Source organism: Micromonospora sp. NPDC049662 (genome assembly GCF_040675055.1).
Classification (GTDB): domain Bacteria; phylum Actinomycetota; class Actinomycetes; order Mycobacteriales; family Micromonosporaceae; genus Micromonospora.
Genome location: NZ_JBFAOC010000011.1, coordinates 115,344 through 173,014 on the forward strand (window position 1 = coordinate 115,344; position 57,671 = coordinate 173,014).

At 68.6% G+C, this 57,671-nt stretch carries 48 protein-coding genes and 3 pseudogenes (2 of these 51 cut by a window edge); 23 read left to right on the plus strand and 28 right to left on the minus strand.

The window, feature by feature from the left end; genetic code table 11:
• Positions 1-471: the 5' portion of a class I SAM-dependent methyltransferase gene (locus tag AB0J36_RS11685; protein WP_363660460.1), read on the minus strand. 390 nt of this gene lie to the left of the window's left edge; the window shows 471 of its 861 coding nt (coding positions 1-471); its start codon is at positions 469-471; its stop codon lies off the left edge, out of view.
• Positions 472-1,483: 1,012 nt separating this feature from the next.
• Between AB0J36_RS11685 and AB0J36_RS11690 the strand changes: the two genes are divergently transcribed.
• Both AB0J36_RS11690 and AB0J36_RS11695 read left to right on the plus strand, forming a co-directional pair.
• Positions 1,484-2,212: a GNAT family N-acetyltransferase gene (locus AB0J36_RS11690; RefSeq protein WP_363660461.1), complete on the plus strand. Its 729-nt coding sequence runs from the start codon at positions 1,484-1,486 to the stop codon at positions 2,210-2,212.
• 158 nt (positions 2,213-2,370) lie between these two features.
• Complete coding sequence (locus AB0J36_RS11695) at positions 2,371-3,291, plus strand: LysR family transcriptional regulator (protein WP_357128547.1); 921 nt, start codon at positions 2,371-2,373, stop codon at positions 3,289-3,291.
• A gap of 3 nt (positions 3,292-3,294) precedes the next feature.
• Here the strand turns inward: AB0J36_RS11695 and AB0J36_RS11700 are convergent, their stop codons facing one another.
• On the minus strand, positions 3,295-3,525 hold the full coding sequence (locus AB0J36_RS11700; RefSeq protein WP_363660462.1) for a hypothetical protein: 231 nt from the start codon (positions 3,523-3,525) through the stop codon (positions 3,295-3,297).
• A gap of 88 nt (positions 3,526-3,613) precedes the next feature.
• Positions 3,614-3,746: pseudogene (locus tag AB0J36_RS11705) on the minus strand (IS5/IS1182 family transposase); the annotation flags it as partial.
• 146 nt (positions 3,747-3,892) lie between these two features.
• Between AB0J36_RS11705 and AB0J36_RS11710 the strand changes: the two are divergent.
• Both AB0J36_RS11710 and AB0J36_RS11715 read left to right on the plus strand, forming a co-directional pair.
• Positions 3,893-4,402, plus strand: coding sequence for a SigE family RNA polymerase sigma factor (locus AB0J36_RS11710; RefSeq protein ID WP_363660463.1), 510 nt, complete (start codon positions 3,893-3,895; stop codon positions 4,400-4,402).
• Positions 4,399-4,758, plus strand: a complete 360-nt coding sequence (locus AB0J36_RS11715; RefSeq protein WP_363660464.1) for a hypothetical protein — start codon at positions 4,399-4,401, stop codon at positions 4,756-4,758. Before AB0J36_RS11710 ends, AB0J36_RS11715 begins: the two co-directional genes overlap by 4 nt.
• 420 nt (positions 4,759-5,178) lie before the next feature.
• Here AB0J36_RS11715 and AB0J36_RS11720 read toward each other — a convergent pair whose 3' ends face one another.
• On the minus strand, positions 5,179-6,078 hold the full coding sequence (locus AB0J36_RS11720; RefSeq protein WP_357392395.1) for an LLM class flavin-dependent oxidoreductase: 900 nt from the start codon (positions 6,076-6,078) through the stop codon (positions 5,179-5,181).
• A gap of 347 nt (positions 6,079-6,425) precedes the next feature.
• Here AB0J36_RS11720 and AB0J36_RS11725 point away from each other — a divergent pair, with 347 nt between their 5' ends.
• Entirely contained in the window at positions 6,426-7,697 is a 1,272-nt protein-coding gene (locus tag AB0J36_RS11725; protein WP_357128559.1) for an MFS transporter, read from the plus strand.
• A gap of 754 nt (positions 7,698-8,451) precedes the next feature.
• Here AB0J36_RS11725 and AB0J36_RS11730 read toward each other — a convergent pair.
• From AB0J36_RS11730 to AB0J36_RS11755, 6 genes are all read right to left on the minus strand, one after another.
• Positions 8,452-8,889, minus strand: coding sequence for an SRPBCC family protein (locus tag AB0J36_RS11730; protein ID WP_363660465.1), 438 nt, complete (start codon positions 8,887-8,889; stop codon positions 8,452-8,454).
• A gap of 382 nt (positions 8,890-9,271) precedes the next feature.
• Complete coding sequence (locus tag AB0J36_RS11735) at positions 9,272-9,946, minus strand: DUF998 domain-containing protein (protein ID WP_363660466.1); 675 nt, start codon at positions 9,944-9,946, stop codon at positions 9,272-9,274.
• Between the two features lie 187 nt (positions 9,947-10,133).
• The gene (locus tag AB0J36_RS11740; protein ID WP_357174132.1) at positions 10,134-11,402 is read right to left on the minus strand and encodes a low temperature requirement protein A; all 1,269 of its coding nucleotides are present in this window, start codon (positions 11,400-11,402) and stop codon (positions 10,134-10,136) included.
• Between the two features lie 103 nt (positions 11,403-11,505).
• The gene (locus AB0J36_RS11745; RefSeq protein ID WP_357174129.1) at positions 11,506-12,105 is read right to left on the minus strand and encodes a TetR/AcrR family transcriptional regulator; all 600 of its coding nucleotides are present in this window, start codon (positions 12,103-12,105) and stop codon (positions 11,506-11,508) included.
• Positions 12,098-12,934 carry an alpha/beta hydrolase gene (locus tag AB0J36_RS11750; RefSeq protein ID WP_363660467.1) on the minus strand — a complete coding sequence of 279 codons (837 nt, stop codon included), beginning with the start codon at positions 12,932-12,934 and terminating at the stop codon, positions 12,098-12,100. Before AB0J36_RS11750 ends, AB0J36_RS11745 begins: the two co-directional genes overlap by 8 nt.
• Positions 12,935-13,099: 165 nt before the next feature.
• Positions 13,100-13,393: an ATP-binding cassette domain-containing protein gene (locus tag AB0J36_RS11755; RefSeq protein WP_363660468.1), complete on the minus strand. Its 294-nt coding sequence runs from the start codon at positions 13,391-13,393 to the stop codon at positions 13,100-13,102.
• Positions 13,394-13,528: 135 nt separating this feature from the next.
• Between AB0J36_RS11755 and AB0J36_RS11760 the strand changes: the two genes are divergently transcribed.
• Both AB0J36_RS11760 and AB0J36_RS11765 read left to right on the plus strand, forming a co-directional pair.
• Positions 13,529-14,509, plus strand: a complete 981-nt coding sequence (locus AB0J36_RS11760; RefSeq protein ID WP_357174120.1) for a helix-turn-helix domain-containing protein — start codon at positions 13,529-13,531, stop codon at positions 14,507-14,509.
• 270 nt (positions 14,510-14,779) lie between these two features.
• Positions 14,780-15,106: a DUF6355 family natural product biosynthesis protein gene (locus tag AB0J36_RS11765; RefSeq protein WP_357174117.1), complete on the plus strand. Its 327-nt coding sequence runs from the start codon at positions 14,780-14,782 to the stop codon at positions 15,104-15,106.
• A 446-nt stretch (positions 15,107-15,552) separates the two neighbouring features.
• Here the strand turns inward: AB0J36_RS11765 and AB0J36_RS11770 are convergent, their stop codons facing one another.
• Complete coding sequence (locus AB0J36_RS11770; protein ID WP_363660469.1) at positions 15,553-15,747, minus strand: hypothetical protein; 195 nt, start codon at positions 15,745-15,747, stop codon at positions 15,553-15,555.
• 988 nt (positions 15,748-16,735) lie between these two features.
• Here AB0J36_RS11770 and AB0J36_RS11775 point away from each other — a divergent pair.
• The 3 genes and pseudogenes from AB0J36_RS11775 to AB0J36_RS11785 all read left to right on the plus strand — a co-directional run bounded on the left by AB0J36_RS11775 (position 16,736) and on the right by AB0J36_RS11785 (position 20,264).
• A complete protein-coding gene (locus AB0J36_RS11775; RefSeq protein ID WP_363660470.1) occupies positions 16,736-17,293 on the plus strand; it encodes an SMI1/KNR4 family protein in 558 nt (185 codons plus the stop codon).
• A 222-nt stretch (positions 17,294-17,515) separates the two neighbouring features.
• Positions 17,516-18,661, plus strand: a pseudogene (locus AB0J36_RS11780) (cation:proton antiporter); the annotation flags it as partial.
• Positions 18,662-18,974: 313 nt separating this feature from the next.
• Complete coding sequence (locus tag AB0J36_RS11785) at positions 18,975-20,264, plus strand: ArsB/NhaD family transporter (protein WP_363660471.1); 1,290 nt, start codon at positions 18,975-18,977, stop codon at positions 20,262-20,264.
• A gap of 3 nt (positions 20,265-20,267) precedes the next feature.
• On the opposite strand, the gene AB0J36_RS11790 is transcribed toward AB0J36_RS11785, so the two are convergent.
• The 5 genes and pseudogenes from AB0J36_RS11790 to AB0J36_RS11810 all read right to left on the minus strand — a co-directional run bounded on the left by AB0J36_RS11790 (position 20,268) and on the right by AB0J36_RS11810 (position 24,167).
• Positions 20,268-20,714, minus strand: coding sequence for a CBS domain-containing protein (locus AB0J36_RS11790; protein ID WP_357134629.1), 447 nt, complete (start codon positions 20,712-20,714; stop codon positions 20,268-20,270).
• 71 nt (positions 20,715-20,785) lie between these two features.
• A complete protein-coding gene (gene nhaA, locus AB0J36_RS11795) occupies positions 20,786-22,069 on the minus strand; it encodes a Na+/H+ antiporter NhaA (protein WP_363660472.1) in 1,284 nt (427 codons plus the stop codon).
• A gap of 109 nt (positions 22,070-22,178) precedes the next feature.
• The gene (locus AB0J36_RS11800) at positions 22,179-22,658 is read right to left on the minus strand and encodes a hypothetical protein (protein ID WP_363660482.1); all 480 of its coding nucleotides are present in this window, start codon (positions 22,656-22,658) and stop codon (positions 22,179-22,181) included.
• Positions 22,638-22,839 (minus strand): annotated as a pseudogene (locus AB0J36_RS11805) (IS256 family transposase); the annotation flags it as partial. The gene AB0J36_RS11800 and the pseudogene AB0J36_RS11805, both read right to left, overlap by 21 nt.
• A gap of 131 nt (positions 22,840-22,970) precedes the next feature.
• Complete coding sequence (locus AB0J36_RS11810; protein WP_363660473.1) at positions 22,971-24,167, minus strand: MFS transporter; 1,197 nt, start codon at positions 24,165-24,167, stop codon at positions 22,971-22,973.
• 104 nt (positions 24,168-24,271) lie between these two features.
• Between AB0J36_RS11810 and AB0J36_RS11815 the strand changes: the two genes are divergently transcribed.
• Complete coding sequence (locus AB0J36_RS11815) at positions 24,272-24,772, plus strand: Lrp/AsnC family transcriptional regulator (protein WP_357134625.1); 501 nt, start codon at positions 24,272-24,274, stop codon at positions 24,770-24,772.
• 270 nt (positions 24,773-25,042) lie between these two features.
• Here the strand turns inward: AB0J36_RS11815 and AB0J36_RS11820 are convergent, their stop codons facing one another.
• From AB0J36_RS11820 to AB0J36_RS11830, 3 genes are all read right to left on the minus strand, one after another.
• A complete protein-coding gene (locus AB0J36_RS11820) occupies positions 25,043-26,431 on the minus strand; it encodes an amino acid permease (RefSeq protein ID WP_357134623.1) in 1,389 nt (462 codons plus the stop codon).
• Between the two features lie 62 nt (positions 26,432-26,493).
• On the minus strand, positions 26,494-28,866 hold the full coding sequence (locus AB0J36_RS11825) for a helix-turn-helix domain-containing protein (RefSeq protein WP_363660474.1): 2,373 nt from the start codon (positions 28,864-28,866) through the stop codon (positions 26,494-26,496).
• A gap of 69 nt (positions 28,867-28,935) precedes the next feature.
• Positions 28,936-32,151 (minus strand): BTAD domain-containing putative transcriptional regulator, encoded by a 3,216-nt coding sequence (locus tag AB0J36_RS11830; protein ID WP_363660475.1) that lies wholly within the window; start codon positions 32,149-32,151, stop codon positions 28,936-28,938.
• A 357-nt stretch (positions 32,152-32,508) separates the two neighbouring features.
• Here AB0J36_RS11830 and AB0J36_RS11835 point away from each other — a divergent pair, with 357 nt between their 5' ends.
• Both AB0J36_RS11835 and AB0J36_RS11840 read left to right on the plus strand, forming a co-directional pair.
• Positions 32,509-33,741 carry an MFS transporter gene (locus tag AB0J36_RS11835; protein WP_363660476.1) on the plus strand — a complete coding sequence of 411 codons (1,233 nt, stop codon included), beginning with the start codon at positions 32,509-32,511 and terminating at the stop codon, positions 33,739-33,741.
• A 119-nt stretch (positions 33,742-33,860) separates the two neighbouring features.
• Complete coding sequence (locus AB0J36_RS11840) at positions 33,861-34,553, plus strand: alpha/beta hydrolase (protein ID WP_357392399.1); 693 nt, start codon at positions 33,861-33,863, stop codon at positions 34,551-34,553.
• A gap of 419 nt (positions 34,554-34,972) precedes the next feature.
• Here AB0J36_RS11840 and AB0J36_RS11845 read toward each other — a convergent pair whose 3' ends face one another.
• The gene (locus AB0J36_RS11845) at positions 34,973-35,773 is read right to left on the minus strand and encodes a helix-turn-helix transcriptional regulator (RefSeq protein ID WP_357134616.1); all 801 of its coding nucleotides are present in this window, start codon (positions 35,771-35,773) and stop codon (positions 34,973-34,975) included.
• A 122-nt stretch (positions 35,774-35,895) separates the two neighbouring features.
• On the opposite strand from AB0J36_RS11845, the gene AB0J36_RS11850 reads away from it, so the two are divergent.
• Positions 35,896-36,345, plus strand: coding sequence for a VOC family protein (locus AB0J36_RS11850; protein WP_357174264.1), 450 nt, complete (start codon positions 35,896-35,898; stop codon positions 36,343-36,345).
• 111 nt (positions 36,346-36,456) lie between these two features.
• Positions 36,457-39,153, plus strand: a complete 2,697-nt coding sequence (locus AB0J36_RS11855; protein ID WP_357392400.1) for an AAA family ATPase — start codon at positions 36,457-36,459, stop codon at positions 39,151-39,153.
• 68 nt (positions 39,154-39,221) lie between these two features.
• On the opposite strand, the gene AB0J36_RS11860 is transcribed toward AB0J36_RS11855, so the two are convergent.
• From AB0J36_RS11860 to AB0J36_RS11880, 5 genes are all read right to left on the minus strand, one after another.
• A complete protein-coding gene (locus AB0J36_RS11860; protein ID WP_357392401.1) occupies positions 39,222-39,857 on the minus strand; it encodes an SRPBCC family protein in 636 nt (211 codons plus the stop codon).
• On the minus strand, positions 39,854-40,339 hold the full coding sequence (locus tag AB0J36_RS11865; RefSeq protein ID WP_357392402.1) for an SRPBCC family protein: 486 nt from the start codon (positions 40,337-40,339) through the stop codon (positions 39,854-39,856). Before AB0J36_RS11865 ends, AB0J36_RS11860 begins: the two co-directional genes overlap by 4 nt.
• Positions 40,340-40,655: 316 nt before the next feature.
• Positions 40,656-41,513, minus strand: coding sequence for a hypothetical protein (locus AB0J36_RS11870; protein WP_357392403.1), 858 nt, complete (start codon positions 41,511-41,513; stop codon positions 40,656-40,658).
• 205 nt (positions 41,514-41,718) lie between these two features.
• Positions 41,719-42,153: a hypothetical protein gene (locus tag AB0J36_RS11875; protein ID WP_357134609.1), complete on the minus strand. Its 435-nt coding sequence runs from the start codon at positions 42,151-42,153 to the stop codon at positions 41,719-41,721.
• 203 nt (positions 42,154-42,356) lie between these two features.
• Positions 42,357-42,857 carry an HIT family protein gene (locus tag AB0J36_RS11880; RefSeq protein ID WP_357392404.1) on the minus strand — a complete coding sequence of 167 codons (501 nt, stop codon included), beginning with the start codon at positions 42,855-42,857 and terminating at the stop codon, positions 42,357-42,359.
• A gap of 283 nt (positions 42,858-43,140) precedes the next feature.
• Here AB0J36_RS11880 and AB0J36_RS11885 point away from each other — a divergent pair, with 283 nt between their 5' ends.
• The 8 genes from AB0J36_RS11885 (at position 43,141) to AB0J36_RS11920 (ending at position 55,251) form a co-directional block, all read left to right on the plus strand.
• Complete coding sequence (locus tag AB0J36_RS11885) at positions 43,141-44,946, plus strand: AfsR/SARP family transcriptional regulator (protein WP_363660477.1); 1,806 nt, start codon at positions 43,141-43,143, stop codon at positions 44,944-44,946.
• Positions 44,947-44,948: 2 nt separating this feature from the next.
• Positions 44,949-46,406 (plus strand): toll/interleukin-1 receptor domain-containing protein, encoded by a 1,458-nt coding sequence (locus tag AB0J36_RS11890; protein WP_357392406.1) that lies wholly within the window; start codon positions 44,949-44,951, stop codon positions 46,404-46,406.
• A 198-nt stretch (positions 46,407-46,604) separates the two neighbouring features.
• Complete coding sequence (locus tag AB0J36_RS11895) at positions 46,605-48,764, plus strand: protein kinase (RefSeq protein WP_363660478.1); 2,160 nt, start codon at positions 46,605-46,607, stop codon at positions 48,762-48,764.
• Positions 48,761-50,071, plus strand: coding sequence for a hypothetical protein (locus AB0J36_RS11900; RefSeq protein ID WP_357174087.1), 1,311 nt, complete (start codon positions 48,761-48,763; stop codon positions 50,069-50,071). Before AB0J36_RS11895 ends, AB0J36_RS11900 begins: the two co-directional genes overlap by 4 nt.
• A 218-nt stretch (positions 50,072-50,289) precedes the next feature.
• Complete coding sequence (locus tag AB0J36_RS11905; RefSeq protein WP_357392409.1) at positions 50,290-51,924, plus strand: AAA family ATPase; 1,635 nt, start codon at positions 50,290-50,292, stop codon at positions 51,922-51,924.
• Positions 51,921-52,559 (plus strand): 4Fe-4S cluster-binding domain-containing protein, encoded by a 639-nt coding sequence (locus AB0J36_RS11910; protein WP_357174085.1) that lies wholly within the window; start codon positions 51,921-51,923, stop codon positions 52,557-52,559. Before AB0J36_RS11905 ends, AB0J36_RS11910 begins: the two co-directional genes overlap by 4 nt.
• A complete protein-coding gene (locus AB0J36_RS11915) occupies positions 52,547-53,083 on the plus strand; it encodes an FHA domain-containing protein (RefSeq protein WP_357174082.1) in 537 nt (178 codons plus the stop codon). The genes AB0J36_RS11910 and AB0J36_RS11915 overlap by 13 nt, the downstream gene beginning before the upstream one ends.
• 293 nt (positions 53,084-53,376) lie before the next feature.
• Complete coding sequence (locus AB0J36_RS11920) at positions 53,377-55,251, plus strand: S8 family serine peptidase (protein ID WP_357174079.1); 1,875 nt, start codon at positions 53,377-53,379, stop codon at positions 55,249-55,251.
• A gap of 61 nt (positions 55,252-55,312) precedes the next feature.
• Here the strand turns inward: AB0J36_RS11920 and AB0J36_RS11925 are convergent, their stop codons facing one another.
• The 3 genes in view from AB0J36_RS11925 to AB0J36_RS11935 are tightly spaced (at most 6 nt apart) and all read right to left on the minus strand, a layout consistent with a single transcriptional unit that may run on beyond the window.
• On the minus strand, positions 55,313-56,620 hold the full coding sequence (locus AB0J36_RS11925) for a GTP-binding protein (protein WP_357134592.1): 1,308 nt from the start codon (positions 56,618-56,620) through the stop codon (positions 55,313-55,315).
• A complete protein-coding gene (gene cysD / locus AB0J36_RS11930) occupies positions 56,620-57,546 on the minus strand; it encodes a sulfate adenylyltransferase subunit CysD (RefSeq protein WP_357174076.1) in 927 nt (308 codons plus the stop codon). The genes AB0J36_RS11925 and cysD overlap by 1 nt, the downstream gene beginning before the upstream one ends.
• A 6-nt stretch (positions 57,547-57,552) precedes the next feature.
• Positions 57,553-57,671 carry the end of a 3'(2'),5'-bisphosphate nucleotidase CysQ gene (locus tag AB0J36_RS11935; protein ID WP_357134589.1) on the minus strand. The gene runs 745 nt beyond the window's last position, so 119 of the gene's 864 nt are visible here — the last part of the coding sequence; the start codon falls outside the window, past its right edge; it ends in the stop codon at positions 57,553-57,555.

Consider the following 57,671-nt stretch of genomic DNA (forward strand, 5'->3'; position numbering starts at 1 on the left):
GCCCACGCCGAACAGATCGTCGGGCCGAAGCCGCATCGCGAAGCTGTTGATGGGCTCGAACAGGGAGATCCGGCCGCCCGGCCGCAGGACACGGAAGAACTCCGCGAAGGCGGCGGGCTTGCGATCGGAGTAGATGAGCACCGACCGAGTGGTCACGACGTCGACAGAGGCGTCGGCGATTCCGGCGAGATCATCGGCGGACGCGACGACAAAGCTGCACCGCCGGTCGTCAGTGGCGGTGCGCCGGCACTCGTCGAGCACATCCGGTGAGACATCGCTGAAAATGACATGACCGTCCGGGCCGAGTCGATCCAGCGCGCCGAACCCGATCAGTCCCGTCCCGCAGCCCACGTCGAGGACCACGTCGTCGGCCGCTAGGTCAGCTCCCTCAAGGACGCCGTCACGGAATGCCGCCAGATCTCGGGCGTTGCGGGCGCGCAAGCCCGCGCTGTTGCCGTCGCGGCGGGTCAAGAGCCACTGTGCCCACTTGTCCGGTGCCACCGGGTAACCGTAGCCCGGACGCGCTCACGGGCATTCGTATACCAGCCTTGACCATGATCGGTGGGCGGCCCGGTGCGAGCCCGGTTGGGGGAGCAGGGTGGGAGCAGCGGGGTGACCTGAACAGCCTTGAAGGGCGTCCAACGGCATCAAACAGCGCTCAACTGCACCCAGCCCTGCCTACGGGTCTACGTTGCCGCACGTCAAGGTCGGTGCGGGGTCCTGTTCAACACCGAAGAGGTCGCTGGTTCGATACCAGCATCGTCCACCACATTGCACCGCAGGTCAGAGGCCGTTTGGACACAGTCCAGCCGGCCTCTCGCCTACCCGGCGGCGGAGATCATGAGTCACCTGTCAGTCGCGGCCGTCGAGCGCGGGGGAGAAGCGGCGTCACACCCATCTCCGCAAGTTGCGCTGTGTAGCCGATCGTGAAGCCCTGCTCGATACCGTCCAGCCGCCAACATTCCATTTGGGAGGATCGCGGTGTCGATCGCCATGGTGGCGGCCGCGTGACCTCCGACACGAGGGTCCGCCCGTCACGGCGGCGAGCCGCAAGCCTGCGGCGCCGGATCGTGATAGCGGACCTCGTGGACATCGCGGTGATGACCTGAACTGGCGTGGACAGCGCGAGCTACACCCTTCCGACCTGGTAACCGTTCGCTCTCCGGCGCGCCAACCACGATAGCCGGGCGCCCCGGGCACCTAACCAGTCACCAGCGGCGCGCCCGGCGTAAAGATCACAAATCGCGGAGTCTGGTGGCGGCTCCGAAAGGGAGCCGTCCGTCAGGTCGGGGCGTGTCCCGCAGATCATTGAGGCCAACAACCTGGACGAATCTTGCTGGTTGGCGAGAAGAAAGGCCAGGTGACTGAGGTGCGGCTGTACTGCACATCGTGCAGCCAGCACTTCAAAATTCCTGGCCCAGCAATCGAACTTGTGGCGGCCGGATCGAGTCTTGAGGGTATGACAACCCAATGGATTCACGACTTGGAGCCGCAGCTCGCCGCCAACCGCCGGTACTGGTGCGGTTGGGCGGGTGCTCCATCTGACACCGACCTGCCGACCTATCGCACGCACATTCAGCACGTCCTGCTCAACGGAGTGCTACGCACCCGAAATCAGCCGCTCGACGCCGCAATCGCTGGGGCGAAGCAGCACTTAACCGGCTCAAGGTGGGGTTGGTGGGTGGGGGCGGACAGCGATGAGGGCACGGCCGAGGGACTGATTGCCCGCGGCGCCGAGCAGATCGGCGACATGCCGGTCATGGCGGTGGATGTGACAACCGTAGCGCAGACCGAGGCGCCGGCCGGCCTGGAGATCCGGACCGTCGTCGACCGGGCGGAGATGCAGGAGTACGTCGAGGCATACGCGGGACCGCTCGGCTTCTCCGGCGACCTTGGTGTCGTCGTCGACCGGGAGTTGGATTTCGCATTCCTGGACGTGGTCCGGCTTGCTGGCATCGTCGACGGCAAGACCGTCGGCACGTGCACGCTATCGCTCGGCACCGATGTCGGGGCCCTCTACTGCGTTGCGACCGACCCTGGCTTCCGCCGTCGCGGCATCGCGACCGCTCTCACCCAGGAGGCGCTGCAGATCACCCGCGGCTCCGGCCGGCGCATCGCCACCCTTCAGGCGAGCAAAGAGGGCGAGCGGGCGTACCAGAAGATCGGCTTCGAGACGGTGACGCGTTACCGTCTCTTCAGACTCTCGGAGTAACCGTCTTCACGCATTCGTGTATCTAGCATGTGGGTGCCAAACGTGTTGGACGGATCACTGAATCGAGACGGGTCTGCGGGTAGATTCGTCGTCGATTGCATCTCCGCGCTCCATGGACGGGATGCTCGTACAGTCATCGCAGATCGGGGGTTGGGTGCATGGAGTTGCGTCAACTGCGCCACTTCGTAGCATTGGCCGAGGAGGGCGCTGTCACCCAGGCTGCCGTTCGGGAAAGGATCGTCCAGTCCGGCCTGTCGAACTCCATCCATGCTCTTGAACGCAGCGTGGGCTCGCTGCTGTACGTACGGGGTACGCGCCCGGTCCGTCTTACTGACGCAGGCGCGGCGCTGCTCGGGCCGGCACGACGGATTCTGTCGGCGGCTCACGACGCTCGCGCCCTTGTCCGGGACACGAGCGCGGTGCTAACCGGATCCTTGCGAGTTGGCGCGATGCAGTCTGCCGAATACCTGGTTCCGCTGGCGGCTTCGTTGGCAGGTTTCGCTCATATGTATCCCGGCGTCGACGTGCGCGTCACCCAGGACTCCGCGCTCAACATGGTGCGGCAGGTCGAGGAGGGTCGATTGAATTGTGCGGTGGTCCCATCCCTGCCGGGAAGGGAGACCTCTGTGCGGCTGATCGATCTCGTCGCTGAGCCGCTGATGCTGATCTGCCGGAACGACCATCCCCTTGCCGCAATGGGCGAGATCAGTCTGCGGGATCTAACTGAGGAGTGGTTCGTAGAAGTTCACGAGGGATGGTCCGCACGCCTTGTGAACGACGCCGCGTTCGCCGCCCAGGGCCTGCAACGGCGGATTCGCTGCGAGGTCAATGAGTGGGTACTTCTCATCGAGTTGGTGGCAGCCGGGTTGGGCATTGGGTTTGCGCCGGTGGGCGTCGCTCTCTCCGCACTTTCCCGCCCGGACGGCGTTCTGCTCCGTCGTGAAGTTCGCGATCACCATCCGTCCAGGAACTTACAGCTGGCGTTGCCTCGCGGCGAGGAGCTATCGGCCGCAGCTCGGGCCTTCGCCGAACACCTTCAGGAGGCCACCGCCGAGCAGCGCGGATTCCCGGTCGGCTAGTAATCACACGCCGGTGAACCGGGCCGATCGGCGACGGACGTCGTTCATCCACGAGTTCGTGCGCTCGACTATCCACCGCTTGTCGATTTGGATCGGGGCGGGCACGCCCTCGTGGGCGATGTCGGCGTCGAAGCCTATCTCGTAGAGCAGCTCACGGGTGCGGTTACTGTCGTAAGCGCGATCGAGGTAGGCCGCGACCTGCTCGGGCCAGTGATGGCGGAGTTGGCGCCGCACGCTTCGACGGTGTCGCGCAGCGGTGGCGAGTCGTGCCGGTTGGCCGCAGCGCTGGTTCAGCGCTTCATGCCGCCCTTGCCGCGGTCGACCGGCGGATCGTCCGGTCCGAACAGTCAGCCGACGCGACGCGTTCATAGCCGGATCCCATGGACCAAAGCGGCTACGACGTGCTCGAACACGACCCGGTCCGGGATCCGTCGACGGTGACAGCCCAGCGGATGGACCCCCGCGGCGCGCAGCAGCTGCGTCCGCTGCACCAGCCGATGCTCGACCGTACGCGGTGTGGCAAGAGATTGTGCCCGGCGGGTGGATAGCTGAACCGGTCTCCGGCGTCTTTATACGTGACAACAATTGACTGGGGGGGTTGGTGAACGAGGACGACCGGGCGCAGCTGGCTGAGTTCGTGACCAGCCGGACACCGGCGCTGATACGGGTCGCGTATCTGCTCACGGGCGATCGACACGCGGCCGAGGACCTGTTCCAGTCAGCGCTGGCCAAGACCATCCCGAAGTGGCAGACGCTACGCAACGCCGACCCGGAGGGCTACCTACGAGCGGTGATGTACCGGGAGCAGGTCAGCTGGTGGCGGCGGCTGCGCCATCGTCGGGAGTTCATGCTCAGCGGCGCGGTAGAGCCAGTCGAGCCCGATCCGAACGGCGGCACCGACGTCCGCCTGGCGATGCGCGCGGCGCTGCGGCTGCTGCCGCCGGCGCAGCGCACGGTGCTGGTCCTGCGCTACTACGAGGACCTGACCGAGACCCAGGTAGCCGAGGCGCTGGGCTGCTCCACTGGGACGGTACGCAGCCGGACCCACCGCGCGGTCACGCGGCTGCGCGAGCTCCTGCCGGACGTCGAACTCCTGGAGGTACGGCGATGAGCACGCATCTCGAACATCTCATCCGCACCACCCTCTCCGATCTCGCCGAGGAGGCACTCATCATGAACAACCATCTGCCTCGTGCCGAGCAACGGCTCCGACACCGCCGACGCAGCGCGATCATGCTTAGCGGGGCGGGCGTGCTGGCCGCGATCCTGCTCGGCGCACCGATCGCCGTAGCAGCGACCCAACACACCACCCCGCAGCCGTCCGCGCCAAGCGGACGGCTGCCCGGGACTGATCTGCCTACCAAGCCCGCCCCGGGGACTGATCTGCCTACCAAGCCCGCCCCGGGGACTGATCTGCCTACCAAGCCCGCCCCGGGGACTGATCTGCCTACCAAGCCCGCCCGGTAACCGACAGCCCTCTTCTCATGTCTCAACCTGACGCCGTCGTCGCGGTGGCGTAACTGCCTAATCGGAGCGCAGGGGCCGTACATATCAGCAGATGACGACCACGATGGATCGAAAGCAGCGCTGACCGACCTCGGCCGGCGATCCCGCATCCTCAGCGGCGATCGCCGGCCGTTGTCGGCTAAGAGCGACCGGCAATAGGTGTCACTTGAGTCGGCGGGTGGTGGACCTGGTGTCCCAGTAGGACTCCAGGCCTTGCGGGAGGCCCGTGCGATAGATCGGCAGGTCGGTGTCGGGCTCGCTGCCATCCCAGCCAGTCCAGTACCGGCGGTTTGCGGCGAGTTGCGGCTGCAGGTCATAGATCGAAGTTGTTGCCATACCATCAGGAGCCGGGTACGCAGAATCGGAGCGACTTCATCCAAGTCAGCCTTTGAGGACGGCGCGCGCGGCAGGCAGCACGTCGGTTTCGAACCGTCGTACCTGTTCATCGGTGTGCGTTTCCAGAATCAGGTTCACTCCGTCGTATCCACGCTCTCGGACGAACTCCACAATGATTGCAATCCAACCGTCGGCGGTCGCGCGGACGGGTTGGTTGCCCGGTCCGCTGCGAGGAGCGGCGGTGGTGGAGCTGTGGTCCACAATCGATCCGACCACTTGGATGATCCGCTGCACGTCTCGGGGATCGCGCCCAGATGCGACTGCTGCGGCGCTGATTCGATCCTGAGCAGCCGGCTTGCTCTCGAACGGCGTGCCGATTGGCGCGATCCACCCATCGGCCCGCCGCCCTGTGAGGTCGAGCATCCGGTTGCCCGCACCACCGATCAGCAGCTTGATAGGGTGAATCGGACGCGGCCCGGGGACGGCGTTCTGCAGCCGGTGAAATCTGCCGCCAGCCGTGACCGTCGCGGCAGTGCCCCAGACTGCCCGCATCACCTCGACCGCCTCGACGACGGCCTGGAATGCCTCTGCGGGACTGAGTTGCGGCCCGCCAAGGCTCTCGATTCGATCCCACTGGGTTCCCGCGCCGAGTCCTACTGCGAGCCTGCCGCCGGACAGGATGTCGAGCGTCGCGGCGGATTTGGCGAGCATCGCTGCCGGCCGTAGCGGCAGGTTAAAGACATTCGACACGAAATTGATGCGAGTCGTCGCGGATGCAAGGTAGCCGAGGAGTGCCACGATTTCCAGGCTGTCCGGCACGTAAGGATGGTCCATCAATGCGACCCAGTCGAAACCGGCCGCTTCGGCGGATAGCACCCGGTCGTGGATGGCCGACCGATCGGCCGGGGTCAGCGGCACGAATAGTCCGAGATGCACCTCACTCATCGTGCGGCCTGCTGCGATTGATGCGGCAACAACACGTGCGACCGGGATGTCGGCGGACTTATCGTCCACGGTTCAGTCACTGGTTCTCCTTGAGTGAAGCGACGCTCCTGTCCTGCTGAACCCACAGCCTGACACTTGTACGGGCGTCGCGACGACCTGCGACGGAGATGGTCTCGATCTGAGGCGCAGTCGTGCTTCACCGCCCCCGGCCGATCATCTGTATTTGCGATGGAATCCATCTGCGGCGGCTGCGGCGTATTCGGCATACGATCTGGAACAGACAGCGTTGTTATTCGTGGGCATCCATAGGGACGCCTCGAAGACGATTTTCGAAAGGCATCTGACGCATGAGCACCACCCCTTCCGTCGCGGACCAAGTGGCCGCGACCCAGCCGTCGGGAACACGTACGGCTCAGGTCTCGCACATCTCCGGCTTCTGGTCCGTGGCTGTCGCTTTCCTAACGCTGATGGCATTTGGCACGGTACCCACTCCGCTCTGGCCGCTCTACCAGGCGCGTGACCACTTTGGCGCCACGACCGTCACGGTAGCCTTCGCAGTGATGGTCGTCGGCGCGGCCGCAAGCTTCCTGGCGCTGGGTCACCTCTCCGACCGGATGGGCCGTCGCCGCATCATCGCACCGGCCCTCGTGGTCGGCATTGTGGCGGCAGTGGTCCTCGCGGCCTCGCCGTCGCTGACCGGCCTGATCATCGGGCGCCTGTTGACCGGCGTCGCGGTGGGCCTGATGACTGCCACTTCCACCGCCTACCTGAGTGACCTGTACCGCCGGGCCTATCCAGATCGGCCAGCATCGCCCACCCCGGCGCTGGTTGCATCGGTGGCGAATCTCGGTGGTCTCGCTCTCGGCCCGGTCGTCGCCGGCGCTCTAACTCAGTGGGTTCGCGGTCCCCTTTCCACCTCGTACCTGGTATTCGCGGTCGCGATGACGGTGCTGCTCTTCCTGGTGCTGCTGAGCCCTGAGACCGTGGACAGGACGATGCGCACCCAGGACCGCCCCGATCGATTCCGCTTGCGTGCCGGCCAGCGCGTAGCGTTCGGAACCGCAGGTGTGATCGGCTTCTTCGCCTTCGCGGTCATGGGCCTGTTCTCCTCGCTCGGCGCGATCATCGTCCGAGGACAACTGGGCATCACGTCGCAGTTCGTGGTCGGGCTGGCGCTGTTCGCCTCGTTCGGCTCCTCCGCCGTGACCCAGATTGCCCTCGGCCGACTCTCTCAGCGGCCGCTGCTCGTGACCGGAACTGTTATGTTCCCGGCGGGGCTCGCCCTTACCGCGGTCTCGCTCTACCACCCGGCTCTATCGCTCTTTTTCGTAGCAGCCATTCTGGCGGGCGGTGGCGCGGGACTGTTGTTCAAGGGCGCTGTGACGCAAACGGCGATCGCAGCCGAGCCGGCGTCGCGCGCTGGCGTACTCGCCGTCTTCTTCGTCATCGCGTATCTCGGCATGGGACTGCCCTCGATCGCGTTCAGCGTAATAATCCGGCACGTACCGCTCGCACCCACGATGATCGGCTTCGCCATTGCACTGTCGGTCGGTGCGGCTGCGGCTGTCATCGCCACGAGCCGCGCGCACGGGCGCCGGCCGGGCCGCGCCAACTCGTGACGGGAATGGCGCGTGTGTGGAGTCGGGCACAGCTTCTGAGCGGTCCGACAGTGGGGTGAGCATGTCGGGTACATCGCGGTGCCGTTGGCGTTACCGGAAGGTCCAGGGGATGACAGGCGCAGGCGAGGGGCCGTCCGGCTTGCGGTCCCGGCGAGGGAGTCGTCGTCCTTTCTGTCGACAGATGGCCTGCGGATCGCATGCTCAGGGAACTGGATGGAATGGCGCGGATTCGTTGGGTTGTGGTGGGACTGGCTTTGGTTGGCCAGGGGTGTGATGACGCGGGTTTCGGCGCATGGTGCTCAGGGTTGGGCCTTCGGGCAGTTGATGGTCGGTTGTGGTATGCAGCCGTGGCGGATGTGCATGTTCTCGGCGTCGGTGGTGGTGCTGGTCCAGGACAGGAGGTTCACGTGGTCGAGTCGGCTGCGGTGTTGGTTGAGCAAGGCCGTGGCGCGTCCGGAGCGTCTGGCGGTGGGTTGCACGGCTAGGAACGCGAGGTAGTAGTGGGGTTCGGTGGGTCGGTCCTTGGTGAGCAGTCGGTCGAGTAGGTCGAAGCGGTCGGCGTGGGGGGCCTGCGGCGTCGCTGAGGCGGGTGGGGTAGTTCGCGGGGGGTGGGATGGGCCGGTATCGGGGTAAGCCGACGGTGGCGGCGGTGGCGTCGTCGGTGAGGTAGATGTCGCCGTAGAACATGGCGTCTTGCCTGCGAGGGCTGCGACTTGTCCGAGCTGTCACGCCGAGTTGCTGCGGCTGGTGAAGGTCACTCCGCGGCGATGTGGAGATGATCGAGCCAGGCCTTGAGTGATCCATCCAGTGCGGTCTGCATGCCCGCAACGTCGGCGGTCACTGGGGCGCCGCTCCAGGACTCCTCGGTGTCAACCTGTACCCCACCGTCGACGAGGGTGAATGTCCAGGAGTGGATTCCCGTGATGCCTTCGGTGGGTCCGCCCCACAACGTGTGTCGTTGCGGCTCGACCTGGTAGATGGTGGAGGAGATGGTGAGGTTGTAGGTCTCCCACGCAAAGGTCGCGCCGGGCCGGAAGTCGTCTTCCAGGTGCGACCGATCGATGGCCTTCTGCCAGTTCGGCCACGCGTTGACATCGGTGTGCAGCCACCACAGGGTACCGATGGGGGCGGCGATCACGATCCTGTGCCTGGAGATGACGGGTGCTTGCTCGTCGATGCTGTTTATGCGCACGATGGCGCCTCCTTGAATATGAGTTGAGCCCTACGGGGCGACAACGGATCGGGTCGCTACTGGTAGAACATCTCGTCGAACGACAACGTCGCCGCGGCAGGCGTCGCAGCCGACTCGGTCGCGTTACCGCGACCGTGGGGTAAGACGCCGGCGTGCGGGTTGGGCGGCCTTGCCGATGGGTGTGACCGGCGAGTCCTGCGTGGAAGCTCCAGCGCGCGGTCGCATTCGTGGCAACCCGCATCCAGCGGGGCGGTGTGCTGTGCATTAGGCGCAACCGACTCACTGGAAGTGATGGGGGTTGTGGACCTGGGGCTTGTTCCCGGTCGTCGATCGGGGTTCTGGAGCGGGCGGGTCAGCTGCTTGTGGATGCCGTGCTTATGGACTAAATGGTCGCGGTGACGTGGGGTACGCGGGAGTCGGCCCGGCTGCGCAGGAGTGCGACGGCGACGACGAGTTGCCAGATGACGATGGTGTAGACGGAGCCGCGTTCGATCGCACCTGAGGGCAGGCCGGCATCGAAGGTGAGGAAGAGAGCGGTCACGGAGACCAGGCCGAACGCCGCGACGATAATGCTGACCAGACCGATCAGCCGCGTCTCGGGAATCTTTCGCCAGTGGATGCCCAGGACGAGGGCGAGCACGTTCCCGCCGACGATGGCCAGCGTTGCTCCGGTGAAGTGCAGGGGAAGCGTGCCGTTCTGCTGGGCCTGTAGGGAACCGTGGAAGGTTCCGACCAGGATGTAGCCGATCATGGTCACGACCCCCATCACGGCGGTGAAGGTGCGCCGTCCGCCGAGCGTCCGCGATAGCAGCACCGCGGAGATCCCGAAGAGGATGCCCTGAACGATGAATCCGGTGTTCATGACCACGTGCAGCGGGGAGTTGAGTTCGCGGCCTTGGAACACCCCGGCGGTTGCGGATCCGAGGTCGCTGATCCAGTTGTCGGCGTAGCTGTAGGTAGGCGATTTCCACGCCGCGGCCGCGATCGCTTCGGCGGCGAGATAGATCACCGGGCCCAGAAGGAAGGTGGCAGCCGCGAGGGGGCGGAGCTTGTTCATGATGTGGTCCATTCCGGTCTAAGTAACTAATTGGTCGGCCAGATTCGAGGGGAGAGGGGTGTTCGTGGCCGAGTCACGGCGGTTTCACGGGTGGCGGATGCTGTGGGTGAGGGGGTGTGTGCCCAGGAGGTGTCGGGTTGTGCCGGTACGGGCACTTCGGGTGCGATGGCTGGCTCACTGGAAGGGTTCATGAGCCGCCCGCGCGGTCGGGCGCTTCATTGGTGGGAGCGGGCTGAATGGGCTTCAGTCGTCGTTCGAACCAGAGGTGGGCCAGGACTATCAGAGCCACATAGACCACGAGTGTTCGGGCGCTGACGGCGGTGGCGAGCAGGCCGAGCAGCAGTGGGGCCGCGATGCCGGTGGTGACCCGTGAGATCGTCCTTTGCAGATCGGAGCTGTGGCTGGCGACGCCGGTGACCACCCCGAGGGTGAAGTAGGCCGCAACCGCGCCGCACAGCAGCCAGCGACCTTGGTCGGGCAGTGGGTCGGAGCCGTGGCTGACCGCCAGGGACAGCGGTACGGCGATGGTGGCGACGACGCCGGTGACCAGGCAGTGCAGGCCGAGGGCGGAGCGGGTGGGGATCCGGCCGACGCGCAGGTGCGGCAGGCCGGCGTATCCGAAGACGACCGACAGGCCGAACATGCCGGCCAGCAGGATGAAGGACGCGATCGCGGTGGCCAGCAGGCCCGGGTCGTACCGCGTCTCGCCGGCGGCGGCGACGATCTGGACCACCGATTCGCCCAGCACGATGATCACGAAGAGTCCCAGCCGCTCGGCCAGGTGGCCCGGATCAACCGATACCCCGTGGATGACCAGTCCCGTGCCGTCGGGACGGCCTCCCGATCGAGGGCGACGTCGAGTACGTTCTGGCGCGGTGAGGTACGACTGGACCCGCTGCAGGATCCTGCTGCCGGACAGGACCAGGATCAGCAGCAGGTCGAGGCTGACTCCGGCGGCCCAGAGCGCGAGCTTCCAGTGTTCGTCGGCCCAGAGCGACGCGAACCAGGGCAGCAGTCCGGCCGAGTACTGCACGACCGGGAAGTCCAGCAATACGGCGCCGCGTTGCCACGACTTGGACCCGTAGACGCGCGTGGTGATGTAAGCGATCGCGAAGACGTTGAGCGGACGGAGGTCGTCGCCGTGCTCGAGCACGGCGTGCGCCACGCCGGGCACGGACGCGGCCATGGTCCCGAGGCCGAACATGCCGACCATCAGCCGCAGCACCCGGGTCTGGCCGGCGGCTACGTTGCCGTACAACATGAACGTCGTCCAGGACAGCCACAGAGCCAGGAACAACAGGGCGTAGAGACCGAGCGCCGCGGCGTCTAGTTCCGGCCCGAGCACGTGTGCCAGGGCAGCCACGCCGGCCACCGCCACGAGGTCGAAGAACAGCTCGGCCCAGCTCGCGTGCCGCTCGATCCTGGAGTCTTGGGGCTCTTCGTCGATGGTCACCATCAGTGGCTGCCGGGTGGTGGTGTCGCGGTGATCGTGGGTGCCCGGGTGATGCTGATGTCGGTCCTCCGGGATGAGGTGGTCGGGTCGGGTCGTCGACGATCCGTCAGCGGACGAGGGTGCCGCTGGTCGTGGTAGTGATGGCGTGTAGGCCGCGGTCGAGAAAATCGACCATCCAGGTGAAGCTGTCGTCGACAGAGGCGTCGAACCGGAACCCGCCGGCTGCTTCCAGGGTCGAGAACCCGTGCAGGACGCTGCGGAGCATCCGCAGGGCGTGAATCTCCTGGCTGGAGTCCAGGTGGTAGCCGCGAAGCATCGCCGCCCAGGAGGCGACAACCCGTTGCACGGCGGGGATGATCGGGTCGTCGGGCCCGGTCGCGCGGGAAGAAGCGGCATCGCCGGCCGCGTACCGGCCGGGGTGCTCCAGCACGTAGGTCCGCATCGCCTGCGCGCCGGCGGCGAGGGCCTCACTGCCGGCCCGGCCCTGGATGGCGTCACGAATGGCGTCGGCGAACTCGGCCATGGCCTGGACAGCGACACGGTGGACCAGATCAGCCTGGCTGGCGACGTGTTTGTAGAGCGCCGGGGTCTTTACCCCGAGCCGTTCCGCGACCAGGCCCATGCTGAAGTTCTCGAAACCGACCTCGTCGACCAGGGCGGCCGCGGCCTCGGTGACCGACAGCGCGGTGAGCCCAGCCCTAGGCATTCGCCAGCGTCTTGTTCAGGAAAGGCCGGGCCAGCGCGAGGACCTGATCCGGTGTCTGGGCGTGCGGATAGTGACCGGCGCCCTCGATGACGGCCAGCTCGCCGAGGCCCGGGGGCAGGTCGGCGATGATCTTCTCGCCCTCGGCGCGGGGGTCGGCCCAGTCGGGGTCGAGGCTGCCCTCGATGACCAGGACCGGGCAGGTGACGTTGGCCAGCTGCGCGCCGGCGTCGCTCGGGCTGGTCTTGCACATGGCCTGCAGAACCTTCATCCGGCCGGGCTCCGTCAGCTTCGCCTCGATGCGTCTCAGTTCGGCGTCCCAGTCGGCGGGCTTGACCGGATACGCCGCGTCGAGGTACTTCTTCCAGCTCGCCAGCCTTCCCAGCACCATGACCTGCCCCATCTGGCTGTAGCCGGTCCGGAAGCGCTTCACCCGCAGCAGCCCGCCAAGATCGAAGGGTTGTACGCGGGTGAACGGCGCCAGCTCGATGACGCCGTTGATCAGATCGGGCGCGGTAGCCGCCGCGATGGTCGCCGCGCCGCCGCTGATCGACTGCCCGATGATCACGGCCGGGCCGCCGAGGTGACGCACGACGGCGACGAGGTCGCCGGCGATGTCGGTGCGGCTGTACCCGTCCCAGCCGAGGCTGGAGTCGCCGCAGCCGCGAATGTCGACGTTGGCGACCCGGTACCCGGCGTCGGCCAAGGCCGGAGCCAGGAAACGATACGAGTGCCGGCTGTCGCCGATACCGTGCGCCAGGACCACGAGAGGACCGTGCCCGGACACCTCATAAGTGAGGTTGTTGCCGGCGATGCTCAAGGACTCGGTCATGACGACCTCCACAGAATTGGTTAACGGCGCTTCCTCGAGGTTAACGGCGTTTCCCTGGTTGAGTCAAGATCTTTTTCGATGGCTTCGGCCCTTGAGGACCAACGGCAGTGAATCCGGCGTCAAGCGCTGAACCGTCTGCTAAGTCCGTTATGGCGGCAGTTGATCTCAGCCGCATCGGCGCCACGGTGACCAGCCCAGGGATCGTGAACCGGCGGCCGACCCGCTCCCGCCGACGGTTGTCGCGCGGGCTCTGAAAGAGGGCGGCGGCGCGGGTCCGGAGGGCGATTGGTACGGCGTAGCGAACGGCGGTGACCGGGTGCCGTCGATGCTGACCCGGCCATGGTCGGGGTGGTGCAGGAGTGCCAGGACCCGGACCAGTGTCGACTTTCCGCTGCCGGACGGTCCGCGTAACCCGACCGTCTCACCCCGCCCGATGCGCAGGTTGACGTCGGCGAGCACGACCTGACGGCGTAACCGACGCTGACCACGTCAAAAGCCCTCAATGCCTGACCGGCACCATAACATCGCAACGCCGCTATATCGACGCCAAGCTATCGTGATCTGACCCCTGCAGCGACAGCGCGAAGGTGAGTCATGGACGTAGTCAGCACCACCGAGGTCCCGGTTGAAGACGGGTTCGCCTTCTGGCGCGAGGTAAACTCGAAGCTCTGGGTGCCCTACGATTTGCGTTGTGAATCGCAGTGGGAGCCCGGATTTCGGGCTCAGGTCGGAATCAGCGAGTTCGGGCCCGTGCAGGCGACATTAATGACCACGATGCCGCACTCGGTCCACCGCACTCCCAAGCTCATTCGGCAGGCCGATCCCGAGGTGTTCAAGCTGGGTTGCCTTGTGCGTGGTGGCGGCATGATCACGCAAGACGGCCAGCGCACAGATTTCGGCGTGGGGGACCTGATACTGTATGATACCTCTCGGCCCTACCTGGCCGAATTCACCCCGGATGTGCCAGTTAGTCAGCTGTTGCTCCTGCGCTTCCCGCGCTTGTTACTGCCGTTGCCCCCCAGGGAGCTGCGGCGCCTGAGCGCAGTTCGCATCCCTGGCGCCCAAGGCGTCGGCGCATTATCTTCACAATTCCTGCTGCACCTTGCCCGGCACATGGACGAACTCAGTCCGTTGGACGCGGCCCGGCTGTCCACCCTCACCATTGACGTGTTGACAGCGGCACTGGCCAACGCGCTGGACGTCCAAAGCGCGGTGCCCTCCCACACCCGACGGCGAGCGTTGATGGCTCAGATCCACGCCTTCGTCCGAGAGAACCTGGGCGATCCGCGCCTGACACCGGACGCGATTGCCGCAGCGCATCACATCTCGTTGCGATACCTGCACAAGCTGTTCCACGAGGAAGGGCACACGGTTGCCGGCTGGGTCCGTGAGCGTCGCCTGGAGCAGTGCCGACGCGACCTCGCCAACCCCCAACTGGACGCGCGCCCGATCCACGCGATCGCCGCCCAGTGGGGGTTCACCAGCCCGGCACACTTCAGCCAGGTCTTCCGCAGCGCCTACGGTCTTTCGCCACGCCAGTTCCGCGAGCAGTCCGCGAGAGTACGCGCAGACTAAAGACTTGTGCGCTTACCAGTAACGACAGACTCGGCTGTGGCCTGCACTCTTATCTTAGGAAGTCCGCTCAGTCAGGGTTGAATCTGATTCCGGCTTACGGAAGAAGGTTCACTTGAGCGTGTTGCATCGATCCGTGTTTTCGCGATGGAAGGAGCGCGAGGAAGTACATCGATCACTTCATGCAGCCAGCAGCATCATCTAGGCCGCAGCGGCGGCTGACAGGAGACCATTGTGAAAATGTGGTACAGAACGGCGTTTCGGATCTCGGCAGTGACCGCGATCCTTGGCGCACTCACCCTGTCCGGGACCGTGGCACAGGCAAGTCCGGGCGCCAGCTCCCGCCTGTCCCAACCCGAAACCACCGCGATTTCGGAGCAGGCCAAGCCCGGCAGCGAGGACGTCGCCGTGCAGGTTTGCGGCTACTACGAAGACGCGGTGACGGCCTGGTACAACCACTGCGGGAACACCCATGTGCTCATCTACGTCGACGCGACGTGGCCCCGCGACGACTGGAGCTGGTGCATCGGCCCGGGAACGTGGGACATCGGCGGCGCCAACGCCGTATCCAACGCCTGGTACTCGGGTCAAACCTGTTGAACCGCCAGCCAGGCGCTGCGCGATCCTCCACCTGCGTTCGGTGGTTGTGGATCAGGTCAGCGAGTCAGATGAGGGTGCGGTCGGACAGGGGAATCGCGGCAGGGTAGGACAACAGCGAGGCTTCCGGTTTTGGCGTCGGATCTTGGTCGACTGCTGTCTTACCGGGAGCCTCGCCCTACGTCGATCCCTGCCCCCCACCCCACCGCCGTGACCAGCCCCGTCGCGATGAAGAGGGCTCATTCAACATCGCGCTCGCCCTCGGCAACATCGGCGCTGTCAGGTCGCGCCTCGGCCAACACAGCATCGCGGCGCGCGACCTGAGAGTTTCACTGGGACTCTGACTAGACCGCATCCGCTCATGCCGCAGCGCGCTAGGCAGCGTCCCGCCAGGCCTCTGCCGTGACGTGGTACGCCGCCTGCTAACGACGCCCACCTTCGAACTTCGTTCACATGGCGGAGACCGCCGCCTCGACTTTCTTCGCTGCGGTGGGCTTTACCTTCCCGGACACCCGCACCAAGACCCGGCCATTGTCCGTCCGGTAGTGGTATTCCGTTCCCAAGATGGGGGCGGCCTTCAACGCGGTCTGGATGTACTCCGACCTGCGATCCACATCCGCTGACGCCGGGAAGACCTCGATCACGAGTCCCCGGTCGATGGAGAACTTGTCGGCTTCGGGGTCACCACCGGCCAGGTCGGCGGACGCCCTGGACAGATACCCGTTGGGTCGCCCGAGCAGGTCGTTGGGGTCGCTGTCCTCGTCCTGAACGGCCCCTTCGTCAGGCCGAGTTTCGCAGCGGTCAGGTTGGCCAGCACCTGCTCGGCGGTGAGCGGCTCCGCAGCGATCGGCGCCCGGGTGGCCGCAGGTGTGGTTGGGACGGCCGGCGGCGGGTTGCTCGCGGTGTCGGGGGTGGCTTGGCTGGACCGATGCTCGGCAACAAGATGTGGTGGTCGGTGAGGGCCGCGCGATGGTGTTCGTCCCGAGGCACGAGGTTCTCGACCGCGACTTGGCCGTGACGACTGCCGCAGTCCTGCCGCTCTACCTCGACAGCGTCGGCGAGACGCTCGGATCTGCCGCTGCAAGGCGCGGCGTTCGTGAGTGTGCTGCCCGATGGACCGGCAGCTCGCGAGCGGTCGGCAGCCCGGTCTAGGGGTAGCAGGTTGGGAGCAACAGGGTGCCCTGAACGGCCTCTAACGGCGTCCAACGGCAACGAGGGGCGCTCAACTGCACCCATGTCTACCCTGTGGCCTCACGTTCTGGCAGGTCAGAGCCGGTGCGGCGTCCTGTTGACATCCGAAGTGGTCACTTTTCGCTGCTCAACAGGCCTAGCGCAGCGCATGCCGTGCTGTCGAACCTCGTCGCCGCATAGCCGATTACCAACGAAGAAAGCGATCGCTGAACGAGGGCGTAAGGGGCAGCCCGTTTGCGACGAACAAGGATGCTCCTTTGTCTTCAGGTCTGGCCGGGCTGCGGTCGTGCCGTGTGTCAACAGGTAGCCCGCGACTCGCGCCATCGAGGCGCCGTGCCGCCGCGCCCGTGAAGAATGCGTGGAGCCAAACCTGGACCAGAGGGTGAGGTTGGGCCGGACCAACTCCCCTCCGCCCGGTCCAACGTGATACGACTACGCGTCATGGACAGCTACACCCAGCTAGGCGACCTCGTCGAGCTTCGAGCTGCCTTTGTGGTGGACGACGCGGCTGAATCGGCTCTGGGCTGGCCAGGGGTGCACGCCTTTGAAGCGGAGCATGGGGTCGTACTGCCGGAGCCGTACCGAACCTTCGTCGCGGAGATCACCGACGGATCGTTCTCCGGACCACCGGACTTCGGTCTCCTCGGCGTAGCCGAGATGCCCGATGACTGGGGCAACGACCGCCCGGTGCGCGAGTTGGCGGCCTCGTTCCCGCTGATTGAAGCGTGGCTGTGGGAGGAGGACTCCCGGCCGGTGGAGGAGATCGAGCCGCTGCTCGAACCCGTCTTCGACCATGGATCGATCGTGCTCGGCACGGATGGCTGTGGGATGTACTGGCACCTCATCGTGACCGGCCCGCATCGCGGGCATATCTGGAATATCAGCGGTGAGGGTGCGATGCCCTTCGGAGCGGAGTTCGGCTACACCACCGGGGCGTCGGGGTTCGTCGGGTGGGTTCGGCACTGGGCGGCCGGCAAGCCATGGTTCGACGCTGCTTGAATCGGTCGCTGCCGTCAGTGATGGCAAGACGGGGAGTCTTGGCGGTTCTGCACGAGCTGGTGGTACGCACCCGACTGCACGGGCTCCCCAACCTGACGCGAATCCGGCTGGCGCTGGCCGCCGTCGTGCCTCGTGTCGGTGGCCGTTACGATCACCGGGATCCGTGGAGCGCCGGGAAGTCTGGTCGGCACCGTGCTGGTTCGCGCTCTCGGAGGGGTTTCCTTGCTGCTGCTGTGCTTCGCCGCCGTCCTGCTGGCCGCTGTGCTCGTCTCGGCACTGGCACACCGCACCATCCTGTCCACCGCGGCGCTGTTCCTGCTTGCCGGGTTCCTGCTCGGCGAGGACACCACCGGTGTGCTGCACCTGCGCGCCGACTCGCCGATCGTGGCGCAACTCGCCGAGCTGGCGCTCTTCGCGGTGCTGTTCACCGACGGGATGCGGGTCGGTTGGGCAGACCTCCGCTCGGCGTGGCGGCTGCCCGGACGCGCACTCGGTTGGGGACTACCGCTCACCCTGCTCGTCACCGCGATACTCGCCCACTACGTCGCCGGCCTGGACTGGCCGGAAGCGCTGCTGATCGGGGCGATCCTCGCCCCCACCGACCCGGTGTTCGCCGCCGCGCTGGTCGGCAACGACAAGGTTCCCGCCCGGCTGCGGCACCTGCTCAACGTCGAGTCCGGCGTCAACGACGGACTGGCGCTGCCGTTCGTGGTGGTGCTGCTGGCGGTCGCGGCCGGGTCGGACGATTTGCACCTGGGTGAGCTCGGCACCGAACTGGCGGTAGGCCTGCTGATCGGCGTGTTGGTGCCGCTGGCGGCGATCGCGCTGGAACGGACCCGCTGGTTCGCCGCGTCCGCGGCGTACGCGCCACTGAACGGGGTGGCGATCGGCCTGCTGGTGCTGGCCTTGGGAAAGGCCACCCACGGCAACCTGTTCCTCGCCGCGTTCGCCGCCGGTATCACCGTGGCGACCTTCGGCCCGCGCGAACGGGCCGCGTTCGAGCACTTCGGGGAGAACATCGCCGAACTGCTGAAGCTGGCCGCGTTGCTGGTGTTCGGGGCGCTCATCTCGGTGGAGTTCCTCGGCGAGATCTCCTGGGCCGGCTGGGTCTTCGCCGTCCTCGCCATCGTGGTCGCCCGACCGGTGGCGCTGTGGATCTCGTTCCTGCGCTCCGGGCTGGGCTTGCGGGAACAGGCCGCCGCGATGTGGTTCGGCCCCAAGGGCTTCGCCTCGGTGGTCTACGGCCTGCTGGTCCTCGAGTCCGGCATCGGCGCGGCCGACGACGTGTTTCACCTGGTAGCGCTGACCATCGTCCTGTCCATCCTGGCGCACTCCTCGACCGACGTCCTGGTCGCGAGGGCGTTCGACGACGCGGATGAGACTCCCGGGTGGCATGGCGTGCTGCGCCGGATCCGCCGGGTGCGACGCGCGACGGTGAGCTCGGCACGGCGAGCCGACCTCGCGCCCGGCCAGGACCGGACCACGTCCGCTGGCGGCGACGGTGCCGTACCGGACAGCGATCGCACTGGCGGGCCGAAAGGGCAGAGCCGTCGACGGCCCGAAGGCGGCGAACCCGTGCAGAACGGTGGCTGACCGGTCCGCCTGCTAGGTTGATCTCAGGTGTGCCGGGAAGCCTGGTCGGCGTCGCGGTGACGGCTGACCAGAACCGGAGAGACGCCCCATGAGCACCCTGGCCTGGATCGCGGTGGCCGTTTTCGCCGCCGCCTACGTCCTGATCGCCACCGAGAAGATCAACCGGGTGACGGTGGCGGTGGGCGGTGCGTCGATCATGCTGGCGATCGGGGCCACCGACGCCGAGCACGCGTTCTTCTCCGAAGAGGCGGGGATCGACTGGAACGTCATCTTCCTGCTGCTGGGCATGATGCTGATCGTCGGCGTGCTGAAACGCACCGGCCTGTTCGAGTACCTGGCCATCTGGAGCGCCAAGAAGGCCCGCGGCCGTCCATTCCCGATCATGGTGATCCTGGTGGTGGTGACCGCCGTGGTGTCGGCGGCGCTGGACAACGTCACCACGGTGCTGCTGGTGGCGCCGGTGACGCTGCTGGTCTGCGAGCGGCTCGACGTGCCGCCGATCCCCTTTCTGATCGCCGAGGTGATGGCGTCCAACATCGGTGGCACGGCCACTCTGGTGGGCGACCCCCCGAACATCATCATCGCCAGCCGGTCGGGGTTGAGTTTCACCGACTTCCTGAACGTCATGGCCCCGTTGGTGCTGATCGTGATAGTCGTGTTCATCGGCCTGTGCCGGATCATGTTCCGAAAGGCATTTCGCTACAACGCCGAGCGCGCCGCGCGGGTGATGGCGCTGCGGGAGGCGGACGCGATTCGCGACCGCCGCCTCGTCGTGATCAGCCTGGTGGTCCTCGGCGCGGTGCTGGTCGCGTTCGGCCTGCACACCGTGCTGCACCTGGAGCCGTCGGTGGTGGCCCTGCTCGGCGGGCTGCTCCTGCTGGTGCTGTCCCGGCTGGACGCGGAAGAGGTGGCCAAGGACGTCGAGTGGCCGACGCTGGTGTTCTTCGCCGGCCTGTTCGTCATGGTCGGCGCACTGGTCGCCACCGGGGTGATCGACAGCATCGCCCGGTCGGCGACCGAGGCCGTCGAGGGCAAGTTGTGGCCAGCCACGATGTTGTTGCTCTGGGCCTCGGCGGGGTTGTCGGCGATCGTGGACAACATCCCCTACGTGGCGACGATGAGCCCGATCGTGAGCGAGTTGGTGAACGCCGAGGGCGGGCTCGACAAGGCGCAGGTGCTCTGGTGGGCACTCGCCATCGGGGCTGACTTCGGTGGCAACGCCACTGCCGTGGGTGCCTCGGCGAACGTGGTGGTGCTCGGCATCGCCGACCGGGCCGGGCACAAGATCACTTTCTGGGGGTTCACCAAGTACGGCCTGATCGTGACCGTGATCTCGGTGGCGATCGCGGTGCCGTACCTGTGGCTGCGGTTCTTCTGACGCTCAGGTGCCGAGGATTCGGTCGAGCAGCCCGTCGAGGGTGATGGCCCCGGTCATCACCTGGTCGCGGTCCACGACCGCGACCAGCGGCACGTTGGTCCGGGCCATCACCGAGGCGACCTCGAGCAGGGTGGCGTCCGTGCTGACCACCGGCAGACCTGGCCGGTTGCGGGGGAGCAGGTCCGCGACGGTCCGGTTACCGATCCCCGCCAGGACCACATCGGCGGCAGCCTCGTCGATCACCCGCGCCAGCGCCGGATCGTCCTGACAATAGGACGGCAGCGCCATCCGCAGTACCTGCGTGCCGGCCAGCACCGTCGACGGACGGCCTGCGGCGTCCACCACGATCAGGCCGGGCAGATCCTGCGCGGCCAGGATCCGGGCGGCCTCTCGGGCCGGCATGTCCTCGGTGACGGTGTCCATGGAGATCGCCACATCGCTAGCGCGCATGCACCGACGATACGCCCGGGGCCGCGCGTTGATCGCGCTGATGTCGCATGGCGGCTCCACTCGCGGTGGACCTATCTCTGGTAGACGTCGGGAACGTCATCATGGTCACGGTCGACCCGCTCGGCCTCGTAGATCTGCCGGTACCCGCGATTCCGCACTCGCAAGATGATCATGGCGAGGGTGGCGGCGATCAGGGAGCCTGCCAACACGGCGATCTTGACCCGGTCGTCGGCGTCGCTGCCGATTCCGAAGGCGAGTTCGCCGATCAGCAGCGAGACGGTGAAACCGATGCCGGCAAGCACGGCCAGCCCGGTCACGTCGATCCATGCCAACCCGGCGTCCAGCCGGGCCCGGGTGAACCGGGCGACGAGCCAGGTTGCCAGCAGGATGCCGATCGGCTTCCCGACGACCAAGCCGAGCATGATGCCCACCGCGATCGGGTCCGTGAGCGCCTGCGCCAGGCCGTCGAGGCCGCCGACGGCCACTCCGGCGGACATCAGCGCGAACACCGGCACCGCGACGCCGGCGGAGATCGGCCGGAATCGGTGCTCGAAGTGCTCGGCCAGCCCCACCCCTGGACCCGTGCCCCTGGAGCGCAGCACCGGCACGGCGAAGGCGAGCAACACCCCGGCGACGGTGGCGTGCACGCCGGAGGCGTGCACCAGCGCCCAGGTCGCGAACGCCAGCGGCAGCAGCAGCCACCACGAGCGCACCCGCCGCTGCGCCAGCAGCGCGAACAAGCCCAGCGGCAGCGCCGCGGCCAGCAGCGGCAGCACCGACAGGTGGGCGGTGTAGAAGACCGCGATGATGACGATCGCCAGCAGGTCGTCCACCACTGCCAGGGTCAGCAGGAAGGTGCGCAGCGCGGTCGGCAGATGCCGGCCGATCACCGCCAGTACGGCGAGGGCGAACGCGATGTCGGTGGCCGTCGGCACCGCCCAACCCTTCAGCGCGCCGCCTGAGTTCACCACCACGTACACCAGAGCCGGCACGAGTACGCCGCCGATCGCGGCGGCGACCGGGACCGCGGCGCGGCGCGGATCACGCAGGTCGCCGGCGACGAACTCGCGCTTGAGTTCGAGACCGGCGACGAAGAAGAAGATCGCCAACAGCCCGTCGGCCGCCCAGGTGGCCAGCGGGAGGTCAAGGTGCAGCGCGTGAGGCCCGACGGTAAACGCCGTCATCGCCTCGTAGCGGTGCGCCCACGGGGAATTGGCCCAGATCAGCGCCACAGCGGCGCCGATCAGCAGCAGTGCCCCGCCGATCGTCTCCTTGCGCAGCACCTCAGCGATGCGACTCGCCTCGGCCCAGGAACCGCGGCCGAGGACACGAGGGGGTGACTGCGGGTTGGACATCACAGGCGAGCACCTTTCGGAAGACGGGTCGGAGCCATTTGCCGACCAGACTTCCCGGCGCACCGGAACCCATCGTACCGGCAGCCGCGCCTGGAACGTTCGCTACGAGCTACGACCGGCGGTGCCCCTCGTCCCTGCGCCTCAGTACGCGCAGGTACCGGTTTCCTGCACCCAACACCACGGCCACCACGAAGATCGGTGTGAAGCCCCACGGAGACGGAGCCGGTGGCGCGCCGTCGGCGAGGACACCGACGAACACGCCGACGGCCACGACCGCGACGGCAAGTGACGCACGCCAGTCGCTCAGCGCCGTCGCCAACAGGCCGCAGGCGACCGCCATCACCAGCACGCGTCCCACCGGGTCGTCGGGAGGACAGACCACCGCCGCGGCGAACGACGCCACCACGACACCGACCGCACCAGTCACCAGATCTCGGATCAGGACGACCCGGTGAATCTCCGCTTCGTCAGCAACGCCCACAGCCTCAGTCTCTCCTCGTGCCCAGCCGATGCCAACGCAGCGACGGCCAGGAAGCCGGCTCCAACGATATCGGGTTTCTTGTATGGCATAGCCGATGTGCTCGATCATCTCCTCGTCCGGCGCGGTCTCCAGAAACCGTCTTGGTCAACTGCCTGAGCAGCCCCTCCGGGCCGGTCAACGACAGACCCTGTTCCTTCGCGGCCCGGACCAGGTCGGCGGTAGCGTTCGCCTCCGCCGACAGTCCGGGTCGCTTCTTACCTCCGGTCTGCTCGTTCAGTGTCGCGGTCATCACGGCACCCTCCTCACCAGGCACAACGCCTGGCAGGTCGGGCCAGAAACACCGTCAGATCCACAGACCCTGACCACGCTGTCACGGCGAGGCGCAGCCAGGCGCCGGCGGGAACCGGGGAAGGCCGAGAGTCAACTGCTGGTGGTTGCTGTTCTGGACACCAGCAGCGCGGACGGGATGACCGCGAGGATAGCCAGGCCGGCGAGGGCCGGGTATCCGCCGGTGGCCAGGATCGCCGTGGAGCCGAGACCAGCGATGGCGGCGATGCTCCAGATTCCGCTGTCGACGGCACCTTCGACCTGGACGCATTGCGACTGTGGCAGGTTCTGGGTCAGTTGGGTGCTTCCGCCGATGAAGCACAGGTTCCATCCGTAGCCGAGGAGAAGAAGGGCAACCGCGCGGGGTTGGGTATGCGTGTTGGCCGCGGTGAGGACGGCGGCGAGGGACAGGGTGAGCAGACCACCGAGCATTACCGGTCGCGTGCCGACGCGGTCCACCAACCGACCGGTCAACGGGGAGAGTGCGAACATGCCCAGCGTGTGTGCCGAGAGGACGGCGCCCACCTCGCCGAGCCCGTGACCGTGCAGGTGCATGTCCAGTGGTGCCGCGGTCATCACCGCGATCATGACGAGTTGTGCGGTGGCCATCACCGCGAACGCCGACCGGACCGTCGGCATGGCGAGGAGAGGCCGCACCTTGGCCGCGGGACCTCCATGTTCTACGACGGTTGCTGGCGCGGCGGTCGCGGCGAGCACGGCGACGCCGGCGGCCAGGGCGGCGAGCACGAGCGGTCCCAACGCCGCCGCCCCGCCGAGTCTGGTGGCGGCGGCCGCGGCGGGTCCGAGCAGCAGTGGTCCGCCCACCGCGCCCACGGTCCCCGCCCACGTCAGCACGCCGATGGCGAAGCCTCGTCGCCGCGGTGGATACAACTCCGCGGCGACGTAGCGGGACAATCCGGCGGCGGCGTTGCCCAGCCCGATGCACAGCATGCCGAGGCTGAGACCGGCGACGTCGTTGTGGGCGACGGCGAACACCGCCAGCGCGGCGCCCGCGGTGGCGCAGAGGTAGCCGACGACGAGGCCCGCGCGCCGGCCCCGTCGACCCATTACGGCCGTCACCATCAGGGCACCGAGGCCAGTACCCGAAATCGCGGCCACGTTTGGTAATCCGCCCCACCCGGCACCGAGCCGGTCAGCGGCGACGATCGTGGCAACAGCGCTGGCCCCCGAGATGGCCGCGTTGATCATCGCGGCTCCCGTGAACAGGGCCGGCATAGCGCGCGTGTGGTCTCTTGTGGACGGCGTCACCTCGTAGGTATCTGCTGGCATGGATCAACGCTAGAAAGCTAAGATCCGCCAATGAATGGGCACTTCCCTCGTCTCGGCTGTTAGGGGTTTACGACCATAAGATGCTTTGCTGATTGGGTTTACAGATGAACAGATCGCTGGATCAGACCGACTGGCGGATCATCGGGGAGTTGCAGCGCAACGGGCGCGTGTCGTACAACCAACTTGGCCGCCAGATCAACCTTTCCCCGCCATCCGTCGCCGAGCGTGTGCGGCGCCTGGAGGACATGGGGGTGATCACCGGCTACCGGGCCATCGTTGATCCAGCACCCGCCGGCCTACCGTTGACCGCCTTTGTGCAGATGCGGTGCGCCCACGGACGATGCCTGCTGAGGACCTCCACCGCTGACGACCTTCCAGAGGTCTACGAGGTGCACAAGCTGTCCGGCAACTCCTGCACCATGCTCAAGGTGCGGGCGGCGTCGATGCAGCACCTCGAAGGACTGCTCGAACGGCTCGGCGAGCATGGGGAGATGAACTCGCACGTCGTCCTCTCCACCGAGTACGACGATCGCCCGGTGCAACGACCCGATCCGGACGGCCGACCGGTGACCAGATCCTCCGGCTGGGGGAACCGACGGTCGTGAGCTATGGCGTCGCGCGGGACGTCCGGTCGAACAGCCGCGAGTGGGGGCGGCGAACCGAGCGCGGGCCTCACCTTGCGCTCGAGCCGAGTCGGCACCTGCCTGGATCTCCCGCCGCACCTGCCTGATCTGAAGTCTCGGCAGATCGTCGGCCTGATCGACGCGTGAGAGGCGGCCGTACAGCTGCATTGTGACAATCGGTCTCTGGAGCGACGAGGCGCCGTCTCCAGTCGGCGGCTCGGCTGCTGACTGGGACGGCGCCGTGGTTGCGGATCACTGTTGCGGGGTGGTGCACCGCACCCTTCGGGTCAGCGCGTACGTCACCACGATCACCACCACGGTCGGTACGCCGACCGTCCACGCGACCCGGAACGTCCCGACTAACAGCATGCTCACGACCACCGCCGCCATCGCAACCGCCGCCGCGGCACTGGTGTGCCAACCGCCGGGCAGCGACAGCGGCGACCGGCGCGCCTCGTCGGCGGTGCGCCGGCGGCGGAAGGCCACGTGGGTCGCGAAGATGAGCACCCAGGTCGTGGCGGCGCCGAACAACGCGATGCCGAGCAGCTTCGCGAACGCGTCGTCGGGCGAGATGAGGGACACCGTCACCGCCAGGGGAAGCCCGACGGCCGACGCGGCGACCGCGTTCACCGGCACACCGTGGCGGTTGACCCGTCTCGCCCAGGCCGGCGCCTGGCCGTCGACCGCGAGCGAGTGCAGCGTGCGCGTCGACACGTAGAAAACCGTGTTGAGGGCCGACAGCGCGGCGGTGAGCACCACGAAGTTCATCACCGCGGCGGCGGCCGGCAGCCCGGTCCACTCGAAGACCAGCACGAACGGGCTCGTGGCGAGCGCGCCGTCCGGCACCCGGCCGACGGCCTGCGACACCGATACGATGACCACCATGCTGAGCAGGTAGAACAGGCATACGCGCAGAATCGTCCCGCGCGCCGCGCGCGGTAGGTCGCGCCCGGGGTTGGCCGACTCGGCGGCGGTCAGCGCGAGCGCCTCGGTGCCGCCGAAGCTGAAGGTCGCCACGATCAGCGCGACCACGAGGCCGGTGAGTCCGTGGGGCAGGTAGGACGGTGCGTCGCTGATCGCCGACAGGCCGGTCGCCGGTCGGTTGGGCAGCCCGACGGTGAGGAGCACGGCGCCGAGAACAAGGAACACCACGATCGCGGCAACCTTGATGGACGAGAACCAGTACTCGACCGTGCCGAAGGCCCGCACCGGAAACACGTTGACCGTGATGATCGCTGCGGCGGCGAGCATGACCGGGATCCACAGCGGCACCTGCGGCCACCAGTACCGGATGTAGATCCCTACGGCGACGGTTTCGGTGCCGGCGCCGATCGCGACCACCCCCCAGTACAGCCAGCGTTGGGTGAACCCGGCGAGGGGGCCGAGGTAGCGGTGGGCGAGCGCGCCGAACCCGTGCAGGTCGGGATGGGCGAGCGCCATCTCGGTGGCGGCGTAGGTGAGGGCGATCGCGAGGAGCCCGCCGACGACGAAGGTGAGCAGTACGGTCGGTCCGGCCATGGAGACGGCGAGGCCGGAGCCGAGGAACAGCCCGGTGCCGATGACCCCGCCGATGGTGAGCATCCCGATCTGGCCCGACGTGAGGCCGCGACGCAGCGATGAGGTGACAACAGAAGGTGACATGACCATGTCACCATGCAAACAAGCTGGTCGGGGCCGAACAACGAAGGGAAATACGCAGAACGTCAGGCAGGATCGGTGCCGTCGAGGACGGCCCGCGTCGCCCGGGCCTCGGTCTCGATCCGGCTGTCCAGGCTGGCGGCGAGCGCCTCCAGGTCACGGGTGAGGTCGGTGGGACCGGTGCCGTCCAGCGTGGGCAGCATCGCCCGGGCTTCGTCCTCGAGCCGGCTGGGCAGGCTGCCGGCGAGCATCTCCAGGGCGCGGGTCAGGTCGGTGCGAGCCTCGGCGGACTGGCCGAGTGCGGCCAGGGCCTTGCCCCGGAGGACGAGTGCGAAGGCCACGAAGTCGTCGTCCCGATTCTCGATCAGCAGCGGCAGCGCCCGTTCGACCGCGTGCAGCGACTCCTGGTGGCGCCCGGCGCGGACCAAGGAGGACGCCACCCCGTACATCGCGCTGCCCCGGAGGGTGAAGGCCGGGCGGGCCGCCACCGGACGGCTGTCGAGTTCGGTCAGGGCGCGCTGGAACTCACCGACCGCGTCGTCGTAACGGCCCAGGTGCTCCAACGCATGGCCGATGCCCACCACATGATCCACGTACAGGGCGTGATCGCCGGCCCGGTCGGCCAGCTCGCACCCGGTGCGGTGGGCCCACAGCGCGTCGTCGAAGCGGCGGACATTCAGCCAGGCGGGGCCGGCCGAACTGAGCGCCCGGGCCTGCTCCTGGGGGTCGCCGATCGACTGTGCGAGCCGGTATGCCTCCATCGCCGCCTCCGTGGCCTCCTCGTAGAGGGCCATCAGTTGGACCGCCGTCCAGGCGTAGAGGCTGGTGTGGAAGGCCTGCTGGCGCAAGTCGGGCAGTGCGTTGGCGGCGGCGCGGGCCAGCCGGCGTACCTCCCACCAGCCGCGCCAGCGTAGCGTCGACTCGGAGTACCAGCGGGTTGCCGCCGCGACGTCGGCGACGAGTTGGTGCCGGCCCTGGGCGGCGGCGGTACGCAGCGCCGGCAGCCAGCTGTCGCTCTCCGCCCGCAGCCAGGCGTCAGCCTCCTCCATGCTGGCCAGGGGCACCAGGCCGGCCCAGCCGTCGGGCAACCCGCCGTAGCCGGGCTCGTACCACCGGCCGGCGACAACGGCGGTGTCCAGCAGCCAGGTGTTCATCCGTTCCGCGGTCTCCGCCCGGGTGTCGCTCGGTTCCTCGGCGTGCAGCCGCTCGTCGGCGTAGAGCCGGATCAGGTCGTGGAATCGGTAACGGTCGACGCCCTCAGTCTGCAGAAGACCGACCTCCACCAGATCCTCCAGGCGGTCCTCGGCGTCGGGCAGCGCGGCCTCGATGAGCGCCGCCGCGAGCGGCGCCGCGAAGTCGGCGGCCGGAACGTGGGCGAGGCGGCGAAACAGTTGGGCGCTGGGGGCCGGCAACTGGGTGTACGACAGCGCGAACGCGGTGGCCACTCCGGCGTCGCCGGTGGACAGCGCAGCCAGTCGGTGGCCGGTGTCGGCGAGCCGGTCGACCAGGTGCCGGACCGTCCAGTGCGGACGCGTGGAAAGGCGGGTCCCGGCGATCCGCAGCGCCAACGGCAGGTGCCCGCACAGGTCGGTGACCCTGTCGACCTGCGGCGCCGTCTGTGGGTCGGCGGCCTGCCTGGCGATGGCACGCAGCAGGTCGGCGGACTCTTCCGGCGCGAGAGGCGGCAGAGCGATCCGCAGTACGCCTTCGAGGCCGCCTAGGGCGCGCCGGCTGGTCACCACGACGAGGCACCTGCCGCCCGCCGGTAGCAGCGGCCGGACCTGGGCCTCCGAACCGGCGTTGTCGAGGACCAGCAGGCAGCGCCGATCACGCAGGATCCCGCGTAGCTGGGCGGAGCGCTCGTCGTCGCTGTCGGCGACCTGGTTGGGCTGGACGCCGAGCGCACGCAGCAGACGCAGCAGGGCGTCTCCGGTGGGGAGCGGCGTGGCGTCGACCCCGCGCAGGTCGACGTACAGGCAGCCGTCGGGGAAGTCGTCGCGTAGTTCGTGCGCGGCCCGGACCGCCAACGCGGTCTTGCCCAGTCCCGGCTGCCCGTGCACGACGAGGACCGGCGGCGGGTCGTCGATCTCGGCGGCGTGCTTCGCAGCGTGCCGGACGATCTCGAGTTCGGCACGCCGGCCGACGAAGTCCGTGACGCCGCGTGGTGGCTCGCAGAGCCGGGGCCTGCCGGCCGCGCTCGGGGAGCGGGCCTCCTTCGCCGCGGCCGTGAGACCGGCCCGGCCGTCATCGTCGAGGCCCAACCCGTCGGCGAGAGCGGCGAGGGTACGGGTCTGCGGTGCGCGGCTGTGCCCGCGTTCCATGTCGGAGATGGCCCGGGCGCTGACGCCGGACCGTTCGGCCAGCTGCTCTATGGTCAGGCCGGCGGCCCGGCGCGATGCCCGTAGGCAATCGCCGAACGGGGACGTCTGGCGCGGCACCTCGTCATGATAGATCGGCCCGGTGGACGGCCGAGACGTTGCCCGCACCGGGCCCAGCCTCGTGGTGCACTATCCGTGGATCGTCGTGTGGGCGGTGCAGGGCTCGGTGAGTTCGACGAGGAATCGTTCGGCGCGTCGGGCGAAGAGTCGGGCCCCGCGGGCGGTGGAGTGGGCCTGGGCTCGTTCGGCTGCGGCCCGGACCACCGCGTGGGGTTCCCCCCGCGCCTGCGACAGGCGTGCCCGCAGCAGCAGGAGCAGGCCTTCGCTGTAGCGCTGGCCGTGCTCCCAGACGGCCTGGTCGGCCCGGTCGAGGGCGGCCCCGGCCCGGTCAGGGAGGCCGGCTGCCAGCCACATCTCCGCGATCAGAGCATGGTGGTAGGCGATTCCCCACTGCGGCGGGTCGAGCAGGTTGGCGGCCAGCAGTTCCTCGGCCTCGGCCGCCGCAGCGGCCGGATCGTCACCAGTGAGGGCCCGTGCCCAGCACCAGCTCTGTCGGATGTAGTGGTCGATCTGGGATTGAAGGCGGGCCAGCCCGGCGGAGACCCAGCGCTCGCCGGCACGTCTGGCCAGGGCCGCGTCACCGGCCATGGATGCGATCATGGTGGTGTAGTAGACGCAGACCGCGGCCGCGTACGAATCACCCGGGGTGTCCCAGGTGTTGACGAAGGCCAGCGCCGACTCGACGTCACCGTTCAGCGCGGTCATCACGGCACGCCATCCGGGTCCTTCCCCCGGAATGCTGCCGTCCCGCCGCAGCGGAGTCTCCTCGTCCGGCACGGAGGGGTCGTCGTCTTCTCCGGCGAAACAGCGGTACGCCTCGCCGATGTTGCCGATGTCCCAGTGATACAGGCCCCAGGCCTGCCGGCCATAGCGTCGGACACCCGAATCGGAGGACGTCCGGCCGTACTCGTGCATCCGGCGGGCCAACTGCCCACGACTCTTCTCCAGGCAGGTGTACGCGCCCATGAGGCGGATGAAGGCGAAGTCGGCGGCCTCTGCCTCCCGGGCGAGAGTGCGAGCCAGATATTCGGCCCGCTCCAGCAGATCGAAGGTCGAGGCATCGTAGCCGGACTGCCGTCTGACCACGATGGCGAGCAGCGTGAGGGCGGACAACTCCAGCTCCATGAGCCCCGATGCCCGAGTGATCTGCACGGCGGCACGCAGTTGGCGATTGGCGGACTCGAACGCGAGCTTGGACGCCGCGTAGCGCCCGGCGCGGATCAGCGCCTCCCCGGTGCGAACAGGCTCGGCCAGGGCACCGGCCGCCCACAGATGGAAGGCGAGGCGTTCGGCGACGGCCTCGTCGCGGCCATGGGTCCGTTCGAGCGCATCCGCGACGCGCAGATGTAGCCGGATGATCTGCTGTTTCGCCGTGGTCTCGGAGACCGACTCGCGCACCAGGTCGTGTGCGAATCGTAGCGAGGACGGATTCTCCGGACCGGGTTCGAGCAGGCCGAGGGCGTGCAGCGGCTCGAGGCGTTCGAGGCAGTCCGCGACGTCCACACCAGCGGCGCGCGAGAGCAGCCGCAGGTCGATGTCACGGCCGATGAGCGCGGCGACGCGCAGTAGTTCGCGCGCGTCGTCGTCGAGGCTGGCCATCCGGTCGCGAACGACGTCGCGCACGGTGGACGGAACCCCCGCCGGTCCGGATGCGCCGTCCTCGCTGAGCGCGCCGTCCTCGCTGAGCAGCCGGGACAGTTCCTGGACAAAGAACGGATTGCCGGCGGTACGGGCGTGGATGGCGCGGGCGACGGCGTCGTCGGGCTCGCGGCCGGCCTCACGGCGGATGAGTGCGGTGACGTCGGTCAGTCCGAGCGGGCCGAGCCGGATCCTGCGGTGGCCGGGCAGCCGGCTGGCCGTAGCAAGCACCTGGGAGAGGGCCGAGTCGAGCACCGGCGCCCTGTCGCGAAGCGCACCGATGATTGCGGTGCGGTCGGGCAGCCGGCCGGCCAGATGACTGAACAAGCGCCGGGAGGCATCATCGGCCCATTGCAGGTCGTCGAGGATCAGGAGTGTCGGTCGTTGTGCCGAGGCACTTCTGACGAGGGCGACGACCTGCTCGAAGAGCCGGAACTGAGCGCTACCGTCGGGAACCGCCCGGACGGCGTCGCTGCCCAGCCCGAGCAGGATGCCGAGCTCGCTGGCGAGCCACTTCTCCCGCTCCAGCGCGGGCAAACTGTCGACGACCGCGCTCAGCGCCTGCTCCCACGGCCACATCGACGGAGTTCCGTCGCCCTCTAGGCAGCGACCCCAGGTCACCAGCGCGCCGTGCTGGTCCGCCACCTTCGCGGCCTCTTCCAGCAGGCGGGTCTTGCCGACGCCCGGTTCACCCTCGAGGATGCCGATGGCCGCGCCCCCGGCAACGGCGCGCAGCACGGTGCGTCGCAGCATGGCGAGTTCCTCGATCCGGCCGACGAGGCCAGCTCCTGCGTTCACCTGGACCTCGTCCGCCGTGTCCATCGACGGCGGCGACACCGATGGCTGAGCCAGAACCCGCCGGTGTGCGTCCTCCAGTGCCGGACCTGGGTCGACGCCCAGCTCGTCGGCGAGGCGATCGCGGACCGCCCGGAAGACCGCCAGTGCCTCCGCCTGGCGACCGGCGGCGCCTAGGGCACCGACCAGGCCGGCGTGCACGGGTTCGTGGAACGGTGCCATCGATGCGGCCAGTCGCAGGGCGCGAAGCACCCGTTCCGGTCGGCCCAGCGACACCGCCTGCTCGGCCGCGGCCGAGCAGGCGTCGTAGAACTCGTTGTCGAGCACGGCGAAGGTGGCCTCCGCGCCCGTCCCGTCGGCGATGCCGCCACCTGCCGGGCCATGCCACAGGCCGAGCGCATCGATGTAGTGGTCGAGCGCCGCTTCGTGGTGCTGCCGCGCCGCGGCGGCCGTGGCCGCACCCACGAGTCTCCGGAAGGCGACGAGATCCAGCGCGCTGGAGGCGGCGACGAACAGATAGGAGTTACCGCGACGGTGCAGGAACGAGCCGGTGCCCCGGGCGGGAAGTTCCGGCTCGAGGATCCGTCGTAACACGCCGACGTACTTCTGGATCACGTTGAGGGCACTGGTGGGAACGTCATCGCCCCAGATCAGATCGATCAGCTCACTCGTGCTGATCGGCCTGCCGACGCGGGCCAGGAGCAGCGCGAGGAGATATGCCTGTTGCCGGGGGCCGGCAGCCAGCTCGACGTCGTCGCGCCAGATCCGCAGCGGGCCGAGGATCTGCAGGGACACCGAGGAGCGACCAACCGGCGGATCTTCGTCGCCGGGTGGGTCGGGAGAGACTGGCACGGCCACGCTTATCGACCCCGAACCGACATGACGCTTGCTTCCACCTGCACGGCGTACGTGGACCAGTCGATTCTACCGGGTCTACGAGTCGGCGTTGTTACGTCGTGGGCGGGACGGTCGGCGGCGTCTCCGGGAGGGAGATTCCACCGACCGTCGTCACGGCTGCATGCCGGGTCACCAGTACGGCGTGAACTTCTTCATGGCCACCTCCTCGACGTCGTTGACCTGACTCGGAGTCAACCGTCGGCGAGTGGACAGGCACTGAACGCGGCGCTCGCCAGTTCGGAAGTGAATCTGCAGTGGTCGATGTAAGCGTCGGGGTGTCAGGTCGGGGCCGGCAACCGGAAGGACGCCACCATGGGGCCGCTGCTGCGCAATCGGGAGTTCCGCGCCATCACGGTGACCGAGCTGTTGTCGGTGCTTGGTGACCAGCTCGCCCGGGTGGCGCTGGCCCTACTGGTCTTCGGACGAACCGGGTCAGCCGGGCTCAGCGGGCTCACCTACGGGCTCACCTACCTGCCCACGGTGGTGGGCGGCGTCCTGCTCTCGTCGATGGCCGACCGCCGGCCTCGCCGCGAGGTCCTGGTAGTCATCGACGGGACCAGGGCGGTGATCGTCCTTGCCATGGCGATTCCCGGCGCTCCGCTGCCGCTGCTGTGCGGCCTGGTGGCGATGTCAGCGTTGCTGAGCGGCCCCTACCAGGCCGCCCGCCTCGCGCTGCTGCGCGACATCCTGCCCCCCGAGCGGTACGGCGCCGGGATGGCCGTGCGGCAGTCGGTGAACCAGGGCGCGACGCTGGCCGGGTTCGCCTCCGGCGGTTTCCTGTCCACTGCCTTCACGCCGGCCATCTGCCTGGTTGTCGACGGCCTCACGTTCGCCGTGTCGGCGATCGTCATCCTGCTGCTCGTCAGGCGTCGTCCGGCCGCCGCGGCAGCCGGTGAGCCGACGACGATCACTTCGACGCTCGGCCTCATCTGGCGGTCGTCGGCCCGTCGGGCGATCTTCCTGATGACCTTCTCAGCCGTGTTCCTCATCGCCCCGGAGGCGCTGGCCGTGGCGCTCGCCGCCGAGGTGGGCCTCGGCCCGCGGTGGGTCGGCCTGTTCATGGCCTCGGCCGGACTGTTCGCCGTGGCGGCCCTGGGCCTCTTCACCAGGTACGCCGTCGCGGCACATCATCCGAGGGTGTTCCCGGTGGCGTGCGTGGCGCCCGGCCTGCCGCTGCTGGCCGTCATCGCGCTGGACGACCCGTACCTGATCATGCTGGTCTTCGGTCTCAGCGGCGCGGCGTGGGCGGTGCTCATCGTCATCTCGGTGTCCACGCTCGCGGAGTTGCTCCCCGCCAACCAGCGCGGCCGAGGGCTGGGCCTGGCGGCTTCCACGAACCTCACCGCGCACGGACTCGGTGCAGCCCTCGCCGGGCTGGTCGCCGATGCGATCGGCGTCGCGGCGGCCATCAGTCTGCTCGGGCTTGCCAGCGTCCTCTTCGCCGCCCTGCCCGTTGCTCTCTGGCATCGCGCGGACCGGGAGGTTCCTCCGGCATCCGACGTGCCGGCCCGGACCGAGGGCGTGTGCGACTTGATGGCCAGTTGATGCCCCGCGATCGGCGCGTTCAGTGGCTGTCCAAACCCCGCGCCTAGCGTCGATCCGACCGCACCCGAGGATCAGGGAAGAGGTACACCATGGTAAATGGAGACGGCCGACCGACAATCGTGCTCGTACACGGTGCGTTCGCGGACAGCAGTGGGTTCGACGGGGTCATCCGGCGGCTGCTGGCCGGCGGGTACCCGGTGGTCGCGGCGCCGAATCCGCTGCGCGGCGTCGCCTCCGACGCGGCCGGGGTCAAGGCGCTGCTGGACCGCATCGCGGGGCCGATCGTGCTGGTCGGCCACTCCTATGGAGGCGCCGTCATCTCCGCGGCTGCGGCCGGTAGCGAGCACGTGCGGGCGCTGGTCTATCTGGCGGCGTTCGTGCCGGACACCGGTGAGGCGGTCGAGGAGTTGGTCGGCAAGTTCGCGGGCAGCACGGTGAACGAGTCGCTGAAGGTGGTGCCGCTGACGGACGGACAGGTCGACCTGTATATCGACCCGGCGGTCTATCACGACCGCTTCGCGGCCGACGTCCCCGCCGAGGACGCGGCGGTGTACGCGATCGCGCAGCGTCCGGCCGCAGCGGCGGCGTTCGGCGAGCCGGCGGCCGGGCCGCAGGCGTGGCACACGATTCCGTCCTACACGCTGGTCAGCGGCGCCGACCTGATCATCCCGCCGGAGACGCAGGAGTTCATGGCGGAGCGGGCCGGGGCCACCGTCCGGGTGGTCGACGGCGCTTCGCACCTGCTCTTTGTCTCGCACCCGGAGACCGCGGTGGCCCTGATCGATCAGGCGGCTCGCGAGACCGCGAGCTGACAGTTCCGCTCCGCCGACGCGCGGGCCTGGGACAACCACTCGACGAGTTGTCCCAGCCCTGCCGTCGAATCTGCTGCACACCGGTCCGCCACCGCGACTCCGGAGGCCCTCCGGTCCCGTCGTTCTGGCCCTGCATGTTCCAGGACGCCACGATCAGGTCCCGCGCTACCGCTGCCGCCGGTATCGGCGGTTCCAGGGGCGAACAGAACCGTAGACACCGTCGTCATTGCGATGATCGCGGCCAGCCGCCTGCGCACCACGCCCACGTCAGATCCTCCAGCCCCCGACCACAACGACGATGCGGTAGCGGAGCTCCGTACCGCATCGGTAGGAATTACCTATTCGGGCAGGGGGAATTGGCCGGCGTGCGCTCCGCCGCTGCCTCCCAGGGTTCCTTCGTCCAGACCGGAACCGTGTCGTCAACCCAGTCGATCCAGTCTTTCGCGAGCGGCGGTGTGGGGCCGAGGTGTGAGGACCACGAGTCGCAGGTCGGTGTTCTGGGTGGTCAAAACGTTGGCGTCCAGCGGGATGGCCCCCACGTCCGGGTGTACGGCGGTCTTGTGCGCGCTCTCGTGATTGGCCACCGCGCCGAGGGCCCAGAGCTGGCAGAACCTGTCGTTCCCGGCCATCCGCGAGATCAGTGCCGCCACGTCGGGATCGTTGGGATAGCGGGCGCTGGTGGCGCGCAGGTCGGCCACCAACGACTGCTCGAAGTAGGCGCGTTCGGTGTCGGTCTGCCGGACTCGGGGGTTTCGGGACTCGAACTGGATGATCAAGGCGTTGCGATCGTCGGCGGTGGCACCGGCGGGGTCGCCGAAGACGGCCGCGAACAGCCGGTTCCAGTGCAGCAGCCGCCACACGGCGTCGTAGACGGCGGCCGGGGTGTCGCCGAGGTGGTCGATGACGCGGTGCAGGCTGCTGGGGATCAGTTGGGGTATCCGGTCCGGGGCCGCGGCGAAGCCGGCAAGGCGCATCAGGTGCGCCTCCTCGTTGTCAGAGAGTCGTAACGCGCGGGCCAGGGAGGTGCACACCTGCGCCGATGGTGTGGCGGCCCGGCCCTGTTCGAGGCGTGCCACGTATTCGGGGGAGATGCCGGCCAGCGCTGCCAGCTCGCCGCGTCGTAGCCCGACGACGCGGCGACGAGAGGCGTTCGGGATACCGACAGCGGCCGGGTCCGTGCGATCCCGCCAGGCCCGCAGCGCGGCTCCGAGGTCATTCATGAACCCCATGATCCGCTATCGGTCCGGGGAACTGGGTGGTACCAGCGGTACGCGGAAGACCTGTGCCTTCCACAGTGCTGGCTCGGCGCTACAGGATGGGGATCATGAGCAGAGTGACCAGAATGCATCACATCGGAGTGCCGGTCAGCGATTTGGCGCGGTCGGTGAGGTGGTACGAGGACGTCCTCGGCATCGCGCCGAACGGCGTGACGATCTCGGCGACGAACCCGGCGATCGGTGCGGTTGTCGAGGTCGAGAACGCGTCGATGCGGGCATCCTTCGCGTTGGCCGGTGACAACGTCCTGCTGGAACTCATCCAGTACGACAGCCCGCAGCCAAGGCCCTTCACCGGGCGCAACTCTGACGTTGGGGTGATGCACCTGTGTTTCGAGGTCGACGACCTCGACTCGGCGCACCGCGACCTGGTGCGGCGGGGCGTGCACGTCAACGCCGATCCGGTCGTGCTTCAGGACGGCGACGGCGTCGAAGCGGGGGCGTTGGCCGGGACGAAGATTCTCTATCTCCGTGACCCCGACGGCATCCAGTTGGAACTGTTCGAGTTGCCCGCGTAGGAGCGCCGACTTCCGACCCGGCGCCCGTCCCGGTCGGTGCGCTGCTCCGGATACCATCGGTGGGGCCGAACAACCGGAGGGCACCATTCGTCCGGCGACACGCAGAAGCTGATGACAGATATCAGGTCGGGATTGTTCGTCGCTCGCGAGGCGGAGTTGGGCGAGATCGCCGCGGTGACGGCAGCCGCGGCGCGGGGCCGTGGCGGGGCGATGCTCGTTCTCGGTGATGCGGGGATCGGCAAGTCGACGCTCATCGGTGCGGCTGCTTCGCGGCTCGACGGATGGCGGGTGCTGCGGGCCGGTGGTGTCGAGTTCGAGAGCGAGCTGCCCTACTCGGCCCTGCACCAGTTGTGCGCGCCCGTGCTCGACCACCGCGCTGGACTCCCCGTGCCGCAGCGGAGCGCGCTCGACGCGGTGTTCGGGCTGCAGGCCGGCGTCACGCCGACCCCGATGCTTGTCGGCCTGGCCGTTCTCGGCCTGCTGAGTGCCGTAGGCCGGCGCAGGCCGGTGTTCTGCGTGGTCGACGACGTGCAGTGGATCGACGCCGGCTCGCGGCAGGTACTGGCCTTCGTCGCGGCACGCGTTGCGGCGGAGCGGGTCGCCATGGTGTTCGCTGGCCGTACCGCCGCCTCGGTATCGGGGCTCGGTCGCCTGCCCGCCCTCACTCTCACCGGGCTCACCGATTCGGAATCCCTCACCCTGTTGCGGTATCGGGCGCCGTTCGGCCACGAGGAAGCGATCGTGCAACGGATCCTCGCCGAAGCGGCCGGCAACCCGCTCGCCCTGGTGGAGTTCGCCCGCGACGCGGGACCGTTCGGGCTACCCGGGGAGGCCGGGCACCGCGCCGTGGAACACCGGTTCGTGAGTCGGTTCCTGCGGCTGCCGACACCCACGCGCTCGGTTCTGGCGCTGGCCGCGGCGGAGCCGACAGGCGACCTCGTTCTGCTGCGCCGCGCGATGGCGATTCAGGGTCTGAACGCCGTGGACCTGGCCGCGGCCGAGGACAGCGGCCTGTTGGTGGCCGGGCCCCGGGTGCACTTCCGGCATCCGTTGGCGCGTTCCGCGGTGTACCTGTCGACTGGCGCCAGGGAGCGACGGCAGGCGCACGCATCGCTCGCCGCCGGTACGGACGCCGACATCGATCCCGACCGTCGCGCCTGGCACCAGGCGAGCGCGATCGATGGCCCGGATGAGGAGACCGCGGCCGAGCTGGAGCGTTCGGCCGGACGAGCACAGCGCCGCGGCGGACTCGCGGCAGCGGCCGCGTTCCTCGAGCGCGCGGCCCGACTGACACCCGGCCGGTCACGGCGGGCCCGCCGGTTGTTGGCCGCGGCCCGGGCGCGGTTGGGCTCGGGGGCGCCGTCTGCCGCCCGGGAGTTGGTGGACGAGGCCGAGCGTCTCCATCCGGACCCCGCCGACCGCCACGCCGCGCGGCTGCTGCGCGCCACGATCGACTATCACGTGGCGCGCACCATCCCGGCGACGATCGCGCTCATCGACGCGGCCGACGGCGTGGGGCCCGACGAGGTCCGCGAGACCTACCTGGAGGCTTTCGCGTCGCTCATGTTCAGCGTCGACGAGCCGGGGAGGTTACGGCGGCTCGCCCTGCACATCCGGGAACGGGTACCCCAGCGTCAGCCGCCACGTCCGGTTGACCTGCTGCTGCGGGCATTGGTCGAGCAGCATCTGCGCCCGGTGGACGAGGCGATGCCCATGATGCGCCGTGCGGTCGACGCCTTCCGGGACCACGCCCGCACGCCCGGCGCGGATCCGTGGTGGATGGAACGTGCCTGTGTGTTGAGCGTCGACATCGGTGACAGCGATGCTATGGAGCAGATCGCCGACCGTCAGGTGGAACTCGCCCGGGCGCAGGGGGCCTACGCGATCCTTCCCCATGCGTTGCGCTTCCAGGCGGTCGCCCGGACGATCATGGGTCGCTTCGCCGACGCGCAGGTCTGCATCATCGAGGCGCGTGCGGTCGACGAGGCCGCCGGGACGTCAAACCTCGTCGGGTCCGACCTGATGCTTGCCGCCTGGAGCGGGGACGTCGAACGGTTCCGCGAGATCCGGGAGAAGCTGCGCGACTGGGTGGGGGTGAAACCCACCGCGCTGCACTACGCGATCGGCGTTCTGTGCAACGGCAGCGGCGACCATGAGGCCGCGATCGACGCGTTGCTGCTCGTACGGGACCAGCACCGGCGCGGGGCGTACGCCGCCTCCGTCTTCCACCACGAGCTGGTCGAAGCCGCCGCCTACGTCGGACGTCCCGAAGAGGCCAAGGATTCGGCTAAATGGATCGGGGAGGTCGCACGGGTCAATCCGAACGCGTGGACGACCGGTGCGCATCTACTGGCGAGTGCGCTGCTCGACCCGGGGCTCGGCGCGCAGGACCACTACCGTGCCTCGATCAGCCGGTTCGCCGGGAGCCGGATGCGAGTCCACTACGCGCGTGCCCGACTGCTCTACGGGCAGTGGCTGCGACGGGTCGGCCGTCGCGCCGAGGCGCGGGTGGAGCTGCGCGCCGCGCACGAACTGCTCTCCACCATCGGCGCGCGCGGGTTCGCCGGCCGCGCCGCCCGCGAACTGGACGCCATCGGCGAGTCGACCCTGGCCGACGACGCCGATCCGCTCGCGGGGCTGACCGCCCGCGAACTACTCGTCGCCCGCAGGGTTGCCTCCGGCGCGGGCACCAAGGAGGTTGCCGCGCTGCTGTTCGTCAGCCCGCGAACGATCGACGCCCACCTGCGCAACCTCTACCGCAAACTGGGCATTACCTCACGCCGGCAGCTCCGAGAACTACTCCGCTGACGGAGCCGGGCCGACCGAGCGACAAAGGGGCCCCGCCGGTACGAGACCGGCGGGGCCCTTGGGTCACGTCAGCGCCGGGCGCGATCACACTCCCGTTCGGCACGCGACTTCAGCTCCGTCAGCCACGTCTCCAGGCCCGCCCCGAGAGCCACGGTGGAGAAATCGACGTCCTGCTCGACCTGGTCACCGCGCCACGTCTCCTCGGTACGCACGAGAACCCGGCCGTCGATCTCGGTGAACGTCCACACGTGCACCCCCTCGTCGATGCGCAGCCCCGCACCGATCGCCGGGCCGTTCCAGCGAAGGCACCTCTGGTGCTGAAGCTGCCGGACGGTGGAGGTGACGACGAGGGTCGTGGCGGGATTCAGCGCGGTCTCGAGGACCGGTGTCGTCCACCGGAACGACGAACCGGGACGCAGTGGGCCACGATCGAGCCGCTTGCTGGACAGAACGGGCTTCTGCCACGACGGCCAGCGTTCCACGTCGGTCTGCAGCTTCCAGACGGTCCGTAGCGGAGCGTCGATCGTCGTCTCCGTCCGATAACGAATCTTCGCCGCCGCGTCGACTGTCCTTCCCGCACATTGCACCGTCGCGGCCTCGGAGCCGCCATCGCGCCTGGCACCGGCCTGAGCCGGCGCACCTGCGGTGCCCACGAGACCGGCCACGACCACTGCCGTCGCGACGGCAAACACACGATTCTTCATGAGGCGGCCACCGCCTCGGCGGTGCCCTTGAGTCGTTCCAGCCACCTGGCGAGGGTCGTGTCGAGGCCCTCCTGGAACGGCCCAGGGTCGGCATCGACAGGCGGGCCCGCGAAGGACTCCTCGGTCGACACCTCCACACCGTCGCCGGCCGGAGTGAGCGCCCAGACGTGGACACCGAGGACCCCGTCCGGTCCGTCGCCGTATCCCCGCCACACGAGGCGCTCGCGCGGCCGTACCTGAACGATCGTCGACTCGATCTCCATGCCCGCGGCCGACCAGCGGAACACGGAGCCCGGGGCGAGCGGGCCGGGTGTTTCCACCCGTGCGTACGGGATTTCCGGCAGCCAGGTTGTCCATGCGTCGATGTCGGTGAGGATCCGCCACACGGCTTCCGCCGACGCGGTCACCGTGACGCTGTGGCGGCTGACCACCGGGGCCGACACGTCAATGCCGGCCTCGTTGGTGTCCGTAATGTTCTCCATCGTGAAGCCTCTCTGCGTCACCGACCATCTGATCGCCGGGCAGGAGAGCGAGCCGCTGGATCCGCACCCGGCAGATGCGATCGTGCCAAGACGGCAACCGCTACACATCGGCAAGAATTACCTAGTTCGCGGTACGTGGGCCGGCCACGGTGAAGGTCCTTACCTCCCTGCCTGCTGCCGGCCTCAGCCCGGCCGGTTCTCGTCGAGTCGCAGCGGCGCTGCGGTCCGGCAGCGCCCGCGCCCAGACAGCGTCGCCGTCGCCGGCGGGGTCGAGATGCTGCGGGGATCAGACCGAGTCGTGGTATCCCACGCCCGATCACCCGCCGAGGTGGTCGAGCACGGCTTGCGCGTTCCGGACCACGACCGCGATCCTCTGCTGGGCGGCGCGCAGATCCTGGGCGTGCGCCTGAATCATCGCGGTCTGGTACGCGGACTCGACTGAGAACCAGACGCCCACGACGTTGTTACGGGTCTTGCACGCCACGTCCGCGGTCGCGGTCCGCTTCTCGGCGGTTGAGGGCGTGGCCGGGCGCAGATCCGCGGCTGCCGCAGCAGTCAACGGGTCGACGTAGTGGTAGCCCTGTTCGTGCATGCACGCAGACCATCTGCCGAGCACCTGGCGCATCCGGTCGTCCGCCCGCGCCTGCTCGAAGGCGTTGAAGTCGATCGAGGTGACGAGGTGCTCGGCGATGTCCTCGGGGCTCGTGAGCTGCAGTTCGCGGCCCGCCTCGCCCGCGCAGCCGCCCGCGGGCACCTCGTGCCCCTGGTAGGTGCGGGTGGGCTGGCCGGCTGGCGCCGGGCGGCCGTCCTCGCTGCCGGTCCAGACGAGCATTTCGGCGGGCGGCACGGCGGCACCCGGCTTGGTGCGAGCGACGCTGCCTTCGCCCGGTGCGAGGTGGTACCCCCACCTGGCGGCGACGGCCGGGTCGGTGACGCCGTACCGGCGCGACATCGGTTCAGGGCCCGCGCCGCCGGTGGCTGCGGCGGGCTGTCCGCGATCGATCCCGAAGCGTCGCATGCAGTCATTGACCAGGATGGATCGAGCCCGGTCCAGGGTGACGCGCTGCTCGCCGTCGAGCCGGTACGCCGCGATGGGCAGGACCAGTCCCGCGGCACCGTCGGCGCTGCGCATCTCGGTGACGGCGGGCGGACTGGTGATGGTGATCCCACCCACGCCACCACGCTCAGCTGTGCCGTCCGGGTCGGGGGAGCAAGCCGCCGCGGTTGCGAGCAGCAGCATGAGTGCGCCCCACCGGGCGGTTCTTCGTCCGTGCGATGCCATGTTCGCTGCCCCCGGCTGTAATCGGTGGCACATGACGCCGCGGCGACAGAGCCGACGGCGTCACGTGCCACGAGGGTTTGACGTGTCTGGATGATGGCTAGTTGGGGGACCAGGAAAGCGACCGGTTGTCGTTGGTGAGACCGGCGAGGTTGTACGGCGCACTGCCCGCATCGCAGCAGACGCCCAGCGCGTACGACGGGCCGGTCATGCCGGGCTCGGACCAGATCACCGGCCGCCACGTCGTGTCGTAGTTCGATGCCGAGCCGGCGTTGTTCCAGACCCGGGTGCCGTGGCCGGACCCGGACGGCCCGAAGTAGAGAGCCGGGCTCTTCATGTCGTTGATCAGGCCGTTGAGGCAGATGGAGGCGCCCTGCTGCTGTTGCCCGTAGTAGAGGACGACCGGACCGCCGGAGCGGACGGTGCAGTTGGTTTCGACCCCGGCCGACGCCGATTCGGGAAAGGCGATCAGCGTGGTGCTGCAGGCGGTGGCCGCAGTCACGAGTCCGTGCACGACTTTTCGGTTGAGTTTCACGGTTTCCTCCCTTGGTGCCTGGTCATACGGCCAGGCATTCGCATATTGGTCCGGTCCTTATGCCTTTCCGCTGGCGATCGTCGATGAGCGGCCAGCGCATGGGGCAAACGTTGAGATCCGCGGAGGCATTGAGTGGACTGGCCACCGCCGCATTTCCCGTACGCGGTCGGTGGCTTACCCGCGTGGCGAGGCGCAGTTGACCGTCATGGTCCGGGTGTCAGACCTGGCCGACATGTCGTCCCCCCTGCTGCGGGCCGAGACGCCCGGGAACAGGGCGGCATGGCGGCCTGGATCCGTTCAGCGGTCCGCTCAAGCCGGGCGCTGTCGATTGTGGGTGCCCGCGCCGGCCAGATGGCCTGGATCGGGTCATCGTGCCAGCGGGGAACCAGGTGTATGTGAAGGTGCGGGATCGTCTGTGAGGCAGCCTGGCCGGCCGAAATGATCAGGTTCAGACCGTCCGACGCAAGTGCCTCTCTGATGGCATGGGACACGTCGAGAACGGTGTCCATCAGCGGCTGGACGTCCTCCGAGGCCAAGGCCCACAGGTCGGTCACGTGCCTGCGAGGTATCACCAGCGTGTGCCCGGCGGTTGCGGGTAGCAGCGGGACGAATGCCATCGTCTGCGGGGTTTCATAGATCCGAAGAGCCGTTGCCGTGCCGGCACCGATCTGGCAGAACACGCAGGTCCCGACGTCGTCGTTCATTCGTTCGCCCCTCTTCCGCCGCATGCTCCCATCAGAAGCGAGAGTCGAATTTCTCCGGCATCGACGTGTTCACCGTTCTGGTATGCGGCGCTCCCATACCGCGCCCGGCTCTGCTTCAGTCGAGGTGGAAGAGTCGACGTGCGGTGGAGGGAGTGAGGGCGCCATGCCGATACCGCAGATGTGCCTTCCGCCAGCGGGCAGGGTGGTCTGGGCGGCCCGAATTGCCGAGGTGGTCGAAACGATGACCGCGTATATTCGGGTTCTCCCATGGCTGGAGGCTCCAGTGAAGTTTTCGGTGCTCGGTCCGCTGCGGGCTCTCCGGGACGGCCGCCCTGTCGTCCTGCGTGGTCATCGGGAGCGAAGGATTCTGGCGGGGCTGCTGACCAGGCCGAACGGGCTGGTGACGCACGATCGGCTGGTCCGGGTGGTATGGGACGACCCTCCCTCGACGGCGCGACGACAGCTGCAGAACTGCGTCTGGCAGTTGCGGCGTCAACTCCACGGAGAGGCCGAAGGAGAGCGGATCAGTGGAGCCCCTGAGGGCTACCAGATCAACGTCGAACGGAGCGACCTCGACGCGCTGGTCTTCGACAAGCTCCTCGACGAGGCTCGTCGGCTCAGCGGGCGCCACCAGGACCAGGCGGCGATCGACGCGTACGACGAGGCACTCAGCCTGTGGCGCGGAGCGGTGGCGCTCGACGGGGTGCGGACCTCGTGGATCGAGGCTTGGGCTGCCAAGCTTGACGAGCGCCGGATCTGCGGCCTGGAGGAGCGGGTGGAGGTCCACCTGCGATTGAGTCACCACCAGGCGATGGCCTCCGAACTGACGGGGTTGGTCGCCGAACACCCACTGCGGGAACGACTCGTCGGGCAACTGATGGTCGCGCTGTACCGCGGCGGTAGGCAGGCAGACGCCCTCCGGGAATACCAGCATCTGGCCCACCGGCTCGCCGAGCTGGGGCTGACTCCCAGCCCGCACCTGGGACGGCTGCAGGTGATGATCCTCCGCAACGACGCGGCCCTGGAGATCAGCTCTCAGTCGCCGGGGCATCCGCGAGGCCGGTCTGCCGTGGCGCTGTCCCGGGGAGCGGACCCGAATCCGGTCCCACTGCCCGCGGCGTGGCTTGCGTCGACGCCGCCGGACCGCTCGGTTGACGGTGCGCCACCGTTCGAAGAGCTGCTGCGTCGGATGCGTCAGGCGGCGCAGACGACCAGCCCTCGGGTGTTGCTACCGACCCTCGCCGCGCAGGTGCGGACTCTGCGAGGGCTCGCCGAGGTCAGCATGCTGGCCGAACGCCTGGAGATTCTTCACCTGGCCGCCCGGTACGCCGAGTTCACCGGTTGGATGGCACAGGAGGCCGGCGACGACGCGGCCTGTCTGCGATGGACCCGCACCGCTGTCGCTCTTGCCGAGGCTGGCGGTGACCGGGATTTTGGCCGGTTGTTCGCAATCCGTCAGGCTGACATCGCCCTCTACGACGACGATCCGGCGCGCACCTTGACCGCTGTCGCGCCAGTGGTGAGGGACGCGAACGCTCCGCCGCAACTCCGGCGGCTGGCGATGGAACGGGTCGCTCAGGGCTCCGCCCTCATCGGCAGGTCGGACGACTTCCACGCAGCGGTGGTGGAGGTGGGTCGGGCGCACCGACAGTTGGCCGGCGGGGCGCAAGTGTTCGGGTCGGGCAACATGCCGGATCCGGCGGCGATCGTGCAGGGGTGGGGGCTGGTCGATCTCGGGTCGTACCGGGAGGCGGCGCACATCCTCGACCGGGAGGTGCTCAGGATCAGCCCGGCGGCGGGCCGGGCCCGCGCCCGGTACGGCGTTCGCCGACTGCTCGCCCACGTCGGCGCCGGCGACCTCGATGCGGCCCTGGAACTCGCTCCGGACGTGCTGGACGGCATCGAACTGGTCGACTCGGCGACCATCCGGACCGACCTGCGCCGACTGCGTCGGCTGCTGGCCCCCTGGTACCAGGACCCCACGGTCGCACCGTTGACCGCCCGGCTCACCGAGGTCCTGAGGCCGTCGGCGCGAGCCGACACGTACGGACTTGGACCGGCCGACGATTCCACCCGACGGATCGCGTGAGCATGAGCGGCATCTTCGTGAACTATCGTCGCCACTTTCGCGAGGCCGGCGACGGCAGCGAACCCGCTCTGGTCGAGGCGCTCGCCGACCGGCTCCGGCGGCACTTCGGGGACACCGAGGTGTTCCTGGATGTGGAGTCCATCCCCGTCGGCGAGCGGTACCCCAACCAGCTCCGGGCCCGGCTGAGCGACGCCGAGGTGCTGATCGCCATCATCGGTCCCGGCTGGCTGGCGGAGACCCGGCATCGGGCGACCTGGCCGGCGAAGGACTGGGTCCGCTGGGAGATCGCGGAGGCGTTGCGGCTGCCGGGCACGGTTGTCGTCCCGGTCCTGCTGGGCGAGACTCCTGTCCCGGTGGCGGATGACCTTCCGGCGGACATGCGCGAGCTTCCGGCACGCCAGTCGCAGCGTATCCGGCACGGCACGTTCCGCCTCGACGTCACCCGGTTGATCGAGGCGCTGGAGGCGCACGTCCACCCGACCTGGATTCCGCCCGAGGAGCCCGCGAAGAAGTCCGGGGTTTCCGGACGGCTGACGAGGATTCTCGCCGGTGCGGTCGGACCAGCGATCCTCGCCGCCTTTCCGTACTACTACTCACGAGCAGAAGAACCACATTCGCTCGGTGAGATTTTGCAGACCTACGCACTGGCGGTCTTTTTCGTCGCCCTGCTGCCTGTTGCCCTCTTGGCTGCGGCGTTGCATATGGCGGAATCCTTGAACAGGTTCGAACGCGCCGTCGTGGTAGCGAACCCGGCAGCCCTGCTGCTGGGGCAGGGCATGGCGATGACCTTCGTCCTGGGATTGATTCTTGGTGTGGTGGTGGCCCCCTATGCGACCGGGGAAAGCCTCAAATTCCTGATCTCATTTGTCCTGGTGTTTATGGCCATGCCGATTGTTGGTGGCTATTACCTCATCCTTGAGCAGGCTGCACGGCAGTGGCCGCCGGCTGTCCCGGCCCGCGGTGAGGCCGCCGGTGGCCGCGCCCTCCGGGTGATGGCACAGTACCGGCAACGTTCGGCCTCCCGATCCTTGCCGTTGTCCCGCCTGGAGCGCGATCAGACCGCGTGGCTGCATGGGCGCATCGAGGAGGCGATGGAAGGTCTGCGCGAGGAGACCCGGCGAGGCTGGGTCAACCAGATCAAGTCGATGGACGTTTTTTTCATCCTTCTCATCTCGCTTCAACTTCCGACCGTCACTCTCCCCGCCCTGTTGCTTCCGTGGGGATTCAGTCGTCAGGGTGCGGGCCCGGTCTGGATCCTGGGCGGTGTCGTGGTGGCTGTTGTTGTCCCCATCCTCGGACCGTTGGCGTGGGTGCTGTACGTGCGCATAAAACGACTGCGGACCGACCGGATCGCGGATGAGATCGACTCGTTCCTGCGCGAGCTTGAGACCATGCTGGCCGCCGGTCATCAGTCGGTGGCCGTGGGTTCGCACCCGCTGTCCATAGGGGATCCGCCGTGAGTAGGGCTGGCGCCAGCGCGACGGGTCACCACGCCACGACGCGATCGAGCGGGCGGTAGGCGGCAGGTGAACCCGCGACCGCCTGCCGAGGGTGACGTGCCGCCGACGCGCCGCGAGACCGATCGGGCCGTCGACCCCGGGCCACAGGTTCCCGCCACACGCCGGGAGCACCCGGCCGAGTTCGCTGTGGCGGTACCGGTGAGCGCCGGTCTGCTGCGGCTGCCCGACCGGGTGTCGGGCTGGTCGGTCCTCGCGGCGTTGCCGGCGGGCGCGGAGGCCGACGTCTTTCTACTACGCGACGCGGCGGGCGACGACCGGGTGTTGAAGATCTACCGGCCGGGGATCGTCGTCGACGAGGACGCGGTCGACCGGCTGATCGGGCTGCGCAGCGAGAGGTTGGTGACGCCCATCGACTTCGGCGTCGCTGAGGGCCGGCGCTGGGAGCTGACCGAGTATCTACCGGCTGGCACCCTGGCGGACTTCATCGGCCAGGACCCCCGCCCGGTGCCGCCGGAACTGCTGCGGCACGTGGTCGCCGAGTTGACCGAGGCGCTCGGCGAACTGCACTCGGCGACCATCGTGCACGGCGACCTCAAACCGTCGAACATCATGGTCCGGAGCCTTCCTCCGGACCTCGGGCTGGCGCTGGCCGACTTCGGACTGAGCAGGTACCTCGGTCCAGCATCGGTGCGATTCACCAGCCGCGGCGTGACGTTCGCCTATGCGGCGCCGGAGAGTTTCGCCGGCGCCTATTCCCCGGCGGGCGACTGGTGGGCCGTCGGTGTGGTGGTCCGGCAACTGGCCACCGGCCAAGCCCCGTTCGAGGGTCTCGACGAGCGGATCATCCAGCACGAGGTGACGGTCCGGGGCGCATCCGTCGACGGCGTCGCGGACCACCGGCTGCGGCTTCTCTGCGAAGGGCTCCTGGTCAGCGACCCGGACCATCGGTGGGGCGAGGCGCAGGTCCGGCGGTGGCTGTCCGGCGGATCGCCCGAGGTGCACCGTCCGGCCTCGACGCGACGTGCGACGCCGCTGATCCTGAAAGGGGTGCCCTACCGCACCCGCTCGGAGGTCGCACGCGCGATGGCGGCCCACTGGAGCGACGCGGTGGACATGTTCCTGCGACGCGTCGGCACGCGAAGAGACCCCGGCGAGGGGTGGCGCGTGCTGCGCGCCTGGCTGGAGCAGTTCGACGACGATGTCGACGAACGGATCCGGCTGATCGACCAGGCGTTGACCCACCCGGATCACACCCCCGATGTGCGAATGGTGCACCTGCTGCGCTGGCTGGACCGGGGGCAACCGGCGACCTACCTGGGGCTACGAGTGGGGTCGGAGCACCTTGCCGATGTAGCGGCTGTGGCGGTGCGGGAGCCGGACGGCCGGGCGGCCTCGGCGGTGCGTGACCTGTGGCGGTACTCGCTCCTGCCGGTGCTCGCCGACTTCGGCGACGGCCAGGCCCTGGTGCAGGTGGACACCCGTTGGCGGAGCTCGGCACAGGACCTCGACGCGCTCGCCACCCGGGTCGATCTGCCACCACAGGCTACGTCGATGCTGGCGGCGCGCCGAACCGAGCACCGGGCCGTCCTGCTCAGCGTCGCCGCCGATCCGGATCGGTTGCGACCGCTGCTGGACGGCGCGGTTCGGGATCGCGAAGAGGTCACCGAGCACCTGGACTGGTTCGAGGCACTGCCTCCGGTGACCGACGTGGCCAGCGCGCTGTGTGTGTTGACGGTCGTCCCCGCCGCCGTGCAGGAGTGCGCCGGCATCGTCGAGGCCCGTACCCGGGGACAGCGCGTTCTCGACGAGGAACTGAAGCAGCTCAGGGCCGGGCGGCCGAAGGCCCTGTCGCTCGCCGCGGCGGCCTCCATGATCTGGGCGCTGGTCGTCGCCGCTCCCGTGTTCCTGCCCCATTTCTCTCCCGACCCACGTCTCGTGATCAGAGACATGTCGATCCCCGTCGCGGAATGGCTGGTGCCCACCCTGGCCGAGGTCGGCCTCGCGGTGCGGACTGGATCCTTCTACCATCCGCGCTGGTCCGCGCTCGACCGAATGCGGTGGCTGGTCCGTCGCGTGCCCACCGGCTGGGCGGCGCTTCGCAGGGGCGCCAACCGGGTCCGGGGCGGCGCTCCGCCGCTGCTGCTCGGTGTGCTGGCGTTGGCCTGCTGCTGCGGCAGCCCGTTCCTCTGGTCGGCAGCGCTACTGGCCGTCGCCATGGTCGCGCTCATCGGGCCGGTGGTGCATCTCGGCTGGACCGGCACCCGGATATGGCGTTTCGGTCAGTTCCGGCGACAACGAAGCCGTGAATTGCTCGGCAGCGAACCCACTGAGCGGCGAGACGGGGGCGAAGCGGAATGAGCGCTGGCAGTGTGGTGGTGTTCCCGGTGGCGGCCGTGATCGGCGCCGCAACCATCGTCGGAATCCGCGCCACGGCGGCACTCGGCGAGCTACTCCAGGTGAGCCCAGCCGAGGCAGCCGCCCGCAACGCGCGGATCCGGGCACACACCACCGCACGGCGGCAGGCCGTCGCCGCCCAGGAGTCGCAGCGGGACCAGGCCGTCCACGCCTGGGAACTGCGACTTGAACGCCGGGCCGCCGCCCGGGTCGACGCGGCGTATGCGGCGTCCGCCCTCGCACAGCAAGGACTGCCGGCGGAGCCCGCGCTGGCTGAGCCCTCCGTCTCGGCGTCCGAATCGGTCTGGGACGCCTGGTGCGACGACGTCGACCGGGTCCTGGCGGGAGTGTTCAGGCGCGCCGCCGCCGCCCGGGCGGTCACCGCGGCACGGGGTCTCGCGGACCTGCTGCCACCGGTGTCGGCCGCGGCGCTGCGGACCGCGGCGGACGGGATTGGCGAGCCAGAGCCGCTGCCCGGCGGTGGTTCGGACCCCGCCGCCGCCGTGGTGCGCATCCTCGCGGGCCTGCACCCGATGGCCGCCGCCGAGGGCCGCGCCAGAGCCGAGGCCGCCGCCGCTGACGTCTGGCGCCGGCCCGACGAGCGACGGCCGCGCCTGCGGCAGGTGCAACTGCGGGTGCAGGAGGCCAACAAGCTGGTGCGGGTCCGGCGCTCGGATGCCGTCGTCGCGGCGGAACTGCTGGACGCGATGGAACCGTACGCGGCGCAGCAGGATCTTGACACCGGCGCGCTGGACCGGGCCAGGGCGGGCCTCGTCGACGTGGTGTCCGGCCGGGCGGAGCTCAACGACCAATTGTTGAACGAGGTTGAGCAACTGCGGTCGGAGATGGAGGAGCGAGCGTTGGCGATCGCGGTCCAGGACGCTGTGGCGGACGCGCTGACCGAGCTGGGCTACAGCGTGGGCACCGAGTTCAGCGTCGGGCAACCCAGCACGGGCAGGCTCGCGGTGAGCCGACCCGACGACGCGGACCACCTGGTGCGTTTGAAAGTCGACGCAAGGGCACGCAGGATTCAGTCGATGGTCTACCGGACCGGACCCGGCGAGAACCCCCACGCCGACACGGCAGCCGAGCACCGCTGGTGCGCCGACCTCGAACAGGCACTGGCCACTCTCCGGGAGGCCGGATTGCCGTGCGCGCACACCGAGCTGCGTCACCCGGGCGCCGAACCCACGCCCCGCACGGCGCCGCAGCAGCGCACTGAGCCCCGGCGGCGGCTCAGAAGCCGCGAGGCGGAGGGAGACATACGGTGATCGACGACCTCGCGGGCTGGCCGGCGTTCGCCCGCGAACTGCACGCGACACTGCCGACCCAGTCGCAGTACGTGTTGTGGGGCAACGCCCACGATTCGTACCTCATCGACACGCCCACCGGGGTGCGGCTGCTCTCCCTCACCGACGTGATACGTGAGCTGCTGGACCGGAGCGGCTACACCTTCGTACTCGATCATGATCTGATCGATTCCGGTGTCGTGCACCAGATCGGCAGAAGCGACGTGACGACTGCCACCCGTGCCCTCCTCGGCGACGGGTACCGTCCCGGCGGCCCGACGCCCGACCTCGGCGCGCTGTTCGTCCAGCTCGCCGCGATCGCCCAGCCACGCACCACTGTGCGGGCGGCAGCCATCGTCCGAGCGGCGCACCTGCTGCGGCATCCGAGCGATCCGGACGACGCCGAGCGGCAGTTCCTGCGCCGCATGGAGAAGCTGGCCCGGTCGGCGCGGCCGGTCGCGGCCGAATCCGGTCGGACCCAGAGCCTGTACAACCCGATGATCTGGTTGGTGGAGAACGAAAGTGACCTGCCGGCCTGGCTGACCGCGGGCAAGGACCGGATCCGCGTTATCAGCCTGCCCCGACCGGACTACGGCGATCGGGAACGCTGCGCCCGCCGGCTGTTGCACGGCCAGATCCCCGACGCGACGCTGCACGAGCGGGCTCGCTCGTTCGCCGAGCAGTCCGAAGGACTCACCCTGCAGGGCATGATCGAGGTGACCAGGCTGGCACGCGATCGTGGGCTGAGCCCGGAGCAGTGGCCCGACGCGACCCGAACGTTCAAGCTCGGGGTATTGGACAATCCCTGGCGCCGCGACTACCTGCACACCCGGATCCGCGACGGGGAACGGTCCCTGCCCCAGCGGATCATCGGCCAGCGCCAAGCCGTGACCAAAACCCTGGACATCCTCAAACGCGCCGCTCTCGGCCTGTCCGGCGCCCACGCGGCACGGGCTTCGGCACGCCCGCGCGGAGTTCTGTTCTTCGCCGGTCCGACCGGGGTGGGCAAGACCGAGTTGGCCAAGGCAGTGGCCCATGTGGTGTTCGGCGACGAGGCGGCCTACCTGCGGTTCGACATGAGCGAGTTCTCCGCCGAGCACGCCGGCGATCGGCTGATCGGCGCTCCACCGGGCTACGTCGGGTTCGAAGCCGGCGGAGAACTCACCAACGCCGTGCGTCAGCAACCCTTTCGGGTGATCCTGTTCGACGAGATCGAGAAGAGCCACCCGCGCATCCTCGACAAGTTCCTGCAGATCCTCGAGGACGGCCGGCTCACCGACGGCCGCGGCGGTACTGCCCACTTCTCCGAATGCATCCTGATTTTCACCAGCAACCTCGGCATGTACGTCGACGACGGCACGGGCCAGTTGACGCAGACGGCTACGCCGGGCACTCCCTACGACCAGGTCGAGACGATCGTGCGGGCAGCGATCGAGGATCACTTCACCCGGGTCCTTGGTCGGCCCGAGCTGCTCAACCGCCTCGGCGACAATGTCGTGGTATTCGACTTCATCGGGCCGGAAGCGGCCGAACAGATCTTCGAACTCCAACTCGGCAACGTGCTCCGGCGCCTCAGCGAAGAACACCACGTGTCGGTCACGCTTGACCAGCCGGTCCATGCGCGCGTGCTCAGGGAGTGCACGCGCGACCTGGCCCGAGGCGGCCGGGGGATCGGCTCCGCCCTGGAGACCGCGCTCGTCAACCCGCTGGCCCGCGCCCTGTTCGACCGGCTGGCGGTACCGGCGGGCGACGCGCCGGCGTCCGGCGACACGACGTCGCTCGTCGTGACGGCCTGGCGGCGTCAGGCCGACGTCATCACCGTGGAGCTGTCATGACGACTATCGAGATCAGTCGCCTCCACCACCCGGTCACCACCCTGGGGTACGGCAGAAGGGCCGGAATCTGGCTGCAAGGCTGCACCCTCGCCTGCACCGGCTGCCTCGCCCGGGACACCTGGCCTCGCCGCCCCGACCGGTCGGTCCCCGTCGAGGAGGTGCTCGACTGGCTCACCTCACTTCCTCAAGGGATCGACGGTGTGACGATCTCCGGCGGCGAACCGCTCCAGCAGCCGGTCGCGCTCGCCGCGCTCCTGCGCGGGATAACCACCTGGCGGCACACCCGGCCGATCGACATCCTGCTCTATACGGGATACGGCTGGTCGCGTGCGGCACGGCTGCCAGAGCTGCGCGCAAGCTGCGACGCCGTGGTCGCGGGTAGGTACGTCGAGCGGCGTAACAACGGCGACACCCCATTGCGTGGCTCGGCGAACCAACGCGTCATCACCCTCAGCCCGCTGGGCCACCAGCGATACGGCGAGGCCGCTCAGCTCGTCCGGGCAGGCTTGCAGACCGGCGTGCTCGACGGCCGGCTGTGGCTGGTCGGGATCCCGCGGCCCGGCGAGCTCGACCAGATCGCCGATCATCTGCGGGCCCGCGGCATCGGCGTCGGGGAATCGACATGGAGCGGCTGATCTGCCGCGCCTGCGGCGCACCGGTCGGCTCCGGTGACATCGTGTGCGGCAACCCGGACTGCTATGCGAACCTCACCGCCGTCTCGGCGGTCATCGAGGTAGACAACCTCGTCACCCCGCAGCCGATCGACCCGGTCGCCGTGGACATCACCTGTCCGTCGTGCGGAACGGCGTGTCCGCCGGGGAGCCGGATGTGCCCGCACTGCCTCAGTGTGCTCGAAACCGTCCTGATGATCGCGTTGCTCGACCCGCCGTGGCAGACAGTCCTCGAGGCCGGAGTAACCCTGATCCTCGGTCGGGACCCCGGTTCGCCCGCGGCGGCCGCGCTGTCCGGCCACGATGCTGTCTCGCGACGACACGCGGCTGTCACGACTGCGCCGGACGGGGCCGCGACGGTGACCGACCTGTACTCCACGAACGGTACCTGGCTGGACCAACGGCGGCTTGAACCCGGCGTACGACACCCACTTCGGCCTGGGGCCACCCTGCGACTCGCATCGACCGCGACGTTTCAGGTCGAGTGACAACCCGAGCCAGTCGCGCCGGCGCGGCGGATAGTCAACCTCCGGCCTTCCGAACGGGGCGAGGGTGGGCTGAAGCGCATAGGCTGGTGACGAATCGATGGCTCGTCTCGGAATGACCACCAAGCCCGTGATCTGGAATGAATTGCCATACCTTGACCTCCATCTTATGAGCGGTATAGGGGGCCCTGGATCTGTCTTCTGCCGCCATCATTTAGTAATCTCTTCTCAATCGGCCATCATCGATTCCTCGTCGTGGGCGAGCGGACGAAGGGCCGAATCGGAGGGAGGGGAGAATGAGTCTCCCGAAAAGATCAATTGTGGTGGGCGCCGTCGCGATGCTGGCCCTCACAGCGGCCTCGCCGGCCGTGGCGGCCGAACCGGAAGGCGACATCCGTAGTGCCGGCGGTGCCACGGCTGTCACCGACAGCTACATCGTGGTGTTCAAGGAGAGCGCGGTGAGTCGGGCGCAGGTCGGTGCCACCGCCAGCAGGCTGGTCGGTCAGCACGGCGGAGCGGTCGCTCGGACCTACTCCACGGCGCTGCGCGGCTTCGAGATCACCGCCGGCGCCAAGGCGGCGGCCAGGATCGCCGCGCACCCCGATGTCGCGTACGTCGAGCAGAACCACACGGTCCGCATCTCCGGGACACAGCCGAACCCCCCGTCCTGGGGCCTGGACCGCGTCGACCAGCGCAACCTTCCGCTCGACAGCTCGTACACCTACCCGAACACCGCGACCAACGTGCACGCGTACATCGTCGACACCGGTATCAACTTCGCCCACAACGACTTCGGCGGCCGGGCCACCTCCGGCTACGACGCTGTCGACGGCGGCTCGGCGGACGACTGCAACGGGCACGGCACGCACGTCGCCGGCACCGTCGGCGGCTCGACGTACGGCCTGGCCAAGGGCGTCCAGTTGGTCGGCGTACGGGTGCTGAACTGCTCGGGCAGTGGCACCAACGCCGGGGTGATCGGCGGCATCGACTGGGTCACCGCGAACGCGATCAAGCCGGCCGTGGCGAACATGAGCCTCGGCGGTAGCGCCAACTCCTCGCTAGACACGGCCATCAACAACTCGATCAACTCCGGCGTCACGTACGCGGTCGCGGCCGGCAACGGCAACGCCCTCGGCGTTCGGCAGAACGCCTGCAACTACTCCCCGGCGCGGGTGGCCTCCGCGATCACCGTAGGTGCGACGCAGAACAACGACGCGGCCGCCAGCTTCTCCAACTTCGGCACCTGCGTCGACATCCTGGCGCCGGGCGTCAACATCACCTCGGCCTGGTACGACAGCAACACCGCGACCAACACGATCAGCGGCACCTCGATGGCGTCGCCGCACGTCGCCGGCGCGGCGGCGCTGGCGCTGTCGGCGAACCCGTCCTGGACCCCGCAGCAGGTCCGCGACTACCTGGTCGGCAACTCCACCCCGAACGTGGTGACCAACGTCGGCACCGGCACCCCGAACCAGTTGCTCTACGTGGGCAGCGGCGGCACTCCACCGGCCGACGACTTCTCCGTCGGGGTGTCGCCGACGGCCGGTTCGACCGCGCCGGGCGGCTCGGTCAGCGCCACCGTGAGTACCGCGACCACCAGCGGCTCGGCGCAGTCGGTGAGCCTGTCGGCGAGCGGTCTGCCGAGTGGCGCCACCGCCTCGTTCAGCCCGGCCACGGTGACCTCGGGCGGCTCGTCCACGCTCACCATCGCCACCTCGGCGAGCACCCCTGCCGGCACCTACGGCGTCACTGTCACCGGTGCCGGCACTGCGGGCACGCGCAGCGCCACGTACTCGTTGACCGTGACCGGCTCGGGTGGCGGCGGCTGCTCGGGCACCAACGGCACCGATGTGGCGATACCGGACAGCAACACGGCGGTGACCAGCGGCATCGTCATCACCGGCTGTAACCGTAGCGCCTCCTCGGCGTCCACCGTGGCGGTCGATATCGTGCACACCTTCCGGGGCGACCTGATCATCGATCTGGTGGCACCGGACGGTACCGCCTACCGGCTGAAGAACCAGAGCTTCCTGGACGGCGCCGACAACGTCAACGCCACCTATACCGCGAATCTCTCCACCGAGTCGGCGAACGGCACCTGGCTGCTGCGGGTGCGGGACGTCTTCTCCGGTGACACCGGCTATATCAACGCCTGGACCCTCACCGTCTGAGACGTGACGAAGGGCCCTTTCCGCTCCGATTTCCGGTAGCGGGAAGGGCCCTTACCGTAGGTCAATTGGTGTCGACGATCATTCCGGCGGCGATGGTGCGGTTGGTGGTTTCGTCGATCAGGATGAAACCGCCGGTGGTGCGGTTGCGCCGGTATTCGTCGGCGAGCAGCGGGACGGTCGTACGCATGCGGACCCGGCCGATTTCGTTGAGTCCGAGTTCGGTGGCGGCCTCGTCCCGATGCAGCGAGTTCACCTCAAGTCGGTAGTGCAGCTCGCGGATCACGGTCCGGGCGGTACGGGTCGTGTGCTTGATGGCGTACTTCGCGCCGGGACGCAGCGGGGTGGCCTCGTCCATCCAGCAGATCATCGCCTCGATGTCCTGCGCGACCGCCGGGCCGTTGTGGGGCCGGCAGATCAGGTCGCCCCGGGAGATGTCGATCTCGTCGGTCAACCGGACCGTGACCGACATCGGCGGGTACGCCTCGGCGACCGGTCCGTCTGCGGTCTCGATCGCCGCGATCTGGGAGGTGAACCCGGAGGGGAGAACCAGAACCTCGTCTCCCGGCTTCAGCACACCCGACGCGACCTGGCCGGCGTAGCCGCGGTAGTCGGTGACCGTGGTCGACTGCGGGCGGATCACGTACTGCACCGGGAACCGGACGTCGACCAGATTGCGGTCACTGGCGATGTGCACCCGCTCCAGGTGGTGCAGCAGCGACGGGCCCTCGTACCACGGGGTGTGCTCCGAGCGGGTCACGATGTTGTCGCCGTGCAACGCCGAGACCGGGACGACGGCGAGGTCCGGCACCTCCAACTTCGCCGCGAACGCGGTGAACTCGTCGGCGATCCGCTCGTAGACCTCCTGCGACCAGCCGACCAGGTCCATCTTGTTCACACACAGGACCAGGTGCGGCACCCGCAGCAGCGAGCAGAGGAACGCGTGCCGGCGGGACTGCTCGACCAGGCCCTTACGGGCGTCGACCAGGATCAACGCCAGGTCGGCCGTGGAGGCGCCGGTGACCATGTTCCGGGTGTACTGGATGTGCCCCGGGGTGTCGGCGACGATGAACTTCCGCCGGGGCGTGGCGAAATACCGGTACGCCACGTCGATCGTGATGCCCTGCTCCCGCTCCGCCCGCAGGCCATCGGTCAGCAACGCCAGATTCGTGTACTCGTCGCCGTTGGCCGCGCTGGCCGCCTCCACGGCTGCCAACTGGTCCGTGAACAACGACTTGGTGTCGTAGAGCAACCGACCGATCAGCGTCGACTTGCCGTCGTCGACGCTGCCCGCCGTCGTGAACCGCAACAGGTCCATCGCCCGACCCTCGGACGCTGCGCCCTCGACCACCGCGACCCCGGTCGTAGCCATCAGAAGTAGCCCTCTCTCTTGCGGTCCTCCATCGCGGTCTCACTCACCCGGTCGTCACCCCGGGTCGCCCCCCGCTCGGTGATCCGGGTCGCCGCGACCTCCTCGATCACCAGGTCCACCGTGTCCGCCTCGGACAGCACCGCCGCGGTACAGGAGGCGTCGCCGACGGTCCGGTACCGCACCCGCGCTTTGAACGGCTCCTCCGAACCTCGGGGCACGATGAACTCGTTCACCGCATAGAGCATTCCGTCGCGCTCGACCACCGTACGTTCGTGGGCGTAGTAGATCGACGGCAACGCCAGCCGCTCCTGGGCGATGTAGTGCCAGACGTCCAGCTCGGTCCAGTTCGACAACGGGAACACCCGGATCGACTCGCCCGGGTGATGCCGCCCGTTGTACAGCGACCACAGCTCCGGCCGCTGGTTCTTCGGATCCCACTGACCGAAGTCGTCCCGGAAGCTGAACATCCGCTCCTTGGCCCGCGCCTTCTCCTCGTCCCGCCGCGCCCCGCCGAACAACGCGTCGAACCGGTACTTCTCCACCGCCGCCAACAGGACCGGGGTCTGGATCCGGTTCCGCGTCCCGTCGGCGGATTCGCGGACCAGACCTGCCTCCAACGCCTCGGGTACGCTCGCCACCACCAACTGCAGGCCGAGTTCGGCGACCCGCTGGTTCCGGTAGTCCAACACCTCGTCGAAGTTGTGCCCGGTGTCGACGTGCATCACCGGGAACGGGATCCGGGCTGGCGCGAACGCCTTCTGGGCCAACCGGAGCATCACGATCGAATCCTTGCCGCCGGAGAAGAGCAGGACCGGGCGCTCCAACTCGGCCACCACCTCGCGCATGACGAAGATGCTCTCTGCCTCGATCGCGTCCAGGTGCGAAACCCGGTACGCCGCCGCGGGCGTCGTGTCGTTTGTCGTCATCGCGGATCACCCGGCTGCCGTGGCCGGTGCCGGCACCGGGGTCAGGTGTTGCCGCAGCGCGGCGAGGAGTGGGGCGGCCAGCTCCGGCCGGCAGACCACCAGGTCCGGCAGCCGGGGATCAGCCT

Coding starts and splice junctions, on each gene's coding strand:
- AB0J36_RS11740 (WP_357174132.1), bottom strand. CDS start 11,402: ATGGTGACCATCGACGAAGAGCCCCAAGACTCCAGGATCGAGCGGCAC.
- cysD (WP_357174076.1), bottom strand. CDS start 57,546: ATGACGACAAACGACACGACGCCCGCGGCGGCGTACCGGGTTTCGCAC.
- AB0J36_RS11865 (WP_357392402.1), bottom strand. CDS start 40,339: ATGGAGAACATTACGGACACCAACGAGGCCGGCATTGACGTGTCGGCC.
- AB0J36_RS11855 (WP_357392400.1), top strand. CDS start 36,457: ATGACAGATATCAGGTCGGGATTGTTCGTCGCTCGCGAGGCGGAGTTG.
- AB0J36_RS11900 (WP_357174087.1), top strand. CDS start 48,761: ATGAGCGCTGGCAGTGTGGTGGTGTTCCCGGTGGCGGCCGTGATCGGC.
- AB0J36_RS11815 (WP_357134625.1), top strand. CDS start 24,272: ATGAACAGATCGCTGGATCAGACCGACTGGCGGATCATCGGGGAGTTG.
- AB0J36_RS11915 (WP_357174082.1), top strand. CDS start 52,547: ATGGAGCGGCTGATCTGCCGCGCCTGCGGCGCACCGGTCGGCTCCGGT.
- AB0J36_RS11790 (WP_357134629.1), bottom strand. CDS start 20,714: ATGCGCGCTAGCGATGTGGCGATCTCCATGGACACCGTCACCGAGGAC.
- AB0J36_RS11920 (WP_357174079.1), top strand. CDS start 53,377: ATGAGTCTCCCGAAAAGATCAATTGTGGTGGGCGCCGTCGCGATGCTG.
- AB0J36_RS11910 (WP_357174085.1), top strand. CDS start 51,921: ATGACGACTATCGAGATCAGTCGCCTCCACCACCCGGTCACCACCCTG.
- nhaA (WP_363660472.1), bottom strand. CDS start 22,069: ATGTCCAACCCGCAGTCACCCCCTCGTGTCCTCGGCCGCGGTTCCTGG.
- AB0J36_RS11880 (WP_357392404.1), bottom strand. CDS start 42,857: ATGAACGACGACGTCGGGACCTGCGTGTTCTGCCAGATCGGTGCCGGC.
- AB0J36_RS11715 (WP_363660464.1), top strand. CDS start 4,399: ATGAGCACGCATCTCGAACATCTCATCCGCACCACCCTCTCCGATCTC.
- AB0J36_RS11890 (WP_357392406.1), top strand. CDS start 44,949: ATGAGCGGCATCTTCGTGAACTATCGTCGCCACTTTCGCGAGGCCGGC.
- AB0J36_RS11725 (WP_357128559.1), top strand. CDS start 6,426: ATGAGCACCACCCCTTCCGTCGCGGACCAAGTGGCCGCGACCCAGCCG.
- AB0J36_RS11860 (WP_357392401.1), bottom strand. CDS start 39,857: ATGAAGAATCGTGTGTTTGCCGTCGCGACGGCAGTGGTCGTGGCCGGT.
- AB0J36_RS11845 (WP_357134616.1), bottom strand. CDS start 35,773: ATGAATGACCTCGGAGCCGCGCTGCGGGCCTGGCGGGATCGCACGGAC.
- AB0J36_RS11850 (WP_357174264.1), top strand. CDS start 35,896: ATGCATCACATCGGAGTGCCGGTCAGCGATTTGGCGCGGTCGGTGAGG.
- AB0J36_RS11835 (WP_363660476.1), top strand. CDS start 32,509: ATGGGGCCGCTGCTGCGCAATCGGGAGTTCCGCGCCATCACGGTGACC.
- AB0J36_RS11800 (WP_363660482.1), bottom strand. CDS start 22,658: ATGATCGAGCACATCGGCTATGCCATACAAGAAACCCGATATCGTTGG.
- AB0J36_RS11820 (WP_357134623.1), bottom strand. CDS start 26,431: ATGTCACCTTCTGTTGTCACCTCATCGCTGCGTCGCGGCCTCACGTCG.
- AB0J36_RS11720 (WP_357392395.1), bottom strand. CDS start 6,078: ATGAGTGAGGTGCATCTCGGACTATTCGTGCCGCTGACCCCGGCCGAT.
- AB0J36_RS11760 (WP_357174120.1), top strand. CDS start 13,529: ATGGACGTAGTCAGCACCACCGAGGTCCCGGTTGAAGACGGGTTCGCC.
- AB0J36_RS11925 (WP_357134592.1), bottom strand. CDS start 56,620: ATGGCTACGACCGGGGTCGCGGTGGTCGAGGGCGCAGCGTCCGAGGGT.
- AB0J36_RS11745 (WP_357174129.1), bottom strand. CDS start 12,105: ATGCCTAGGGCTGGGCTCACCGCGCTGTCGGTCACCGAGGCCGCGGCC.
- AB0J36_RS11735 (WP_363660466.1), bottom strand. CDS start 9,946: ATGAACAAGCTCCGCCCCCTCGCGGCTGCCACCTTCCTTCTGGGCCCG.
- AB0J36_RS11750 (WP_363660467.1), bottom strand. CDS start 12,934: ATGACCGAGTCCTTGAGCATCGCCGGCAACAACCTCACTTATGAGGTG.
- AB0J36_RS11810 (WP_363660473.1), bottom strand. CDS start 24,167: ATGCCAGCAGATACCTACGAGGTGACGCCGTCCACAAGAGACCACACG.
- AB0J36_RS11775 (WP_363660470.1), top strand. CDS start 16,736: ATGGACAGCTACACCCAGCTAGGCGACCTCGTCGAGCTTCGAGCTGCC.
- AB0J36_RS11695 (WP_357128547.1), top strand. CDS start 2,371: ATGGAGTTGCGTCAACTGCGCCACTTCGTAGCATTGGCCGAGGAGGGC.
- AB0J36_RS11785 (WP_363660471.1), top strand. CDS start 18,975: ATGAGCACCCTGGCCTGGATCGCGGTGGCCGTTTTCGCCGCCGCCTAC.